The sequence below is a fragment of the Flagellimonas beolgyonensis genome, from assembly GCF_003992615.1.
Lineage (GTDB): Bacteria > Bacteroidota > Bacteroidia > Flavobacteriales > Flavobacteriaceae > Flagellimonas > Flagellimonas beolgyonensis.
In genome coordinates this window covers 346,030-403,700 of sequence record NZ_RZMY01000016.1, presented here as the reverse complement: position 1 = coordinate 403,700, position 57,671 = coordinate 346,030, and the positions used below count along the sequence as shown (strand labels likewise).

The window sequence follows — 57,671 nt, the reverse complement described above, 5'->3', positions numbered from 1 at the left end:
TTGGGTTATTATTGATGCTGATAATGTCATTATTGAACAGCTCCACAAACTGATCTTCCGAAATAGTTTCATTTTGCAACAGTATTTTTCTGGAAAAATATTCGGTGAATCCTTCGTGTAACCACTCATGCTTAAAATCAATTTCTCCTTTTAAAGTGGGCAAAAACATTTTGTTGGGCAGCCAGTTATGAAAATATTCATGGGAAATGAGGTCCTGGATATGTCCTGCAGTTTCATTTGCATCCACAAAACAATAAAAAAGATGTGGTATCGAGGCCCCGGCCAACAATCCGGTTCTTGGTAGAATCGTAATATGATAGAATGATTGTTCCCTATCACTGAAAAACTCCTTTTCCGCTTTGAGTGTTTCTTTGAGTTGTTTAAAAAATTCCGCTTTATCAAAATTGAATTCCCCATTAATGAATACCGAATAATCCATTCCCTCAAGATCAAAGGTTATTTGGGACGCTGCATCCGAAGTGCCTCCGAATCCGGCGGAAATCAGATCTTCGTAGCTGGATTCCAACGCTATGGCATCAATATGCTCTGATAACGAGGAATACATGATCCATTTAGGATCATCACTTTTCATTGAAATTTTGTAAGTCAATTTTTTTTCCAACGGATATATGGGCAACAACCATTGACAACCGGCCATATAAAAAAATGAACTGGATACGTTCGGTGCGTAGGAATACTTGTCCAGCTCTTCGGGGTCATAGTTTATTTGGTAGGATAGGTGTATTTCACAGTCCGAATTGGGGGCTATTTTCCGATAGTTGGTACCTATCTCCAAAATCTTTGTGCCATTTTTAACCTGAAAAGATTTTACCCATTGGTGAAGATTTGGGGTGCCGTAATAATCGAAGGGCAAAAACACTTTATGAATCGAATCGGACCCGTATTCTAGATCCACATGAAATTCCAATTGATCATTAACGGTAACCACACCAAGGGTATAATAAACCGTGTCTTTTTGAATATGGGTATTATCCGTTTGCTTTTTTTCTTGTATGGGAAAAAGGGTTATAACGGAGTATATCAGGATCAGGATGGTATTTTTCATTGTTCCATCAGTTTTAAGGAGTCGGGCATTAGGTTTTTGAAGTTCCTCATACAGTTTTCCGTTTGCTTTTTTTCTTTTTATAATGATCTTTGGATGCGATATAGATTTCCCTTTCAACTTCGGCATAAACCGCTTTTGATTTATCCGTAATGTTGACATGCAACTTGTAGGTCTTCTCGTTGTGATTTGCTATGTCGGTCTTTATGCTTTCAATAAATTCGTCGGATAAAATAAAATCTGCAAACATGGTTTGGTTTCCTGGGCGTTTGAATTTTATGGAAGCAGCCTTGTCCCATACCACATAATTTTCCCCTAAAATTGTAATCAATTGGATCATAAAAATCGGATCTGTGGCGGAGGACATGGCCCCTCCAAACAAGGTGCCCTTATAGTTTCTGTTTTTATAGGTCAAAGGAATCTTTACCTTAACAACCTGCAGATTGTCCGAAACAAAATATACGCTCCCCGTACTTCTTTTATAGGCCGAGTCAAATTTGAAGGTATATTTGAAAATGGTGCTTTTTTTGAAGAACCGTTCTAAAATCTTGATGGTGTTGGTGTTCATTATAATTGAAGCTTTGGTGGCCTTTCCGACTATGGGGCCACTTTTTTATTTGATGGCCACCCCTTTTATTTGGGGCGTAATGGGTATAAATGGAGAATACAGACTGTATTGTTCTATATGAAGGGAATTGAAACCAGCATGCTCCAGCAAATCCTTGGTGTCCCGATTTGTGTTGCAACCCTCAAAAAACCAATGCCAAGGTTTATGTAACAAGTTTTGGATAAAGGCCAGCATGGATTTTTCTTTGGCTTTTACATGTTCGATAAATACAAATCTGCCCGACGGTCTTAGAATACGTTTAATTTGATCGATACATTGAACAGGGTTGCCCACAGTGCAAAGCACTAGGGTACAAACTACAAAGTCATAAGAATTTGATGGTAGGTCTATGGATTCTCCCACCAGAGTTTTAATTTCCAGATCCACACCATATTTGTCAGCACTTTTTCTGAGGTTTTTGTGCATATGTACATTGGGCTCTATGGCAATTAGGCGTGTTCCTTTTTTAATATAACGCATATTGGCACCAGCCCCGGGGCCTATTTCAACCACCGTTGGAGGGTGGTCTTTAAAAAGCTCCCTTTTTGATTTCCCAAACAGATGATCCATATATCCCGAAAGCATCTTGAACATCCAAGAATTGATTGGACCAAGAATGTTGTTGTTTTTATAAGTCGAACCCATTTTAAAAGTTGATGTTGTTTTTGTACAGGTCACCCTGCAGATATTTTAGGCCGGAATCGCATATAACGGTTACTATTTTTTTATTGGGTCCGAGGATTTTTGCCCGTTGTAACGCAGCCCATACATTGGCACCCGAAGTGGCGCCGCCAAAAATTCCTTCTTTTTGGGCGAGTTGGTTCGCTGCTCTATAAGCATCCGCATCCGATACGGCAATTATATCGTCTATTAGATCTTTTCTTAAGATCGATGGGGTGAACGAAAGTCCGATACCTTCCAACTTATGTGTGCCACTGGTATCCCCACCGGATATGTTTCGAACATGCAAGGGTTCTACCGCTATGGTTTTTAAATTGGGAATCTTTTCTTTCAATATTTCAGAGTTTCCAGAAATGCATCCTCCGCCACCAACAGCCATCACAAACTCGTCAAATTCGGTCCCCAGATCAGAAATAATCTCGTGCGCCATACCGTAATATCCTCTTTTATTATCGGGATTGTTGATTTGGTCCGTCCAATATGTATTCGGTTCATCGATCAATTCTTTGGCCCGTCGAATCATTGTATTGATCACTTCTGCTGTAAGTTTTCCATTCTTGGCCGGAACAAGTTCTACAGTGGCCCCAAAAGCTCTCATGGTTTGGATTTTCTCCTCTGCAAATCCATCGGAAGAAACAAAGTGTGCCCGATATCCTTTTTTGGCACAGATCATGGCCAAGGAACTTCCGGTGCTACCACCGGTGTATTCGACTACCTTGAATCCTTTTTTTAATTCACCTCTTTTTTCGGCCCCCTCTATCATGGAAAGCGCCATACGATCTTTCATGCTACCCGTGGGGTTGGCACCCTCAAACTTTACATATATGTCGGCAGAGCTCTCATTTGTAAGGTTGTTCAGTTTGATCAGTGGTGTGTTTCCTATTGCATTCATGTTTTCCTGTTTTTTAAAATATTTAAGCATACCCATACCGTTAAAAACAAAGTTGATCACAAAATGGACAACGGCGGGGTGCCGAGCAATTCTTCCAGTACCCATGAAAATTGTAATGAACTTTTAGTAGGGTCTTGACAGCATCCAATTATTTAAACAGACTAGACGGTACAAATATATAATTAATATTTATTATACCAACTAGTCTGTTATAATTTCTGGATATTCAATATATTTGTTTTATGGCAAGAAATGGAAAACCAACTCGTGACAAAATCTTATCTGAAACTAAAAACCTGGTTTATTGCAATGGATTTTCGGGTACCAGCATAGATCAAATTCTCGATAAAACTGGGATTACCAAAGGGGCATTTTTTTATCATTTCAAGACCAAAAACGCATTGGCTAAAGCTTTGATCGAAACATATGCCAAGGAAGATCTGTCTCATTTGGAATCGGCATTGCAGGCTACAGAGATATTAAAGGACACCCCGCTTAAAAGGCTTTTGGAATTTATTCAGTTGTTTATAGATATGATGAAGAAACTTGAAGAACCTCCAAGCTGTCTCTATGCTTCATACATGTATGAGTCCAATCAATTTGATAGTGAGACCTTGAATATAGTGGCGGAGTCCATTCTTGAATGGCGTAATGCCTTCACAGAACTCCTCAATAGCGTATTGGTAGAAAAGAAACCCAAAAAGAGGGTTGATGTTCAATCATTGTCCGATCAGTTTGTTGTAATTTTTGAAGGCGGTTTTGTGGTTTCCAAGGCACTGACCGATCCTGATATTACAGCGCAACAGCTACAACATTTAAAAAACTATCTGGAATTATTATTTGAGTAAATGGGCCGCTCCTTGAAAATATCCAAGATTTATAAATATAAAAGCCCATGGATAACCAAGGGCTTTTTTACTGCTCAATCTTAATGTATTGGGAAAAGTAAAATACACATCATCAAATCAACTCAAACAGTAATTCTTTGGGTTTTCTCACCTTTTTTCGGAACTGGGTATGGTCTTCGGGCGACCGATACCCAATAGGGGCAATAAGTGTAGCATTTAAACCCAGAGCGCCAAGGCCAAGGATTTCGTTGTACTTGTCCGGTTCAAAGCCTTCCATGGGGCAGGTATCAATGCCCAGTTCGGCGGCTGCGTTCAACAGATTGGCAAGGGCGAGATAGGTCTGTTTTTCGGCCCAGTTGTGCCATTCCAAATCGGTCATTCCAGATAGGCTCTGTTTGATGAAGTCTGCATAGCCTTTTAAATCTTCCACGGGAGTACCTTGGGTGTCGGATACCAATTGCATGTAATCATCAATATGTTGCTCGTTACGGTCCGTGTAGTTGCAAAAAACAAACAGGTGGGAGGCATCGGTGATTTGAGACTGGTTCCATGAGGCTGCTTTCAATCTTTCGCGAAGCTCTGGGTCCTCAATGACTAAAATTTTATACAGCTGAAGGCCATAGGACGATGCTGATAGTTGCACTGCTCTTTGCAATTTTTCCAAATCGGAATTGTTCACTTTTTGTGTTGGATCAAATTTTTTGGTGGCGTAGCGCCATTCCAAGTTTTTAATAAGATTCATATCGCTTGATTTTTAAATGTGAGTTTTATGTTTTGTTGATCATAACAATCCCAAATGCCATTGCCACTATTCCAAATAGCCTATTAAATTCCAATGGTTCCTGCGGCAAACCAAACCATCCAAAATGACCGGCAATGGCCGAAAATAAAAGTTGACCGAATAGGCCTAGTGAAATCATGGTGGACAGGCCCAATTTGGGAATGGTGTAATAGTAGAGGCATATGCCCAAGACACTGAAAAGTGCTCCAGTGAACCACAAATAGATTGGTATTCCTGTCAATTGGGCTGTTCGCGGCAACTCCCTGGCGCTAACGATAACAATAATTAAAGCGAAACATGCGCTAAAGCCAAAAGCAATCAACGAAGCCAAAAACGGACTTTTCAAATGAACGCCGAGTCTGGCGTTCAATCCGCCTTGGGCCGCCAAAAAAACGCCTCCGAGAAATGCCAGCATAATATTGAAAGACTGATTCATACTTGATTGATATTCAGTTACAAAATTATTTTGAACGGATCGGGGAAATATTAAGGTAGCTTAAGAAATGAATCAAGGGCCAATGGTAGTTTTGAATCGAAGTATATGTAGTGTTGTGCTTTATTAACCAAAGTCAATTGAAAACAGGCTTCATCAAGATAGTTTTGCGTTTTATGCGAATTTTTGAACATACGGTAAATTCTTGGGTAATGGCCAAAGGAATAAAAATGATTCTGGCGGTACTGCCTATCCTGTGCCTTGGTCAAATAACGGACGAACAAAAAGTCCGTATCGATTCCTTATTTCAAAAATGGGACCTTGAGAATTATCCAGGAGGGGTGGTCGGTGTTATGCAATCGGATACAATTTCATATCTAAATGCATTTGGTAATGCCAGCTTGGAATATGATGTTCCCAATACTACAAAAACCATGTTCAACATTGGATCTGTATCCAAACAGTTTACGGCCATGGGCATTGTGGTTTTGCATCAACAGGGACTGTTGTCCATTAATGCGCGTGTAGAGAAATACTTTCCAGATTTTCCCATTTTTCAAAACCCCATAACCCTTAAACACTTGCTGCAGCATACCAGTGGACTAAGGGATTTTCATGAATTATTGGCATTGGCAGGTTGGCGTGGGGACGACTATAGAACCGATCAGGATATTCTGAAGTTTATGAAAAAACAGTCCAATCTGAATTTTCATCCTGGGGAAAGGTTCATGTATTCGAACACCGGCTATGTTTTGTTGGCCAAAATTATTGAAAAAGTGACCCATGAGGATTTTGGCAAATGGATGAAGAACAACATTTTTGATCCTTTGGGATTGCACAGTACCTATGTGGAGGAAAATTATCAACGAATCGTTCCCCAAAACGCAACCTCGTACTATCACAGTCATGATAAAATATTCGAAATGGCGCAAGGCTATTGGGCTTATACAGGGGCCGGGAATGTCCACTCCACTGCCCGGGATTTATTGATTTGGAGCAAGAATTATTATAGTCCGAAAAATGGATGGGAAGCGTCGTTCCAAATGTTACAAACTCTGGGTGAATTCAACGATGGTGGCACTTCCGATTATGCCTTCGGAATTTATATTGATGAATTGTTTGGCACAAAGCGCATACAACATGCCGGTGTGGTCGGAGGGTATCGTGCTTTTTTATGTACCTACCCTAAAAAAGCCTTGAGTGTTGTGGTACTGACCAATTTCTCCAATGCCCCTTTTGGTGAAATGGCAGATGATGTAGTTGGAATCTTATTGACCAAGCCCAGACAAAAGGCACAAAACCGTTTATCTTCCAATCACACCAAAAAGCAAGGGATTTCATATAGGTGTCCAGTGGATATGACCGAATATTCGGGTACTTTTTATAGCACCGAAATTGACACCTGGTATACTTTTTATGTAGAGGGCAATACATTAAAATGTTCCCATGCAAGACATGGGGAATTTATTGTGGAGTGTGTTGCACAGGATGAGTTCAGGGGCTCTTGGCCACTTGGAACCGTTAAAATGTCGCGCAATCCAAAAGGAGAAGTGGACGGCCTATATATATCCACTGGGAGGGTGAAAAACCTATGGTTCAAAAAAATCAAATCATCAATCAACTAATGCAATGAAAACAATTGTCTTTAATTTTCTCATGGGCCTATTCGGCATTTCGATGGGGGTTGCCCAAACGGACACCCTTTTGATCGAGAATGTCAATGTAATACCCATGATCGAAGAAACTATTCTGTATAACCAACGGGTGGTGGTGGCACACGGTAAAATAATCCGTGTTGAACCTATGTCAGCCACATTGGAGTTCCGAAACCCCCGCGTGGTTGATGGCTCTGGGAAATACTTGATTCCGGGATTAAATGAAATGCACTATCATTGGCGCAACAAGGAAGGGGGTATTGTCCGTGATTTCAAACTACTGATTGTCAATGGCGTAACCACTGTGCGCAATATGGCGGAGTACGATTGGCAAGATCATATTGCCATTAGGGATAGTATAGACAAAAACCAATTAATGGGTCCGAATTACTATACTTCGGGGCCTTATTTGCAGTCTGGGGACCTAAAAACCAGTGCGGATATAGAGCGCATCATAGCACAGCATCACAACAAAGGATATGACTTTATAAAAATCGCGGATGATCTTCCGAAGGATATCTATCTGAAAGTTCTTGAGAGGGCAGCCGACTATAATATTCCCGTGATGGGGCATGCCCAGCGTGAGATGAACTTGGAGTATTCGCTTCGGATGAAATCCATTGAACATGTAGAGGAGTTTGTGTATTTGTTCGGTGATGAACAAAGAAGAGATAGTCTATTCCTGAAAAATGCCGTAGAGCAGATTAAAAACAGCGGAATTGTCATTGTACCGACCTTGGTGGTTTTTGATATGATCGTAAAATGTTTGGACGACAATAGCTTTGCAAAACTTAAGGAAAAAGAAGTCGCAACATATATGCTGAACGGAGATCATGGGTATTGGGCATCGGACGATAATCCCTATCGTCAAAATTTAAAAGGTAAGGTGATCAACGGAATGGATGCATTGCCATTGTTGGAAGATTACTTTGAATGGATGAAGAATTTTACCAAAATATTGGCAAAAGAAGATGTTCCCATGATGACCGGAAGCGATACTTTTGGTTTTGTGGTACCCGGATTTTCCTTACACGAAGAATTTCAATTTCTTCAAGAAGCTGGTCTATCTCCCTACGAGATACTTAAGGCCAGTACATTGACACCTGCCCGATATTTGGGTTCTATTGCTACGGAGGGTACTATTACCGTAGGAAAAAATGCCAATTTGGTCCTGTTGAACAAAAACCCGTTGGAAGATATTAAAAACACCAAAACGATTGAAGGTGTACTGTTGAAAGGGGAGTGGTTGGGTCGAGACCAATTGGACAGCCTTTTAAAAGAAGTTGAATCGCTAAATCATTGAAAGCTCAAATAAATTAAAATACCTATGCCACATTTTGTGCTGGACTGTTCCAATACGGTCATTAAATCTCAATCCCCGGAATCGATAATGCAATTGGTTTATGATACCGCTAAATCCACAGGTCTTTTTGACCCTAATGATATCAAGGTGCGAATCAATCCCTTTGAACACTATATGGTTGGGAATGCAAAGGATGACTTCATCCACATTTTTGGAAACATCATGGAAGGGAGAACTACTCAACAAAAGGCCAATTTATCAAAGCGAATTGTTTCTGAACTCAAAGGTATGTTCCCCGAAGTTCCAATTATTTCAATAAACATCAGGGATTTTGAGAAAGCGACTTATTGTAACAAAACCATGGTATAATCTTCTACTATGAAAATGAAAGTAATAACAGCGACCATTGCGATAGTTTTGATGTTTTTTGGTGTACAAGCTCAATCGGAGGGTACTCCAAATGTAGTCGGCACCAACCACCTTGTTTCCTCTAAAAGATTGAATGAAGAGCGGGAAGTTCAGATTTATTTACCGCCAGACTATCAAGATTCTGACAAAACATACCCTGTGGTTTATGTGTTGGATGGTCAACGCTTTTTTTTGCATGTGGTTAGCCTCAGCCAATCGTTCCAACAATTTCAATTGGCTCCGGAATTTATCATTGTGGGAATCAAGAATTCATATCCCGACAGGTTTAAAAATTTTGGGGAAGGCAAGGAAAACTTCAAAGGGTTTTTACAAGATGAATTGATGCCCTATGTGAACAAACAGTTTAGGACCAACGGTGAAAACCTTCTTTTTGGCTGGGAATATGGGGGAAGCTTTGCTTTTCACCTGATGAAGGATCAACCCAACCTATTCAATGCTTATTTAATAGCCAGTCCCTTTCCCATTTTTGATGCAATCGACGATTTGGACACCGCTTCCATCAAAGAGGTACAATTGTATTTTGCGGTAAGTCCCGATGAATACGACGTACGGCACAGCACCGAAAAATTGAACGAAAAACTGAAATCAAACCCCGGTAACGGTCTTGAATGGACCTATTTTGAGTTTGAACTGGAAGAACACCGCTCCACAGGATACCCTACGCTGTACCATGGCCTCCGGGACTACTTTAAATATTATCAGGAGTTTGAAACGAACAATCTGCAAAAGTTCATGGCTGCGGGGGGTATGGATTTCGCACGTGATCATGCTAAACAAAGGGCAGAAAAATATGGGTTTTCACCGGAACTCTCGCTTTGGTCGCGTTTTACCATTATTCGCAGTGCCATGCGCGCCGATGAATTTGAGCAATTTGAAACCCTGTTGAATGCCATGGACAAAAAATCCTTTTTAAAAGAACTGGTGGCTAATCGGGACTATGCCGTATCCCAAATGGCGGCATTTTATGAAAAACATAATCGGTTTCAGGAAGCTGTGGAACTCTATGATATTTTATTAAAAAAGTATCCGGATTCTGAAAGATTGTTGAACAGAAAATCAGATGCCAATAAAGCATTGAACCAAAACAAATAGACAAATGAAATCTTATACAATCATTTTAATGACACTATTGATTCTTGGGTTTACTTCCTCTCAAGCTCAGGATTCCTCGCAAGCTCCCAAAGATTCCTTAAGTCCTATTCTCGATAAGTACTACAAGTTGAACTTAAAGGTTTTTCAAGCCAACTCGACCCAAGAAGACATTGACAACATCTTTGATCTGTTCACGGACGATTTTACTTATGTGCATCCCAATTACGGAGGAGTTTATACACGTGAAGACCTGTTTAACGGTTACGTGCGCAACCAGAAAAATGGGGGCTACGATGGTAGTGTGGTGGACATTAAGGTAGAGAACAAAATATTGGGCCTCAATGCCGTGGCTGTGAGCAAACGGTTCATAAAAAAGGAAGCGGGCAAAATTGTGGAAGGCGAAGCCCAAATGGCCCTTTTTGAGTTTAAGGAAGGCAAAATTTTTAGGATCACGGAGTTTTGGTAACATGTCGATCTTTAATAAAGCAATACCTTTTTAGTCAATGATCAGCTTTTGAAGGATGATGTTTTTGCTTAGTAATAAAAACAAAAGTGAAGGAATACATTAAACTCTTAGCACTGGCATTGGTACTATTTTTATATGCCTGCGATACTAAGAACCAAAGTACAGAAAAAGGTGATTCATCAACGGAAACTGATAATCTATACTTTGGGCATAAGCCACCAGGACTAACCCCTGAAATTTTTATTCCTAAAAAGAGTACTTCTGAAGGTTGGAAATTAGGGGATGAGGACGCATTGGAAATGGAAGAGTTTTACTTTACTTACTCTGGGGACGACCTCTTTCAGCCTGCTGTTGTGGTTTTTCGGAATGAAGGCAGTTATTACAGGTCAAATAAATATAGTTTTCACCATAATGGGACTGAAAACAGCGACAAATTATACGCAAGACAGTACTATATTGAACGTACAGCTACTGGTTGGTCAAAATTAAAAAGCCTGGGTCCAATGTTTGACAGGGAAGATTGGGGCATTATGGTGATGTCGGTATCCTCTAAAGGGACCATGGTCTTTGACGATTATAAGAATAATGATGTACTCCGTATATCAACGATTAAAGACGGTAAGCGTAAAGAACCAAAACTACTCGGTGCGGACATTAACACTGGGAAATGGACAGCCCACCCCTTTATTGCACCTGACGATTCCTTCATAATATGGGGTAGCGAGAGAGAAGATGGATATGGCAAGTCTGACAATTATATCAGTTTTAAACAGCAAGATGGTTCATATGGTTCGGCTATCAATATGGGAGATAAGATAAATTCAGAACTGGTTGAAAGTGGTGCGAGATTAACTCCTGATGGAAAATATTTACTTTTTAGTAGGTCAGAAGAAAAAGTTAGGGAAGATGGAAGTACGTACTGGGAAGCAACAAAATATTGGGTTGATGCAAAAATCATTGAACAGTTAAGACCTCAACCATAAAACAGGACTGCCGCTTCGTGGTCTCGATGTACATGTTGTTGATATCAGGTAACCACACCATTGTTGGTCGTGACACCATGGCTGTAAATAAGAGCTTCATCAAACCAAAAGATGGTTAAGTGATTACTGGAGAGGGCAAACGGCCCTTTTGAGTTTAAGGAAGGGAAAATCTTTAGAATTTATGAATATTGGTAAAATATTTTTTTCGTCTTTAATGAGCATTCTGTTTTTGTCTACTTCACATATGATGGCGCAAGCAACATACGATGTAAAAAAGGTTAACGAAAACGTTTATATTTTTACAGAGCTTTGGGATGCGGATGCCAACGGAAATTGCGGTGTTGTTATAGGAGATAAAGAAGTACTTCTTATCAATTCCATGATGCTCGCAAGTGCGCCAGACTTGGAAAAGGAAATCCGAAAAATCACGGATTTGCCCATTGCGTATGTAATCAATAGCGATTCCGATACCTTTAACCACCATGCCAACGCTTATTTTGCGGATAGGGGGGCCATCATTCTGTCCCATGAAAAAATGAAGTACGCCAATGCCTATCACAAAGTTTTGTTCAAAGATAAAATCTCGATAGTCTTAGGACATGAAGTGGTAACCGCCTACCATACCCCATCCCATACCTTGGATCATATTGATGTTCATTTGGAGAAAAGCAATGTGTTGTTCATGAGCGATGGATTTCAGCCCCACTGGTTAACCTATACCGGCCCCAATGGACTAAAAGGGGTTGTAAATGGGATTGATAAGGCCATTTCCTTATCAGATGAGCATACCCTGATTGTGCCAGGCAACACTTCCAAAGACCCAAAACATTATTTTGGGAACAAACAACAACTTATCAGGAATAGGAAGGTTTATATTCAATTGAACCACCGGGTGGTCGACTTACACCAAAAAGGATTTACCGTTGAAGAGATAGCTTCAGATGAAAGGGTGAACGATGTTATTAAAATACTGGAAGCGTACCCAGATAAGCGACCCTATCTGGAATATTATATCGAGGAAATATTGACAATGGCTACAAATTAATCCTGAGGGATGATCATTTCGCCATGCATTAACTTGGTATGTTAACGGGAAAATCCATGGAGGTAGCTCAGAAAATAGTAGACTTGTTGAATCAAAATGTAGAAACCGGAAAATTTTGGCTGAGTATAAAGGAAAGGGCGTGGTGATTTTTCAATTTTCCGTTTTCAGTAAATTTTTGACCTCATACAAAGTGTGGAGAACTTCAAATTTTGAACAACGAGATCTCATTTGCGCGCTCAGTTTTTGTGCACTTTCAGGAAGTTTGGCTCCAGCTTCGTTCCACGACCTCTCATCGGGCCATTGAGCATAGGCAATATAATTTTCGTGGGCATCCTTATGTAGGCGAGATCCAAGTCCGTTGGCATAATTTATAAAGGCAAAGGTCAACTCTTCCCATTCTTGCTCAAATTCTTTTGCAAGTCCTTGGACCACCTCAAACCTATAGATTACAATAAACATGCTTGTCTTTTTTTGAGTCACCTACTTGTATTCGTCAATGCAAATGTTTCCACTTCACCGAAAGTTGCAAACCCCAATTTAGAATAAATTGGTTCACCGCTTTTGGAAGCAACAAGATATACTGTACCATATCCCAACTCTACGGTTTTGTTCAAAAGATATTGTGTCATGCTTTTTCCCAGCCCCTTTCCCCTAAAGGTAGGCAAGGTGCCGATCATATGAAAACCGCAAACACCATTGTTGTCCAAATACAACATACCACAACTGCCCAATGCCCCTTCATGTTTGCCCAAAAACATGTGAAACTTCGGATTGTTGAGCAAAGCTTCCACGGTTTTTGACTTAACAGGATAGTCAAAGGAGCCAGCGGCGATTCGGGCAAATTTTCCAGCCTGACCCTTGGTGGTCACGGTTTCAAATTGATGTTCGTCCAATACCTGTAAATGGCCTTCAGATACATCAAGTGCCATGGCCTTTAAGGAAGAAACCCTTTCAAAGCCTGAGGATTCCAAAAGAACCTTGGTTGCCTCGCTTTGTGCCAAAATGGCATTGGGTAATTGTTCAATTTCAATGCCGGACTTCAAAAGTTCCAAAGCCAAGGCACTGGGCTGTAGGTCGAAAATTTTGCTGGGCCAGGAATACCCTTTGGCAAAGACAGCATTATAGCCGTTATTTCGGTCTAGAATTCCCGCCGTTTTACCGATTTCGAGCCAAAATTCGGCCAAATGGTCGGCTATTTTTTGTGCGGAAGGGTTTGTTGTTTGATTCACCATTTATGATTTATTGAGGAACAAATCTAGGCTTGTAAGTTTCTTTCCAACTTAAGATGCCTTAAGAAACAGAGTTACTTCAAATTTTTCCGAAGTGCACTCAAAAACTCTGGGGTAATGCCCAAATAGGAGGCAACCATATATTGGGGCACTCGTTGTTCTATGCCACGGTACCTGGACCGAAAATCGAGATAACGCTCCTCTGCACTCTTGCTCATGGCATTCAGGGTACGATCTTGCAGGCTTACATAGGCCTTTTCAAATTTTAATCGGTAAAAGCGCTCCATTGCGGGAACTTCTTCATACAATCTGTTTAGTGCATCGCGATGAATTTGCAGCACGGTGCTGGGTTCCAAAGCCTGCACAAATTGTTTGGCCGGGGTCTGGGTCAAATAACTGTAAAGGTCGTTTACCCACCAGCCCTCAACACCAAATTGCACCACATGTTCCTTGGCCGATTCATCCATATAAAAGGCCCTTAGGCAGCCTTTGGCAATAAATCGCATGTGTTGGGAAACGTGACCTGGCGACAGTAGAAATTCCTTTTTGTGCATTATTGTTTTCTGAAAACTATCAGCCACCAACGATTCCTCCCGCTCCGTTAATGGAATGGATGCCCTTAGGTGTTCAATAAGTTTTTCAATGGGTTCCAAAGGTCATGTTTGGTATGGTTAAGATAGAAAAAAGCCACCATTTTTGGTGGCTCTTCCAATCAATATATGGTTTGGTGGTATTTACACGAACAACAATACAATGGTCAACAAAAAGCCGGCCACCGCGAAATAAAGCCCTTTCTTGTAAATGGGAGCACTGGGCCTGAACATGAAAAATGCCGATACGGCAAAGAACAACAGGGCAATTCCAAAGAAAATGCCCAACCAGAACAACGGGTTTCCCGAATGCATTTTATGCAGTTTGTTCATGTTTTCCAAAAGGGCAGGCAAACGCTTCTCCACATAATTGGCTTTTCCGGTTTTCACATTGTACGAGCCGCCATCAAAATACATAACGTCACCTTCGGTCTTGTTTACTTTAAAGCCTCTTTTGCGCAGGGCAACGCCCAGGGCCTCTTCGTTCAAATTGGCATCCAATGTGGTTGTCATTTGATATTCACTCTTCATGTAATCAGTGTTGCGAAAGGTGAGCACAATGCCACTTATCGCATACACGGCCATAATTCCGGCCAAAAAGAAACCAAGGTAGCGGTGAAATTCCCTAAAGGTGTTTTCTGATTTTCTTCCCATTTTAATTTTTAAAAGATGAATGGAGAAAAGGCCATTTGTTGAATCCCTTTCTCCATTATTTTCTATTATTTATTTTTTCTATTGTTGTGCCATTTCCAGGTTGATGGTCAGTTCTACATCATCACCCAAGGTTGGAGTGTCTCCACCTACACCAAATTCCAAACGATTCACGGTGCCTGTCAATTTAAGACCGGCCTTCAATTTGTTGCTGCGTTGGTCGGTAATTATTCCGTTCACCTTTCCTTCCAAGGTTACCGGTTTGGTTACCCCGTGCATGGTAAGGTCACCGGTTATGGTAAAAGTTTTGTCCCCAGTTTTCTCGTATCCGGTAGTTTTGAAGGTAATGGAAGGATAGGTTTCCACTTCAAAAAAGTCAGCACTTCTGAGGTGGTTGTCCCTTCTTTCGTTGTCGGTGTCAATACTGGTGGTTTTAATATCAACCATAAATTCGGCATTTTCAAATGCATCAGAGGCTGTGGCTGTAATGTCAAATTCCCCAAAATGACCTTCCACTTCAGAAATCATCAAGTGGGTTATGGCAAAACCGACCTTGGAGTGCGCTCCGTCGGATTTCCAGGTGGATTGTGCCGAAACGGCCAAACAGGTAAATACGGCAAGTGTAAACAATGTGTTTTTCATGATTGTGTTTTATTTAATTGTGGTAATTCCAAGAATTGAGCCCCAAATGTTGGAAAATTTTATGGATTTTCCAGATGCTTCCGGGCCAACAATACAAATATGGATGCAATACCCATAACGCACCAATAATTTCTGTAAACGACAATGGAATTCCCCCAACCAACAACACAATATTCCTTTCGGATGGGAAATTGTCGTTTAGGGGGCAATATCTGTTGTTTGTAAAATGGATTTTTTCTAAGCATTGATTAATCCATAATTTTGGTTTTGAATAGATTGTATTGTTTTGATTTCCAAGAAAGAACTTTTATTTCAGATAGTAGTGCACGTGGTGGTACTCCTCTTCTTTTCCATTGATAGGAATGCGGAGACCTTGGTGCTGAATAAGGCCATTTTTGTGCTTTACTATAGCGTGGCAACACTTTTGGTCACGTTTTATCTAATGCCACGATTTTTGTACAGGAAGAAATATTGGCAATTTTTTCTGGGCTTCGCATTGGTGGTTGCGGCCGTTATTGCCATCGAGGAATTGGTTATTGAACCATTTATGTTCCCGAACACCAAAAGAGGCGATACTTTCCCAGGGGTCTATATTTCATTATTGGGCATTTTGCCAGTCATGTTCATTTTGGCTGCGAGCAAGTTCGGATGGGATGCCATGCAAAAACAAGCGGAAATCGATGAACTTCAAAATGCGATCCAAGAAAGCGAACTACAGTTTTTAAGAAGTCAGGTCAATCCCCATTTTTTGTTCAATAACCTGAACAATCTCTATTCCTACGCCCTTCAGAATTCACCAAAGACACCCGAGATCATTTTGGAAATGAGCGGTGTTTTGCGGTACATGCTGTACGAGTCCAAGGAACAGTTCGTACCTTTAAAGAAGGAGTTGGAGCAATTAGGCAACTTTATCAGGCTGTACAAGTTGCAAATCGAGGATAGGGGCAAGGTCGAATTCCAGGTTGGAAAAATCAAGGGGGATTATAAAATTGCACCATTGATCTTGATCGTTTTCATTGAAAATGCGTTCAAGCATAGTCAATCGGGGCAGTCATCCAATATTGAGATTGATATTTCGGTGGAAGTAAAGGATGGTGTACTTGAATTCCATTGCAACAATAATTTTGAATCGGTACCAAGCTTGGATACCGTGGCCAAGGGCATAGGACTCCGAAACGTGAAAAAACGATTGGAACTCTTATACCCCAAAAAGCACCAGCTCGATATAAAGGAGGAAAGCAACAGTTACCAGGTTTACTTGAGATTGGATCTGGAAAATGCATAACAAAATGAGGTGTATCATTGTTGAGGATCAACCGCCAGCACAGCGAATTCTAAAAAAATTCATTGAAGATGTCCCCAATCTTGAATTGGTCGGAATATTCTCCGATGGGTTGCAGGCCATGGATTTTTTGAATGCCGAAACGGTGGAACTCATGTTTTTGGACATCCACTTGCCGAAGATAAATGGTATCGATTTCTTAAAAAGCATTCCCGAAGCGCCACAAGTGGTATTGACCACGGCATTTTCCGAATACGCCCTTGAAGGATACGATTTGAACGTGGTGGACTATTTGCTGAAACCCTTTTCCTTCCAGCGATTTTTACAGGCAGTGAACAAAGTGCAGGCCAAACAGGAAGCGGTCACTGTGCACAATGAGAACATTTTGGTGAGCGAGATCTACGTCAAGTCCAGTCATGAACACATCAAGGTTGCGGTAAAGGACATCTTTGCGATTTCTTCTGATTCGGATTATACCGAGATCTATGTAAAGAACAAAAAAATATTGTCCAACGAACCCTTGCGCCATTGGGTGGATGTGCTGGGGGGCAACCAATTTTATCAGGTCCACAAGTCGCATATCATCAACACCAAAAAGATTGACCGTATTTCGGGAAACTTGGTGATCTTGACCGACGGATCTAAAATACCGCTCGGGCGCGCCTACAAGGATCATTTCCTCAAAAGCATATTACAACAATAAAAAAGCCCGGAATCACCGGGCTTTTTTTATGGAATCGTGGATATACCTATTTGGCGAAATAGATATAAATGGAAATTACTACGATACAAATAAAGGCACTGGCCAATTTAACATGTTTCCAAGGTTCGATGGAAACCTGTTTGGTGTATTCCAATTGGAAGGGTTCCTTTCTTGGGAAAAATTTACCAATGATCAACATAATGATGATGTTGGCCAAGAACAAAATGGCCATAACGTGCAGATAATGGGGGTAGGCTCCTGCCTCCACCATGTGCAGTGCTTCTGGGTCGGTTACTCCATTGGCCTTGGCTTCTGCCAGGGCGCTGGCCACCATTCTGGGTCCAACGATAAACTGACTAATGATGTACAGGATGGATCCTGAAAGAATACCGATTTTGGCGGCAATGGCAGGTACTCGTTTGGTCAAATAGCCGATTACGATTATCGTGAAAATGGGAATACTGTAAATCCCATTGATTTCCTGCAGATAGTTGAACAAACTGCCCGCGTTGGCAATCATCGGGGCAATAAACATGGCAGCCAGTGCCAAACAAATCCCGAAGATTTTCCCATATTTTACTACGGTCATTTCCGAAGCATCTTTGTTGATGTGCTGTTTGTAGATGTCGATACCGAACAAGGTAACGGAGCTGTTCAACACACTATTGAATGAACTGAGGATGGCCCCGAAGAGTACGGCGGCAAAGAAACCCATCAATGGTTTTGGCAATACGGCCCTGACCAATTCGGGGTAGGCAAGATCACTGCTGGATAGCCCACCTTCAAAATAATAATAGGCGATCATACCGGGCAAAACCAGAATGATAGGCCCCAATATTTTTAGGAAAGCGGCCAATAACAATCCTTTTTGACCTTCGGCAAGGTTCTTGGCCCCCAAACCACGTTGAATAATCTGCTGGTTGGTGCCCCAATAGAACAACTGTACCAGCATCATCCCTGTAAAAATAGTGGCAAAGGGCACTTCTTGGCCAGGGTTACCAGTAGAGTCGAAACGTTCAGGATTGGCAGCCATTAAGGTTTCCAAACCATTAAAAACGCTTCCGTCCCCAATGGCCATTAATCCAAAAACAGGAATCAAAATACCTCCAATGATCAAACCAATGGCATTTATACTATCGGAAACAGCCACCGCTTTCAGTCCACCAAAAACGGCATAAATGGATCCTACGATACCAATGCCCCAAATACAGACCACCAAGGCAGTGGTATCCGAAACGCCCAATACTTCAGGAACATCGAACATACCGCTGATCGCGACCGATCCGGAATATAAAATAACGGGCAGAAGTACTACAACATAACCCGTTAGGAAAAGTCCGGAGGTAATGGTCTTTGTGGTGACATCGAATCGTTTGGCCAAAAACTGGGGTACTGTGGTCAGCCCTCCTTTAAGGTAACGCGGTAACAGAAACATGGCAGTCACCACAATGGCAAGTGCTGCCAAGGTTTCCCATGCCATTACCGAGAGGCCATCTTTGTAGGCACTTCCGTTCAACCCCACAATTTGTTCGGTGGACAGGTTCGTGAGCAACAAGGATCCCGCGATAACACCGGCTGTTAAGCTTCGGCCACCTAAAAAGTAACCATCAGAAGAAGTTTCATCTGTTTTGCGAACGGACCACCAGGATATCAGGGCGACCAAAAGGGTAAATCCTAAAAAAGAAATTAAAGCCATACTATAAATTTTGATTGTTTTGGCACTGGGCCAATGGAGATGTGAGTTGAGTTTGTTATGTCAATTAAATGTATTGGTTAATGATGTTTTCCAGCATTTCCTGTTTTCCGCTGCGTTTTTCGATGTACTGATGGGACAGGGCATGGGCATACAGGTCTTCAAATGTCAACTTTCCCTCTTCAAATGCCCTCCCCGTTCCGGAATCGAAGGACGCATAACGTTCTGTGCGGATACTAATATAGTTGGATTTTTCCAAAATATCGTTTGCAGCCAGTAAAGCCCTTGCAAAAGCATCCATTCCGCCAATGTGTGCGTGGAAAATATCTTCCAGGTCGGTGGAGTTTCTCCGGATTTTTGCATCAAAATTGATGCCCCCACCTTGAAAGCCGCCCGCCTGAAGAATTATCAACATGGCCTGTGTGAGTTCATAAACATCCACTGGGAATTGGTCGGTGTCCCATCCATTTTGGTAGTCCCCACGGTTGGCATCAATGCTGCCCAATAGGTTGTTATCCGCCGCTACCTGTAATTCGTGCTCAAAAGTATGAAGCGCCAAGGTCGCATGGTTTACCTCGATATTCAGTTTAAAATCATCCAAAAGATCATACTTGGTCAAGAAACCCAAAACCGTTGCGGCATCAAAATCATATTGGTGTTTGGAGGGCTCCATGGGTTTGGGTTCAATAAAAAATGTACCCTTGAATCCTTGCTTTCTGGCATAGTCCTTCGCCATGTGCAAAAATTTGGCCATATGGTCGAGTTCCCGCCCCATATTGGTGTTCAATAGGGACATATAGCCTTCCCGGCCTCCCCAGAACACATAGTTTTCACCGCCCAATTTAATGGTGGCATCCAGGGCATTTTTCACCTGTGCCCCGGCAAAGGCAACTACGTTAAAATCGGGATTGGTGGCCGCTCCGTTCATGTAGCGAGGGTTGCTGAAGCAATTGGCGGTGCCCCAAAGCAATTTTACCCCTGAGGCCTTCATTTTCGCTTGGGCATAATCGGTGATGAGGTCCAATCTTTTTTCGGATTCTCCCAGTGTGTTGCCTTCCGCGATGAGGTCAAAATCATGGAAACAAAAATAAGGAGCGCCAATCTTGGTAATGAATTCGAAAGCAGCATCCATTTTGTCCTTCGCCTGTTGCACGGGGTCGGCATTGGTGAGCCACGGAAATTCCTGTGTGGGAGCCCCAAAGGGATCGGAACCCACCCCTGTGAAGGTGTGCCAATAGGCAATGGCAAATTTGAAATGGTCCTTCATGGATTTGCCTGCGACCTTCCTGTTCTCATCATAATATTTGAATGCCAAGGGATTGTCCGATGTTTTTCCTTCAAATGGAATCTTTTCAATGCCCTTAAAAAACTCCTTGTCTCCTGTTACAACCATAATATGTTTAATTCAATGTTCAATATATGTTTCCAGTTCTCTTTTCCATTGTTGATAGGCCTCCTTATATTTTTCTCCATGGGCATCCGGCCCGTAGGTATGCTCCATCTTATCCGATTTGGTGGCTTCGTCAATGCTGTTGAAATCGCCATAAGCAAAGGCAGCTGCCCTTGCCGCACCGACTGCTCCCGTGGTTTCTACAATGTTGATTTGCGAGTGGGTCAAGGTAGCGATGGTCCTTGCAAATACTTCCGCCCGGAACAGATTATCGTTTCCGGCTTTAATGGAGTTGATTTGGACGCCGTCGTTTTTCAATATTTCCATGCCATACACAAATGCGAAGGCAATACCTTCCAAAGCGGCCCTGAACAAATGGGATGATTTATGGACATTGAAGTTGAGGTTACGAATGCTGGAGCCTGTGTCCCTGTTTCCCAACATGCGTTCCGCTCCATTTCCAAACGGGAGGATCAGCAGGCCGTCAGAGCCTATCGGCACCTGGGAGGCCATTTGGTTCATGGTGGGGTAATCCAGCCCACGGGCAAGCTCATTTCGCATCCAACTATACTGTATGCCTGTGCCATTGATGCACAACAATTTACCTATTCGAGGATTTTCCGTAGTATGGTTCGTATGCGCAAAATTGTTAATTCGCGTGTGTTCTTTAGTGGAAATTGTATCCGAAATGGCATATACCACACCAGAGGTGCCACCGGTGGCAGCAATCTGACCGGGTTCCATTACATTTAGGGTCAATGCATTGTTGGGTTGGTCGCCCGCTCTGTACATAATTGGTATTCCTGATGGCAAGCCAGTTTCCGCTGCAGCCTGTTGGGTCACATTTCCTTGTTCCGAGAAAGAAGGTCGGATATCGGATACCAAAGCGGGCGCTATACCGGCCTTTTGTAACAGCCATTCGGCACAATTATTTTCCTTAAAGTCCCAAAGTATGCCTTCGGAAAGACCGGAGGGTGTGGTAACACATTCCCCTGTCAATTTTAAGGCGACATATTCTCCGGGCAACATAAATTTATACACTTGCTCGAATGTGGCTGGTTCATGGTCTTTCACCCATTTTAATTTGGATAGCGTGAAGTTACCGGGAGCGTTCAACAAATGGGATACGCATTTTTCCCTACCAGCCGATTGAAACAGTTCTTCCCCGGTTTCCACGGCCCTACTATCGCACCAAATGATGGATGGCCGCAAAGGTTGCAGGGCTTTGTCCACAACGACCAAACCGTGCATTTGGTAGGAAATACCGATTCCTTTGATGTCTTGACCGGAAATGGAATTGTTGGCCAAAAGTTCCTTGGTGGCCAAGCAAACATACTTCCACCATAGTTCGGGATCCTGCTCTGCCCATCCCTTGTGGAGGGATATCATGGGCATTTCTTTTTTGGGATGTTGGGTGATGCCCAGCACGCTGCCATCGCTGGCATGGACCAATGCAGCTTTTATGGAAGAGCTGCCGATATCATATCCTATCCAATACATGAGTGGCTCGGGGTTGAAAATGCCATTTAAAATAAGTATTTAAAACCGAATGGGATTTGATATTGGAAATTAAAACAAATTGGCTCCTGATAGGTATAATTTTTTACTAACGATTATTTAATGTTTAGGAACAGTTGGATTCTTTAAAATGTGAGTTATTTGAAACATAATTTTATTATTTGTAAACATATCTCCTTCAACGTATGGCAAACAAACAATCCCGTTTGCTTTTTGTTTTGCATGCATCGCTTGCTGCCTTTGGAACGTACTTTTGCATGTATGCCTTTCGTAAGCCATTTTCCGTGGCTTCGTTCGAAGGATTGACTTATTTCGGCATTAACTATAAGATATTATTGGTAATTGCCCAGGTAATGGGCTATGCGCTTTCCAAGTTTGTGGGCATCAAGGTGATTTCTGAACTAAGGCCCAATCGGAGATTGCATTATTTGATTGCATTGATCGGCCTTGCCGAGATTTCTTTGTTGTTGTTTGCCTTGGTCCCCGCACCGTACAATATCGCCTTCATGTTTTTGAACGGATTGCCATTGGGCATGATCTGGGGCATTGTTTTTTCCTATGTGGAGGGAAGAAAGGTCACCGATATTTTGGGCGTGGTGCTTTCCGCAAGTTTTATTGTGTCCAGTGGGGTGGTCAAATCGGTCGGGCTTTATGTGATGAACCATTGGGGCATTAGCGAATTTTGGATGCCAGTGGTTACAGGCGCCTTATTTTTTGTGCCATTACTTGTCTCTTCGTATTTGCTCCAAAGAATTCCGCCACCCACTCAGGAAGATATCCGAAACCGGACCGAACGTATGCCCATGACCAAAGCGGATAGGACAGCTCTGGTAAAACAGTTCTTTTTTCCGCTCTTGTTGGTGATTCTCTTCTATACCTTTTTAACGGCATTTAGGGACTTTAGGGACAATTTTGCCCGAGAACTTTGGGACAGCATTGGGTATCGGGGCGATGTTTCCGTTTTTTCATCATCAGAGATCATCATTGCAATCGTGGTGCTGGTCATCATTGGAAGTATCTTCTATATCAAGGATAGTTTTAAAGCCTTATTGACCTATCACTGGTTGCTCTTGTTGGGCATTGTGGTTTTGGCCGTTTCAACCGTTTTATTTCAGACTGGCAGATTGGACCCCTTTGTGTGGATGGTTGCAACAGGTTTTGGGCTTTATATCTGCTACGTGCCGTTCAACTGTCTGTTCTTTGATCGGTTTATCGCCGCATTTAAAGTTAAAGGGAACTCTGGATTCCTTATTTATATTGCCGATGCCTTCGGTTACGTTGGAAGTGTATTGGTCTTGCTCTATAAAAATTTCGGACAGGCCAAAGTGTCTTGGCTCAATTTCTTTGTGTACGGCACTTATGCTGTTGCCCTGATCGGTTTGGTGGTTACGGTTGCCCTGTTCTTTCATTTTGCAGATCGGCACAGAACGGAAAAATTAAACAAGCAATTGGATTATGGAAAATAAATACGATGTCATTATAGTCGGTGGCGGCATTGTGGGCACATTTCATGCCTACCATGCCCAGGAAATGGGTTTAAAGGTCTGTTTGGTTGAAAAAGATGCGTACCCACAAGGAGCGACAACCCAAAACTTTGGGCAGGTAGTACCCTCCGGCATGAACACCAAGTGGCAAAAGTATGGGAGGGAAAGTCTTGGGATTTACAAAGAGATCCAATCACAATTCGACATCAGTATCCGTAAGAACGGTACGGTTTATTTGGCGTCCAATGAAGAGGAAGAACAATTATTAGTGGAACTGAGGGCCATTAACAACAGCAACGATTATCCTTCCCAAATGCTGACCAAGAAGGAGTGTTTGGACCGCTATCCAGGCCTCAAAAAAGAGTATGTGAAGGCCGGGCTTTTTTTTCCGGAAGAGGTTACCGTAGAACCCAGGACCATGATCCACAGACTACAGGACTATTTAAGGGAGGCCAAGGGACTTTCCCTAAAAATGGGCTTTACTGTTATTTCCTGCGAACAAAATGGGGAATGGGTCGAAGTCAAAAGTGCCACGGGCCAAAGTCTGTGGGCCAAAAAAGTGATCGTTTGCAACGGGAACGATTTTAAAAACTTGTTTCCCGAGGCGTTTGCCAATAGCGACTTGGAGGTTTCCAAACTACAGATGATGCAGACCAAACCCCAGGCCAATTTTGAGCTTAAGGGGTCTATATTGACCGGATGGTCCATTCGCCGGTACGAGGCTTTCCATGAATGCCCTTCCTATGCCAAAGTGAAGCAGAACGAACCTGAAGATAGCCTTCAAAAAAAATGGGGGGTCCATATCCTTTTTAAGCAGGCGGTGGACGGGTCCGTGATTTTGGGGGATTCCCATCAATATGCTGATGTTGCCCAAATAGAGGATTTGGGATATGACCTGGACATGGATATCGATCATTTTATGTTGGAAGAGGCCAAGAAAATCTTTGATCTGCCCACCTATCAAATTCAAAGAAGATGGTACGGGATGTATTCCCAATGCAAGAATGGCGATGTTTTCCTGAAAACATTGGGAGAAAATATCCATATTGTGACGGGAATAGGCGGAAAGGGGATGACCGGCAGCGCCGGATTTGCCAAACAGCACTGTGCTACACTATTTAACATGCATAAAATCAATTCATGAAAGATATTAAATTGGCCGTTTTTGATATGGCAGGAACCACGGTTAATGAAGATAACGTGGTGTACAAGACGGTAAGAAAGGCATTGTCCCATTGGGGAGTTGAGGTTTCCTTGGACACCGTTCTTGAATATGGAGCAGGTAAGGAAAAATATACCGCCATTGCCGATATTTTGGAACAGACAATGGTGGAGGGAAACGCCACTGTGGATGCCAGGGCTGTTCATGAAGATTTCAAAAAAATGCTCAAGCAGGCGTATGCCAATTTGAATGTCACTGCTTATGATGGGGTTGAGGAATTGTTCGGGACATTAAAATCCAATAGCATAAAAGTGGTGCTCAATACAGGGTATGATCGGAAAACCGCCCAATCCCTTTTGGATAAATTGGGATGGAAGCCGGGAAATCAAATTGATGCCCTGATCACGGCCGACGATGTAGTTAACGGAAGGCCTTCATCGGAGATGATCGATAAGGCTATGGCCATGTTCAACATCTCGGATTCGAGTGAGGTCTTGAAAGCAGGGGACTCCGTTATTGATATTGAAGAGGGAAAAAACGCAAACTGCGGCATAACCGTGGGTGTATTGTCCGGTGCGCAGACGCGCGAGCAACTGGAGTCGGCCGAACCTACCTATATCCTGAACTCCTTGGCAGCCTTAAAGGGGATATTGTTTTCCTGATCAAATAAAGAAATAGACCACCAACATTTTGGAGGATGCTTTGCCCTTGTTGATGGGTACATGGGGAATGCGGCCATCAAAAAAAATGGAATCTCCTTCTTTTAAAAGCACCTCCTGATCACCAATTTCATAGTAGCACTCCCCAGTCAATATATATTTGAATTCAAAGGCATCGGTCACCACTTTTTCGCGCTGCGAATTGGGTTTCACCTCCAAAAGCACGGTCTCAAAACCTACCGAATTCAGTTGCTTGCTAAAAATATGGTGGTATTGGAACCCGATAGCCTCGTCTTCCTTTTCAATTAAGGTCTGGTCGTTTTTGCGGGTCACCAAAAAATTGGCGCCGTTCACTTTGGGCATGCCTTCAAAAAAGGCGGTCATCTCGGTATCCAGTGCCCCAACAATTTTGAGAAATACGGGTAAGGAGGGAATGGTTCGACCATTCTCGATGCGTGAAATTAGGCCTGCGGTTACCCCAGCATGGATGGCAACATCGCTAATGGTTTTTTTGTTTTGCTTACGGATATCCTTGATCCGTTTCCCGATTCCTATTAAATAATCTTCCATGGCAGAAGGGCAAACCCAGTTTTACTATTTATCACAATGAAATATTTTTCATAAATACTAAAAAAAGTCTTCAATGTCTTATTTGGTGAAGCATTTTTTGAAATCACCGTAAAATCAATGCGTTGTAAAAGTGAGTATTTGTAAATAATATTTAGCTAACATTAGGTAGTTTCTTTTAACCTTTCCGTATCATTTTTTTAATCTGTTTAAAGGCATGCCTTAACTCATGAGTTGGATATTTGTTGATAAATAATTAACCAATATTTACAAATATTCAACAAATGAAAAAATCAATCGTAGCATTATTATTTACCTTGATGGTAAGTGTAATTGGCTATTCCCAAATCACCTTTACGGGAAAGGTTTTGGATGAGAACAACGTACCATTGCCCGGAGCTTCGGTAGTTGTTAAAGGTAGCACCGTGGGTGTGGCTACAGATTTTGATGGGAACTTCGAAATTGAGTTGCCCAGTGAAAATGAAATATTATTGGTAACCTATATAGGTTACTTGGCCAAGGAGTTCAATACTTCTGGCCAAATGTCGAGCACTATTGTACTGCAACCTGATTCACAACAGTTGGACGAGGTAGTGGTTACTGCATTGAACATTACCCGGGATGAAAAGTCCTTGGGGTATGCAGTGCAAAAAGTAGGGGGCGAGGAAGTTTCCCAATCCACCAGTACCAATACTGTAAGTACATTGGCGGGTAGAACGGCAGGTGTGCAGGTAGTGACCAATGGCACGGGACCCGGACAATCCTCCTCTGTGGTGATCAGGGGCTACTCTTCCATGCAGGGCGACAACCAACCCCTATTTGTAGTGGATGGTATTCCGATTAACAACAATACCGATACCCGAACCAATACCTTGGGAGGTGCTTCCAACATGAACCTTGATTATGGTAACGGTGCGGCCGAGATCAACCCGGATGATGTGGCATCCATATCGGTACTTAAAGGTGCGAATGCAACGGCCTTGTATGGCTCACGTGCCGCCAACGGTGCGGTGATCATTACCACAAAATCAGGTAAGGGTCAGCGAAGTGGCATCAGCTTCAGCTCCAAAACCACTTTTGAAAGTGTATTGAAAGCTCCTGAATACCAAGGAGTCTATGGACAAGGTAAAAACTTCGACTTCGCCTTTGTCGATGGCTACGGAAACGGAACCTATGACGGTGTGGACGAATCTTGGGGTCCGCTATTGGACGGAACCTTGAGACCACAGCACGATTCCCCAACCACCAATGGACTACGTGGAGGTGATGTGCACGGATTGGATTACGTTCTAGGATCTTCAGGGGTAGACCTGAATAGAAGGGGCGATATTATTGCCACACCATTTGTTTACGGCGGCAACCCGGCCGAGGAATTCATGGAAACCGGAAGGACCATGATCAACACGGTTTCTTTTTATGGTTCCAACGACAAAGGAAACTACAGGGTAAGCTATACCAATTTGGACAATAAGGGTATTGTGCCCAACACCGATATCAAAAGAAACACCATTTCACTTTCCGGCGACTACCAACTTACTGATAGGTTGAGTGTGTCATCAAAAGTGAACTATATCAGGTCTGATTCGGATAACCGACACGTAAACGGATACGGTACGGAATCCGTAATGTATTTGTTCATCTGGTGGGGCCAGCAAGTGAACGTGCATGGCCTACGGGATTATTGGCAAGATGGATTGGAAGGCTTCCAGCAATTCAACTACAACTATAACTATCACGACAACCCGTACTTTACCATGTATGAGAATACCAACGGGTTGGCCAAGGACCGAATCATCGGAAATCTTTCCGCTACGTATAAGATCAATGATGACTTCAAATTTATGGTTCGCGGGGGTCGTGATTTCTTCTCCGAATACCGTTTCATCAAAAGGGCGTACTCTACCCAAAGGTTCCCTAACGGTCAATACCGGGAAGACAAGATCAATTTTCAGGAAACCAACTTGGATTTCTTGTTGACCTACGACAAGGCCGTTACCGATAAGTTCAATGTGAATGTCAACTTCGGTGGTAACCGCATGGTGCAGAAAAACCACTTCAACTCCTTGATGGCAAACAAGCTCCTTATTCCCGGAATTTACTCCTTCTCCAACGTGGATGGTAGCTTGGTGCAACGAACCAGCCGTCCGGAAAAGCAGATCAATTCCTTGTATGCTTTTGCCCAGTTGGGATGGGACAATAAAGTGTATTTGGATTTGACCGCCCGTAACGACTGGTCGTCCACACTGCCGGAGCAGAACAATTCCTATTTCTACCCATCCGCATCCTTAAGTGTGATATTATCGGATTTGATGGATTTCGGAAATAACGACATCATCAACTTTGCCAAGTTAAGGGGAGGTTGGGCCCAGGTTGGTAGCGATACCGACGCCTACAGGTTGTCCGAATATTATGCTTTGGGCACTCCGGTGGGGGACAACCCAACGGCTAGTCCATCCAATACATTGCCCAACTTCGATTTGAAGCCTGAAATCCAGACTTCTTATGAGTTCGGTACCGATCTTAGGTTCTTTAACAATAAAGTTTCCTTGGATGCGACCTATTACAATTCTGTTTCCAAAAACCAGATTTTGGATATCGATCTTCCCATTACTTCCGGAAAAACAGCACGGACTATCAATGCAGGTAAGATTAGAAACCAAGGTTTGGAATTGATGTTGGGGATCACTCCGATATCCAATAACAATATTACTTGGAACTCTTCCTTCAATTTTGGTTTGAACAGAAACAAGATTCTTGAATTGGCCGATGGTGTGGACAGATACCAATACGGCGGCAATGGAATTACCCTGGTTGCCGAAAAAGGCGGTTCGTTGGGCGATATGTGGGGTACCGGATTGGTTCGGGTTGAGGATGAGAACAGTCCATATAACGGTCAGGTAATCTTCAACAACGGTTTGGTACAACAGGATAATACCCTAAGAAAGATTGGAAACTTCAACCCTGATTTTACCTTGGGATGGAACAATACCATCAGATATAAAAATGTGTCCCTCAACTTCTTGTTGGATTGGAGACAGGGCGGTGAACTGTTGTCCAGAACCCGTTTGATCGCAGCCACTTCTGGTAACGTGGTGGAAACTCTATGGGGTCGTTCCCCAGAATACGGTGGTCCACACCCAGGTATTGCCGATTCCGGTCTTTCCTATACCGATGGTGATGGAAGAACTTGGACAGATGGTGTGATCGGGGACGGTGTCAAGCAATTGGCCGATGGCTCCTATGCTCCCAACGATGTGATCGTTCCCGCCAATGCTTACCATAACAACAGATACAGACGTAATAATGAAACCGAAGGTATCTATGATGCAACCTTCATAAAATTGAGAGAGGCCCGATTGACTTACGATTTTCCAAAAAAATTATTGAAGAGCGACGATATCAAGAATTTGAGTTTCTCCATTATTGGTACCAACCTTTGGTTGTGGGCCAAGGATTATAACCACGGTGACCCTGAATTGCTATCGTTCGGTGGTGGAAGCTTTGTTCCCGGCGTGGAAGATGCCACCGTACCGACTACACGTAGTTTAGGATTTTCAATCAACGTACAATTTTAATCAGGCAAATAATCAACAAAATGAAAAAGATATTTATTATAACGAGCATTCTTGTTTTGACCCTCGGGTCCTGTGACAAGTTTGACGTGAGCAATGATAACCCGGATGTTGCGTTGAGCATCAACCAAAACCCGGAATTGCTATTGACCAATCTTCAAAGAAGATCCATTCGCGAAGCGGTAGGTGGATCTTGGAGCGAAGGAAACCTTATGGGCCAATACGGAGCCCGGATTGTATTTACTTCCTTCGACCTTTTCGACTGGGGAGATCAAGGAGGGGCATGGAACAGCTACTATTATGCCATCCGCGACGCCAAAGAATTGGAAAAAATGGCTGTTGAAAATGAACTGAACAGCTACGTGGCCGTTTCCAAGATCATGCAGGTTTGGGCTTTCAGTATTTTGACCGATATGTGGGGCGATATTCCCTATACCGAGGTAAACCGGGCCAGTGAGGAAAACTATACCCCAGTTTATGATGAGCAACAGACCATTTACACCTCCATGTTGGAAGAATTGGCCACGGCCAACAACCTTCTTTCCGGGGCCGATCTGAATGCGCTAAAAGGCGATTTGCTTTTTAACGGTGATTTGGATCTATGGCGAAAGTTTGCCAACTCGTTGCGTTTGCGTTTGGCATTGCGCTTGAGTGAGGTTGCACCTTCCACATCATCCAGTGTTATTGCTGAAATCTACAACAACCCTTCACAATATCCAGTGATGACCTCCAACGATGACAATGCAGTGCAAACCTTCTTGTCTGCCAATCCGGATGCGCATCCGGTAACCGAAGAATCGGTGTATCGTGTAGGATCTTACAATGAATATAGGATCTCCGAACATTTTGTGACCCTGTTGCAAGGTTTGAACGATCCGCGGTTGGAGTTTTTTGCCGATCCCACGGCCAATTCCGTGACCTTGGGTACGCCGGAGATTGTTGGAATGCTCAATGGCGTAGTGGACGGTCCCGCTTATACCTATCAGGGTGGGGATGCCTTCTTGTCCAAATTCAATATCGATTTCTTTTATTTCCAGCCCAATGCCAACCAAGCCAGGTTGATGCTGTACTCCGAAGTACAGTTTATTTTGGCGGAAGCAGCACAAAGAGGATGGATCACTGCCGATGCCCAAGCTCTTTACGAAGAAGGTATCACGGCCAATTTTGCGTACTGGGGAGTTGCTATGCCGGCGGATTATTTGACCAGCACAGGAGTGGCTTTCGATAACACATTGGAAACCATCATGACCCAAAAATATATCAACCTTTTTTACACGGATTACCAAGGATTCATTGAGTATAAAAGAACAGGTTTCCCAGCAACCATTGAACCTGGTCCCGATGCTTTTTATGATGTGTATCCAAGCAGGTTTGAGTATCCAAGTCAAGAGGAATCCTTGAACAATGCAAACTATACCGAAGCGGTCAATCGAATTGGCGGCGACAAGATTACTACCAAAGTTTGGTGGGAAAATTAATTGGCGTACATGTGTATTCAGAATTTAAGTAGAGTGTTGATCATGACCATGGGAGTTTTGCTCCTGTGGTCTTGTTCTTCCAACAATAATGAAAATGATAGAGGCATTCAATATGTGATCGTTATTGGAATCGATGGTTTGAGTCCCAACGGTATCCAAAAGGCAAACACCCCCATGTTGGATTCGATGGTGCAAAATGGGGCTGCTACCATGCACGCACGTTCGGTGCTGCCATCCAGTTCCAGTTCCAATTGGGCCAGTATGATCATGGGAGCCGATACCGAACAGCATGGCGTTACCTCCAACGGTTGGGAAAAATTCGACCACGAATTGCCCCCTGTCGTGGCGACCGCAAATGGAACCTTCCCTACCATTTTCACCTTGTTCCACGATCAGCAACCCGAAGCACATGCGGGGGCCATCTACGATTGGGATGGTTTTGGTCGATTGTTCGAAAAAGAGAATGTGGATTTTGACATCGACGGAGATCATGAGGACCAAACAACCCAAGAGGCTGTAAACTACATCAAACAACATACCCCCAATTTCACTTTTGTCCATTTAGATCATGTGGACCATGCGGGCCATGCCTTGGGCCATGGAAGCCCAGCCTATTACAAATCGGTTGAAAAAGCCGATTCGTTGATCGCACAAATTGTAGAAGCAACCAAGGACGCAGGTATTTTTGAAAAAACCATGTTCATTGTCTCGGCCGATCATGGTGGAATTGGATTTGGCCATGGAGGTGAGAGCTTGGCCGAAATGGAGATTCCATTCATCCTTTATGGAGCCGGAATCAAAAAAGGCTATCACATTGAAGAAACCGTTTACCAATACGACAATGCCCCCACGGTTGCCTATGCCATGGGATTGCAAACGCCACAAGCTTGGATAGGACGACCCGTAAAAGGAGCCTTTGTTGGCAATGAAAAACCAAAACTTACCTACAAGCGCAAAGAGCAAATAACCCAACCCAAGATTCTTCCGGATGCCGGTTATTTTGAGCCGGCCGGAGGAATTTTCAAAGCGGACTCTGTTGCCGTGGTCATACAAAACCCAAACAACCAAGGTAAAATCAGGTACACGGTCGGTGGCGATATGCCCACCATGGAGAACAGTCAAGCCTATCAAGACACTTTTTATTTAAAAAATACCGAGATCGTAAAAGCAGGCATTTTTCAGGAGGGGCATTTGGTGAGCACCGTGGCGGAAGCCAATTTCCGGTTGGTACCAGCTACCAAACAAGATCCTGTGAAGTACGAAGTGTTTTACGGTGAAGGAATGGATAAGTTGCCTGACTTTACAACCCTTCAACCCATTAGAACGGGATACGTACCTGAATTTTCACACAGAGAGGCCCTAGCCGACGATGTGCAACAAGATCAAGTGGCTTTGGTCTTGGAAAGTTATTTGGAGCTCCCTGAGGGTGGCACTTATGGATTTTTCACCAACAGCGACGATGGCAGCAAGTTGTATGTGGATGGCAAACTGGTGGTGGACAACGATGGGGACCATGGTGTTTTGGAACGCAGCGGGTCCCTGCATTTGGAAAAGGGAAAGCATTTGATCCGTGTGGAATTCTTCAACGGTGGCGGCGGTTTTCATTTGGATGCGAAATATCAAGGACCGAATATTCCCAAACAGATTATACCAGCTAATCTTTTGTACAGAAATAAGTAATGATGAAATTCAATTTCAAAAGCCATTGCCCGATTGTCCTCCTACTATGGGTGGGTTTGGTTACCAATGCACAGCAACAGTTGCCAGAATGGAAACCCGGGTATTTGGACATTCACCACATCAATACAGGTCGGGGCGATGCCGCCTTTTTGGTTTTTCCTGACGGCACCACTTTGCTTGTGGATGCGGGGGACATGTCCGAAACCCATCCTAGGACCACATCGAGCAGAAATGCCAAATTAATGCCCAGCCGATCCAAGACCGCTCCGCAATGGATCGTGGATTACATCCATCAATTTTTACCCAAAAATCAAGAGCGAAAGTTGGATTATGCACTCATTACCCATTACCACGATGATCATTTTGGTGAGGTGGATGCATTGCGAAAATTTGCTTCCGGAGGGTATCAGCTAACGGGAATCATGGAGGTGGGGACCCATATTCCGATCAAAAAGCTAATTGATCGTGGTTTTGAGTATCCCATCAACCTGAAAGACCCAAAAGTACAAGCTGAAGATCGATTTTCGAAGGATACCTATGGGATGATCGCTACCTTGAAGGAGTATTGGAAGTTCATTGACTACCAGTCCAACAAAGTTGGATTGGAGCACGAAGCGCTTTTGGTGGGCAGTTCCGATCAAATCAAGTTGAACAATAGTCCGCAAAAATATCCGACATTTTCAGTAAGGAACATTGCTTCCAACGGAAACATTTGGACAGGGTATGACAATTCGTATTTCCCTTTGTTCAAAATAGGCGAATATCCGGGTGAAAATCCATTGAGCAATGTAATCCGCATCGATTACGGCAAATTCAATTATTACACTGGTGGCGATATTGCAGGGATTGATGGTCTTGGCCAAACGGACATCAACTCGTTGGAATCCCATGTGGCACCGGTGATTGGTCCAGTGGATGTGGCCACTTTGAACCATCATGGAAACAGGAATTCCCAAAACCCGTATTTCGTGCGTACGGTTAGACCCAAGGTGTGGATCCAACAAAATTGGACCGCCGATCATCCCGGAGAAGAGGTATTGCGAAGAATCACATCGAAACAATTGTACCCCGGCGAACGGGATATTTTTTCAACCATTATGCTACAGGGCACCAAGGATGTGATCGGGGGCAGGTTGGACCAGTACAAGAGCCAACAAGGACATATTGTGGTACGGGTGTACGAACAGGGCGATACCTATGATATTTATGTGTTGAACGATGCATCCGAAGAAAGGGAAATACTATCGAAACATGGACCATATACATCACGTTAAGCACAAGCTGGAAGCCATTGTGGAAGGGGATATCAACCTTACCCCGGCAAGGGGTGAATGGTTGCAGGAAGAAGTGAACAACCAAACCAAATTGCTATTGGAGAAGGATGCCAGGTTTTTTTTGCACCAATCCATGTCAACGCCGTGTTTGGATGTGCTTAAAAATTGTGAGGGATCGTATATTGAAAGCATTTCAGGAAAGCGGTACCTCGATTTCCACGGGAACAATGTGCACCAATTGGGTTTTTCACATCCCAAATTGATCACTAGATTAACCGAGCAACTCCAAAATCTCACCTTTTCCACCAGGAGGTACACCAATGAAACGGCCATTGCCTTTGCGGAAAAGTTGACCTCCCTGACGCCCAAAGACCTCAATCGCGTTTTGTTGACGCCCAATGGCAGTTCGGCCATTAGTATAGCCCTGAAATTGGCTCGGGCTGTTACTGGAAAGCACAAAGTGGTTTCCTTTTGGGATTCGTTTCACGGAGCCAATCTCGATGCCATCAGTGTGGGCGGTGAATCCGTTTTTCAGGAACATATGGGGCCATTGATGCCCGGAGTGGAGCGTATACCTCCTCCCATAACCTATCGGGGTATTTTTGAGGGAAATGAAGAAAAAGCGCTGGAATATTTGGAGTATGTGCTGAGCAAAGATGATGGGATTGGTGCGGTTTTGGCCGAGACCATCCGTAATACCGACGTGCAAATGCCTTCCGAAACATTTTGGAAGGGGGCGAGGGAACTTTGCAGCAAACATGGGGTGCTTTTAATTTTGGATGAAATTCCGATAGCCTTTGGAAGAACGGGAAAAATGTTCGCCTTTGAACATTTCGGCATTGAACCCGATATTCTTTGCTTGGGAAAGGGTCTTGGTGGTGGAATCATTCCACAAGCAGCCATCGTAACCCGTGATGCGTACAACAAATTCGGACATATTTCACTCGGGCATTATACCCATGAAAAAAGTCCACTTGGTGCTGCTGCCGGACTGGCCCTCTTGGAGATTATAGAAGAAGAAAACCTATTGAGGAAAGTAAAGGAAGACCAGGAATTTATGCGCAAGGCCCTGTATAAAATGCATCGCAAGTATTCCTTGATCGGTGATGTTCGTGGTGTCGGTCTTTTGTGGGGCATTGAATTGGTAACCAACCGAACCACTAAGGAAAAGGCTATTTTGGAAGCCGAAGAAATCATGTACGAATGCCTAAAACAAGGCCTGAGTTTTAAAGTATCAAAAGGGAATGTGTTGCAATTGTCACCACCATTGACCATTTCCAGAACAGAATTGGAAAGCGCTATGGAAATATTGAACGCAGCCTTTCTTAAAACCAATGCAATAGCCTAATGAGAAAAATCAATCTACTCTTTGTTTATATCTTTTTAGGATTGGGTACTGTTATGGCCCAATCCAAACCCCAAATTTTGGTGCAACCCTATTTGCAGGATGCCGAACCCAATTCCATTACCATTATGTGGGAAACCTCCAGCGGGGAGGAAAGCATAGTGGAATATGGAACTTCCCCAAGATTGGGCAAGAAGGCCGAAGGAAATGCTGAGGGCATCAATTTTTCAGACACCAGGGTACATACTGTAAAGTTAAAAGGTTTGGAGCGTTTCACTGAATATTACTATCGGGTAAAAACAGGGAAATTAACTTCCGATATCTTTCAATTTAAGACACCGCCCTTTGCCAATGATGAGGAATCATTCAACATTGTTGCTATGAGCGACATGCAGTATGACAGCCAGCATCCAAACAAGTTTTCGGAGGTGGTAAACCAAGGAGTCCTTCAATATTTGCAAAAGGAATATGGGGGCAAATTGCCGGATAATTTGGCGATGGTCATGATTCCTGGCGATTTGGTGCAAAGCGGAAGTCAATACTACCAGTGGAAAGAGCATTTTTTCGATCCTGCCCAAAAATTGTTTGCCCAAGTTCCCGTGTATCCTGTATTGGGGAACCACGAGCGCAATTCGGTATTTTATTTCAAATATTTTAGCCTTCCGGAGAATGGCACTCCTGCCTATGCAGAGCATTGGTGGTACAAGGATTATGGCAATACCCGAATCATTGGTCTCAACTCCAACGAAGGCTATCGGAATCTTAGGGAACAATACGAATGGTTGGCAAAGGTTTTGGCTGAGACCGAAACGGACGACAACATCGATTTTGTGTTTGCACAGTTGCACCATCCCCATAAATCGGAACTTTGGATTCCGGGCGAAGACGAGTCCACAGGAAAAGTTGTGGAGATGCTGGAAGCGTTCTCTACAAAGACAGGAAAGCCCAGTGTTCATTTCTTCGGGCACACCCATGCTTATTCCAGGGGCCAATCCAGGGACCACAAGCACCTTTGGGTCAACGTGGCCACGGCCGGGGGAGCCATTGACAATTGGGGGGAGTTTGAAGGTCGGGATTATGACGAGTTCACAGTTTCGCAAGATGAGTACGGGTTTGTGATGGTGGAAGTGGATGGTAACCGAAGCGACCCTAAATTTACTATCAAAAGAATCAGCAGGGGCAATGAGGGAAAGTTCAGGGATAACGAACTTCGCGATAGCATCACCATTTGGCGGTTGGAAAAGAAGCCTGAAGCCCCCAAGATCATTTCACCTACCAACAATGAGCTAGTGGAAGAAGAATTTACCCTGTTGAAAGCTGGGGAGTTTTCAAGTCCTTTGAGCGGTGCTTTCTTGGCTGCGGCCCATTGGCAGGTTTCAGAAACCAAGGATTTTGAAAAACTGGCTTTGGACAGCTGGAAACAATATGAGAACTGGTATTACGAGGAAGACCGTCAAAAAAATGATGACCTTACCGACGAAAAAACCAAACGATTGAAACCGGCCACTACCTATTACTGGAGGGTTCGGTACCGCGACCAAAATCTGAATTGGAGTGATTGGTCTGAAACCGCATCATTTAAAACAAAAAGAAATGAAAAATAGAATCTTACTTTTGATGGCTGCCTTGGCAGTTTTTCTACAGATCAATGCACAGGACGTTAATGATACCAAAGTGATCTTGATTACTTTGGACGGATACCGTTGGCAAGAGCTCTTTACCGGAGCCGATTCCCTTTTAATTGCCAATAAAGAGTATGTCCACGACACCGCCATGCTCAAAAAGGCCTTTTGGCGCGAGACGCCAGAAGAACGAAGAGAGGTTCTGATGCCTTTTTTTTGGAACCAAGTGGCCAAAATGGGTCAAATACATGGCAATAGACCTTTGGGCAGCAAGGTAAATTTGACCAATACCATGTGGTTTTCCTATCCGGGGTATAACGAAATTTTGACAGGATCGGCGGATGATTTGCGGATAACGAGCAACGCCAAAAAGGACAATCCCAATAAGACGATTTTAGAGCAATACAACAATATTCCCGAAGGAAAGGACAAGGTTGCTGCGTTCGGAAGCTGGGACGTGTTTCCCTACATTATAAATGAAGAACGCTCTGGAGTTCCTGTAAATGCCGGATTTGAAGTTGCTAAGACTAATTTGAATGAAAGGGAAAAATTCCTGAACGAATTGCAAGGGCAAATTCCAAGCCCATGGGGCAGTGTACGGCTGGATGCCTTTACCCATCATTATGCTTTGGAACATATGAAAAAGGAGCATCCCAAGTTTGTTTACATCTCTTATGGAGAAACCGATGACTTTGCCCACGATGGGGATTATCAGGCCTATTTGAAATCGGCACATAATACGGATACCCTCCTTAAGCAACTATGGGAATTCACCCAACAGGATGAATTTTATAGGAATCAGACCGTTTTTTTGATCAGTACCGATCATGGAAGGGGTACGGAGCCATTGGACACTTGGAGAAGCCATGGAAGTAAAATCGAAGGAGCAGACCAAGTTTGGTTGGTGGCCTTCGGAAAAAATGTGAGGTCCATGGGTGAAGTAAAACAACAAGAACAATTGTACTCCAACCAGATTGCCCCCACCATTGCCAAGATGCTGGGAATATCAATTGCCAAAGAGGCAAAAGGGCAACCTATAAAGTTATAAGATGAACAAAGATTAGTATCAGTTGTTTAGTTTAAGTTAATTTGCATTGTGCCCACACTTTTTGTGTGGGCATTGCATTTAGCTCAAAAATCAGGCCCCAATTTCTTTATTAAAATGGTTACCTTAGGGGACCTTTAAAAACAATATGGAAGAAGAATTAATAGGAACCTTCAGCAACTATTTTGAACCACCGCTGATCGATGAGATTATTGAGGTTGGAAAATTGATAGAAGTACCAGCAGGGGAAACGCTGATGGATATTGGCCAATATATCCGAAACATCCCCTTATTGCTTTCCGGAGCAATAAAAGTATTGCGGGAAGATGAGGATGGGGACGAACTGTTGCTCTACTATTTGGAGCAAGGGGAAACCTGTTCAGTGACCATGGCCTGTTGCATGGGCCATACCAAAAGTGAGATTCGCGCCATTACGGAGACCGACGCAAGAATCGTTATGGTCCCCGTTCAAAAAATGGAGGAATGGATGGCCAAATACCATGGTTGGAGAACCTACGTTTTCGATAGTTATCAAAATAGATTGAACGAACTGCTGCAAACCGTGGACAGTATCGCCTTCAAAAATTTGGACCAAAGGCTGGTGGATTATCTTAAAAAGAAGGTGGAGGTGACCAACGACGATAAGATCCGAAGTACCCACCAAGAAATTGCCTACGATCTGCATACTTCCAGGGTTGTGGTGTCCAGATTGCTGAAGAAGTTGGAAAAAATGAAAAAACTAAAACTCCATAGAAGCTACATTCATGTAGTGGATTTGTGAAAACACCCCTTGCTACTGTGGATTGCCCTTAGGCATTGTAGTTTTGCGCAAAAACAATCACATGTTCAAAAGGATACTTCCTTTTTTATCCTGGCTGCCCAATTATAACCGTACAACCCTTTATGGCGATTTTATTGCGGGTATCACATTGGGCATCATGCTTGTTCCCCAAGGTATGGCCTATGCCATGATTGCTGGCATGCCTCCCATTTATGGTTTGTACGCCTCCTTGGTCCCACCAGTTATTTACGCTTTATTGGGAACTTCCAGACAATTGGCGGTTGGGCCTGTAGCCATGGATTCTTTGTTGATTGCTGCTGGAATCGGAGCCATGAATTTTACCAAAACCGAAGAGTATATCGCGGCGGTTATCTTTTTAACGATGCTCATCGGGATGGTCCAATTGCTCTTTGGGATCATTAAAATGGGCTCGTTTGTCAATTTTTTGTCCAAGCCCGTGATCAATGGATTTACTTCAGCGGCCGCCATATTGATCGGACTGGGCCAATTGAAGCACATTCTTGGGATAACTTTGCCCCAATCCGGAAAAGTATATGTATTGCTGGGAAGCATATTTAAAAATTTGAACCAAGTGCATCTTTTAACCTTTGGTTTGGGCATTGTGGTGATTCTCCTGATTCTTGGTTTAAGGAAAATCAACAAAAAACTACCTGGACCGCTATTGATTGTGGTTTTGGGCATTTTGGGTGTGGTTTTGTTCGGTTTGGAGGGCCAAGGAATCGAAGTGGTGGGCAAAATTCCAGAAGGCTTGCCCAAATTTCAATTGCCCGTGGCACAATGGGACCAAATAGGTAAGTTTCTGCCCATTGCACTTACCGTGGCCCTTTTTGGTTTTATGGAATCCATTTCCATTGCCAAAAGTGTGGAGGAAAAGCATCCAGAATATGAATTGGATGCCAATCAAGAACTTCGTGCCTTGGGAATGTCCAATATATTGGGTTCGTTCTTTCAGTCCTTGGAAGTTTCCGGTTCATTTTCCAGAACGGCCATTAATGATGAGGCCGGGGCAAAAACCGGTTTGTCCCTCGTATTCAGTTCACTGATCATTGCGGCTGTTTTACTGTTTCTTACGCCCTTGTTCCATAACCTGCCCACATTGGCCTTGGGCGGTATCATCATTGTCTCCGTATTCGGTTTGATCGACATCAAATACCCGGTGTACCTATGGAAAAACAGAAAGGATGAATTTCTGCTGTTGATTGCCACCTTTGTTATGACGCTCTGTATCGGACTCATTGAAGGTATCCTTTTGGGCGTTTTACTTTCCCTCTTGTTGCTTGTTTATCGAATCTCCAATCCCCACATTGCCATTCTAGGCAGGATCAAGGGAACCAACTATTACAAAAACATCAATAGGTTTGTGGAAGATGTAGAGATCGAAAATGACATATTGGTGCTTCGGTTCGACGCACAACTGTATTTCGGAAACAAGGATTACTTCAAAAAACAACTGTATCAATTTCTAAAACAAAGGGGAAAAGGGGTGAAGTATGTTGTCCTTAACGCAGAAGCGATCAATTATATCGACAGCAGTGCCACTGTGATGTTGGAACGCGTCATTTTGGAACTCAAAGAAAAAGGGATTCAATTTAAGATAGCTGGGGCGATAGGGCCGACCAGGGACATTCTGCATCAAAGTGGCATCATTGCTGTTTTGGGAGAGGAAAATCTCTTTGCACAAACCTTCGAAGCGGTAGACAGTTGTTCTAAAACATTGGAAAGAAGCTCCATACAAAAGAAGGTGTCTTTACAGACAAAGAAAAAGAGTTTGTAACTTTAGTCACACACGTTTTGAAACTACAATTCTATATTTGGGAAAAACCATAGCACATGATTATTGAACAGATTTACACCGGATGTTTGGCCCAAGGGGCATATTATATTGAAAGTGAGGGGGAAGCAGCCATTGTGGATCCATTGAGAGAGGTTAAGCCCTACATTAAAAGAGCAGAAGAAAGCGGAGCTAAGATCAAATATATTTTTGAAACGCATTTCCATGCCGATTTTGTGAGTGGACACGTTACCCTTTCCAAGGAAACAGGCGCGCCCATAGTGTACGGACCTACTGCTAACCCATCATTTGATGCCATAATTGCCAAGGATGGCCAAGAATTTAAATTGGGAAAAATTACCATTAAGGTATTGCACACTCCTGGACACACCATGGAAAGTACCACATACCTTTTAAAGGATGAAAACGGAAAAGACCACGCCATTTTTAGTGGGGACACCTTGTTCCTTGGTGATGTTGGTCGTCCAGATTTGGCCCAGAAAGCGGCCCACATGACCCAAGAGGAGTTGGCGGGCACGTTGTTTGAAAGCCTTCGTACCAAAATTATGCCTTTGGCAGATGATGTAATTGTTTACCCAGCTCACGGAGCAGGTTCCGCATGTGGAAAGAACATGATGAAGGAAACCGTGGACACATTGGGCAATCAAAAGAAAATGAACTATGCCCTAAGGGCCGATATGACCAAGGAGGAATTTGTACAAGAAGTGACCGAAGGTCTTCTTCCTCCACCTCAATATTTCCCCTTGAACGTAAAAATGAACAAGGAAGGTTACGAGGACATCGATACCGTTTTGGAAAGAGGAACCCAGGCTTTGAGTCCCGATGCCTTTGAAGTGGCAGCCAATGAAACAGGAGCCGTGATCCTGGATGTACGTCATCAAGACGATTTTGCCAAAGGCCACGTACCCCGATCTATTTTTATCGGTTTGGACGGAAGTTTCGCTCCATGGGTAGGTGCCTTGATCGCCGATGTAAAACAACCCATCTTGTTGGTAACACCCAAAGGAAGGGAAGAGGAAACCGTAACTCGACTTTCAAGGGTAGGTTTCGACAAGACTTTGGGATACTTGAAAGGTGGTGTTGAAGCTTGGAAAGAAGCCGGCAAGGAAGTGGATACGGTAGCCAATGTGGATGCCAAGGAGTTCAAGAAGATGGTGGATAAAGGCGTTCCCGTTTACGATGTTAGAAAAGAATCGGAGTATAAAGCGGAGCATGTTGTGGATGCTCACTTAACACCACTGGATTATCTGAACGATCATTTGGCCGAGTTTCCAGAAAAAGAAACCTTTTACATCCATTGCCGAAGTGGGTACAGAAGTATGGTGGCAGCTTCCATTTTAAAAAGTAGGGGCATTCACAACTTGGTAGACGTATCTGGTGGCTTTGAGGATATAAAGAAGGAAGGCGTACCGGTAACAAATTATGTTTGTCCGTCTACATTAAAGTAAGAATACGATGAAACGCGTAATCAAGCGTTTACTGTTACTCGTTGTCTTTATAAATGTTTTTGCTTGCCAATCCCAGAAGGAAAGTCCTATACAAAGGATCGATAAGGAAGCTATAAAGACCGAGGTAATAGGAAAGGATGTACAGTTGGTCGATGTTCGAACTCCCGGCGAATACAATGCAGGCCATATTGATGATGCGGTAAACTTTGATTTGAGTGACCGCACCACCTTTATGAAGCAGATCGAGACTTTGGACAAAGACCAACCTGTTTATCTTTACTGTTTGGTGGGTTCCCGAAGCGGCTATGCGGCAAAAATACTAAGGAGCAAGGGCTTTACTCAAATCTTCGACTATTCCGGTGGCTATAACGATTGGATAAAAAATTAGGATGAAATAAAAACATTTTATCCTTGTGTAACCAGCGTTACTGACCAACAATTTGAACCAAGGTATTTTAGGCCCATAATTAATTGAATAAGCCTATGTCGCTACTGAGCTTTTTGTTCAAAGGACACACAATGCCGGAAGAGGTTCAAGTATTGGACCGTGAAGATTACAAACAAGCAATTTCAAAAGGAAAGGTACAATTGGTCGATGTCAGGACCCGAGCCGAATTTATGTCGGGCCATATTAAAGGGGCCAGTAACATTGATTTTTTCCAAGGCTCGGCTTTTGAATCTGCCTTTTCAAGATTTAAAAGAGACAAACCCCTATTTATCTATTGCCAGTCTGGAAACAGAAGCCAGAGGGCTGCTAGAAAGCTGGTGGATATGGGTTTTAAGGAAGTATACGATTTGAAGGGAGGGTATCGAACCTGGACCTACTAAACAAGACATACAATCATGAGGACAACATATCAAGTACAAAATCTCAAATGTGGAGGCTGTGCAAGGACCATTTCCAATACGTTGTCTCAAATGAACGGTATTAAAGATGTGATTGTGGAGAAGGAAAGCGCATCGGTTAGCTTTGAGCATCAAAGCGCCGATGACGCTTCCTTAATTAAAGAGGCCCTGAAAAAAATGGGCTACCCCACAGTGGACGAGGCCAACGGCATTTCCCTAAAGGCCAAGTCGTTTGTGAGTTGTGCCAACGGAAAACTCGGCCGCTGATGAAACCCCTTTTTCTTTCCCTCACGGCCATTCTTTTGATGTTTTCCTGCAAGCAGGGACCAAAAACAACCGAAACCGCGCAGGAACCCATCGCGCAACTGACAACTTCATCCCAAGAAGGAAAAAAGTTGTTGGAAACCAAATGTTATGTGTGCCACAACCCATCCTTGGGTGAAAATCAACAACGCATAGCCCCACCCATGGTTGCTGTAAAAGCCCATTATTTGGATGTGTATCCGAGCAAGGAAGCTTTTGTGAACGGTATCATCGATTTTGTAAAATCACCTTCCCAAGATAAATCCATGATGCGTGGCGCCGTGCGCAGGTTTGGGATTATGCCCACCCAACAGTTTCCGGAAGATGAGGTTCGCAAGATTGCCGAGTACATTTATGATTATCGTATAGATGAGCCAGAATGGTTCCAAGATCACTGGATGGATCGTAGAGGTGATTCCCTGTACAACAAAGGCAACAAATTGGAGGAGACTCCCAAAAACAATGACCCGAAGGAAATGGGGATGCAATTCGCCACTGAGACCCAAAAAGTGTTGGGCAAAAACCTGATGGGCACCATACAGCGCCAAGGCGTGGAACAGGCCGTTGTTTTTTGCAACGAAAGGGCCTATCCACTTACCGATAGCATGGCCACCCATTTTAATGCAAAGATCAAAAGGGTGTCGGACAAGCCTCGTAACCCAAATAACAAGGCCAACAAAATGGAACTGGTACATATCGAATCCTTTAAAAAGGACTTGGTTTCAGGCTCTGGGATTGACCCTATTTGGTTTGAGGAAAATGGAAAAGTTCAATTTTACTATCCTATTGTAACCAATGATATGTGTTTGAACTGTCATGGCAAACCCGAAGAAAACATTGTTTCCAATGTGCTCGAAAATATCCAAAGGTTATATCCCGCCGATCAAGCTATTGGCTATTCAACAAATGAGGTTAGGGGTATTTGGAGCATAACATTTGATGTGCCCGCCGATTCCAATCAGTAAGTCCCTTTTTTGGGCTTTTTAAAGCCATACACCAATTGTCCCCAAAATCCTTTGGGCAACTCTTCATCCCCCGGGAAACCCAATGCAATCTTTCCGCTATCTTCAGGAATGTAGTTGGTTTTGAAAATGTAATCCCAAATACTCAAGCTAATGCCAAAATTAACACCGTACGATCCTTCAGGAATGGTGTAGGCATGGTGGTACAGGTGCATCACGGGGTTGTTCAGTAAGTATTTTAATGGGCCATAGGTCAATTTGATGTTCGAATGGTTGAAATGGCCAATGGCAATGGCGGCAAAATGGACAATATAGGCTTGTTCCGGTTCAAAACCACCCAATATCATCACCCCAAAGGTTTTCAAAGGTTTGTACAGGATGTTTTCCATCCAATGATACCGAAGGTGTGCGGCAAAACCCATTTCCTTTACACTGTGGTGCACTTTGTGGAACTGCCATAACACTGGGTATTTATGGAGCAGCACGTGGGTAAACCATTGTACAAAGTCGAGCACGATAAAAAAGGCGGTCAATTGCAGCCATTGGGGCCAATGGGCGATATCTACAAGGGCAAGGGATTTTGAGGTAATGCCCAAATCTGAAAACAATACGGCCAACACCTTGTACACCCCACTGATCACAATGGCGAAAATGAAGAAATTGAAGAACATGTAAAAACCATCCAACCAAAAATCCTTCCGGATAATGGACTGCTCCTTGCGCCATGGAAACAGGATTTCCAATCCCCAAACCAACAAGGAGATTACGGTCAACCCCCAAAAATAATTGGTATACCAGGGGACTTCGAACAATATGGATTTCCAGGTCCAATTGACCGTCCCCATAAATCCGTTCACAAAAGCATCAATATAGTCCATCATAGTCGGCAAAAGTTCAGTCGTATGAATCCAAGATTCCTTATCAAATCAATGTAATCACCTTCAATAAGGCTCAAATTTAAAAATACCATAAAAATAAAACAGGCTCTGTAACCAAGGTTACCATTTTGGCGTAACGGGTTCACTAATTTTGAGGTAATGCGCTGAAAACCAAAAAATGAAGTGTTGAAGAAGGAGAGATGCATTTTTTGGTAACTTGTATAGGAATCATAAACTATACATTATGAAAAAAAACATGGGCGGTGCAGACCGCACAATACGAGTAATCCTAGCCATAGTAGTCGGTGCATTGTACTATTTTAATGTGATTTCAGGAACCTTGGCATATGTGCTGTTGGCCTTGGCAGCCATATTTGTCTTGACGAGTTTTGTTAGTTTTTGCCCATTGTACACCCTTTTTGGGATCAATACGTGCAAGGTCAAAAATTAGGTTTTTTGGTTGGTTGATAAAAAGAAGCCGTTCTGCTTGGAGCGGCTTTTTTTGTGCCTCGATTTTGATGGTTGTTAGGTATTAATCTGCACATTTTGAGGATAATGTAACATGGGTTACACTTTTTTATGACAAACCTCAATATTTTACAGGAAAAATTAACAGAACAACAATGAAATCACATTATCAGGTATTGATCATTGGGGGCGGAACAGCAGGAATCATGACGGCGGCCCAACTTTTGAGAAACAACAAGAAGCTGGATATTGCTATTATCGAGCCTTCGGAAGTACACTATTACCAACCCGCTTGGACGTTGGTCGGGGCAGGGTCCTACGATTTTACTAAAACTGCCAAGCCCACGGCGGATGTTATGCCAAGTGGCGTGGATTGGATCAAGGATAAGGCAACTGGCTTCGATCCAGAAAAAAACGCTGTTTCCACAGCCAACAGTGGAGCGATTACTTACGATTATTTGGTCGTGGCCCCTGGTTTGGTCATGGAACCCAGTTTGATCAAAGGCTTACCGGAAGCTTTTGAGAAAGGCGTGGCCTGCAGCAATTATATCGATCCAGAATTTACGTGGGAGACCATACGAAACTTTAAAGGCGGGAACGCTTTGTTCACACAACCAACAACACCGATCAAATGTGGGGGTGCCCCGCAAAAAATTGCCTATTTGGCTGCGGATTATTTCGGGAAACATGGACTAAAGGACAAGACCAATGTCATTTTTGCCACTCCGGGTTCCGTGATTTTTGGTGTGAAGGAAATCCGTGAAACCCTAATGAAGGTCATCGATCGGTATGGCATTCATTTTAAACCGTTTTACGCTCCGAAGGAGATCGATGTAGAAAACAAGATTGTACACTTTAGCCACACGGCCCCGGAAGAGAATAGGTGTATCATAAACGAGGACAATGAATTGGGTGAGGTAATGATCGGTGATGTCGATATTCAGGTACCGTTTGATATGTTGCACTTGGCCCCACCACAGGCTGCACCAAAATTTGTACGTGAGTCAAGCTTGGTCAACGAAGCCGGTTGGTTGGATGTGGACCACAATTCCATGCAGCACAACAAATACGCCAACATATTTGGTTTGGGAGATGTTGCTGCCCTGCCCACTGCAAAAACCGGAGCGGCCATTAGAAAGCAAGTGCCCATTGTAGTGGAAAATATTTTGAGTTTGATGGACCATAACTCGGTGGACAATCGGTCCTACAATGGGTATTCATCATGTCCGTTGGTTACGGGTTATGGCAAAATGACCCTTGCGGAATTCGATTATTCCAATACCTTTTTGCCCGACCCCAAATTAAAGCAAATGATGGTGTTCAACAGTGCCAAGGAGCATTGGAGGCTTTGGATGCTGAAAAAATATGGATTGCCCCATTTGTATTGGAATAAAATGCTGAAGGGTAAAAAGGTATAGTTCAGATGATTACCAAAGGCGAATTATGAGAATTATCATGTTTTGAAGTTAGTTAAGCAATTAAATTTGATTCCAATTAAAACCAATACATCGTGAAAATACTCAATTTGATTCCTTTGGTAGTTTGGGAAAACGGTATCTGGATGATAGGTCTGTTTGCCCTGGTGGTCGTTATTCTGATTGTGGCCGTCTTGGCCATGATGAATAGCGGAAAGAAAGAATAGTTTCTCCATTCATATAAAGTTTTAACGTGTGCAGGTATTATGCCGCGTTAAAACTTTTCTTTTTTGCCAAAATCCTGTTAGGGCACTTCATTTCATTGAGGAACCGTAACAATTGTTACTGTGGCTTATTCCGGTAAATATCAATTTTACTGGAAAAAGCTATGAAAGTACGTTTGGAAAGATTGGGATTGATTTTGTTTTCGGTTTTATTGGTGTCATCCATGATTATGGGTTGCTCGGACTCCAATGATGATCCGATGGATTTTCAAATTGACAATGGCATTGATGACGCTGTTACCAATGTGGATGATGCTTCCAATCAATCTTCGGATGACACCACTGATAACACATCTACTATCAACGAAGAAGACAAAAATGCCTTATTGTTCATGTTGGAAGAGGAAAAATTGGCGAGGGATACTTATAAGTTTTTGAATGCGTATTGGGGATTGATACAGTTTGAAAACATTATGCAAAGCGAGCAATCCCACATGAATGCCGTAGAAACCTTGGTGAAAGCTTACAATATTGACTATGAAATCTTGGAAGAGGGTCAATTTGGCAACGAAGACCTGCAGGCCTGGTACGATAAATTCGTAACGGACGGCATTGTGGACGAAGTGGCCGCACTCACAGTTGGCGCCACCATCGAAGATTTGGATATTATCGATCTGGAAGAAAACATTCAGGCCACATCCAATTCGGATATTGCAGAGGTGTTTGCAAGTCTGCAATGTGGTTCGCGCAACCATTTGAGAAGTTTTGTACAAAGCTTGGAAAATAATGGTGCCACCTATGCGCCACAGTTTCTCACACAAGAAGCATTTGATATTATTTTGGACGGTGCACGCGAACAGTGCAATTGACCAGTATGCTATTGTAATATGGAAGCGGCCACGTAAAAATGGCCGTTTCTGTTCACGGGCACGTAGAGTAATGAAGGGGTCTGTAAATTAGGTTACATGGCCTTGGTTGGAACTGCACAAATAAAAGTCGGGTTGCCAACTGCCAACACAGCCCATAAATTTTCCTACACCCTGATATTCATCATTGTGCAGCGTCCCGCGGCATAGTTACTTTGCAAGGATCTCTTCAGTTTAGGGCACCTTTCCTCCCTATTTTTTTAGTAACACAGGTTACTGTGTGGAACTTGGAACGATTCTAATTTTGGCTCAAATTTTAACAAGTATATGAAGCGAATTATTATAGCAATCACACTTATTTGCATTCAAGGATCACTGCTGGCACAGGACCAGGTAAAGATTTCCTTGGAGGATGTCCTTGCACGCGTGCAAGAGTCCAATGCAAGTATCAAAGTATCGGAGCAGGAGGCGAAGATGGCGAAATACGACTATCAATTTTCAAGCTCCATCTTTTTGCCTCAAATATCGGTTTTGCATACCGGTATCGCTACGACCAATCCGTTAATGGCCTTTGGTTCCAAATTGAACCAAGCCATACTTACCCAAGCCGATTTTAATCCGGATTTGTTGAATGATCCCGATCAAGTGGAAAATTATGCCACCAAGATTTCGGTGGAGCAACCCTTGATCAATTTGGATGGATTCTATCAACGCAAAGCGGCCAAGACCACCATGGAAGCCATGGACCTTAAGGCCTTGCGAACCAGGGATTATTTGGATTTTGAAGCACAAAAGGCCTTTGGCCAGTTACAATTGGCCCATAGGGCGGTACAGGTGCTGGAAAAAGCGTTCGAGGCTGCCAATGCCAACTTGAACATGGCCCAAAACAGCTATGATCAAGGGTTATTGCAAAAAGCAGATCTATTGGAAGTGAAGGTGAGGGTCAACGAGGTGGAGAACCAGTTGAACACGGCCAAGAGCAACGTAAAAAATGCTTCTGACTATTTGGCTTTTTTAATGAACGAACAAAGCAATGTGGTGTACCAACCTTCCGAAGAACTACTGCCCGTAGACCTGGGAACAACTAATGATGCATCCTTGGAAAACAGGGCCGATGTGAAAGCCATGGACTTGGTGTCCGAAGCCTACAAGGCCAATATGAAAGCCGAGAACATGACCTTTTTGCCACGTCTCAATGCCTTTGCCAGTTACGAAATGTACGACGACCAAGTGTTTCGTGCAGACGCTAAAGGATACATTGTGGGCGCCAGTTTAAGTTGGGATGTCTTTAAGGGGGCACAACGATTTGCTAAAGCAGGAAAGAGCAAGACAAACTATGAAAAAGCAAAACAAGAATACGAACAGTACGTCGCCAAGAGTACTATGGAGCTTCAACGCGCCAGAAGGATGGTTGAAGATGCGCAGAGTAGGCTTCAAACCTCAAAATTGGCTATGGACCAATCCGAAGAATCATTGAGAATTCGTACCAATAGGTTTAAGGAAGGTCTGGAAAAAACAACCGATTTGTTGATGGCCGAGGCCATGTATGCCGAAAAACAATTGGCCTACTACCAAACCATCTTCGAATACAATCAAGCACAATCACTAGTATCATTTTTAACCAAAGAATAATTGCAACATGAAAAACACTACGATATATAAAAATGCTTTCATCGCTCTGACCTTGGGAATTACCTTGGCAAGTTGTGGAAGTGATAAAGCGCAAAAACAGGACATTGAACCAGCGGTTCCAGTGACCGTTGCGGAGGTGGAAACCGGGGACAGCAACACCATTTTGGCAGGAAGCGGTCAAATAAACGCAGTGAACCAAGCTACGTTGAGCACCCGTATGATGGGCTATGTAGAATCGTTGCCCGTAAAGATCGGCCAAAAAGTAAACAAAGGTGATCTGTTGATTTCCATCAACAATGTGGACCTACGTGCCAAAAAGGCCCAAGTGGAGGCTTCCATTGTTGAGGCAACCGTTGCTTTCAACAATGCCAAGAAGGATTATGAAAGATTCCAAAATCTTTTCAATGAGAACAGTGCTTCCCAAAAGGAATTGGACGATATGACCGCCCGTTACGAAATGGCCAAAGCACGTTTGGAAGCCGCAAATCAAATGAAGAACGAAGTAAACTCCCAATTTGCCTATGCCAATATTCGGGCGCCCTTCAGTGGCGTGGTTACCAATACCTATATCGACGAAGGTGATATGGCCAATCCGGGAGTGCCCTTGGTTTCCGTGGAATCTCCAGGTGGGTTTGAAGTAGTGGCCAAAGTGGCCGAGGACAACATCATCGGAATAGAAGTGGGTGCCAAAGCATTGATTCAGATAAATGCCTTGGGTACAACGGTTACCGGTAAGGTGACCGAGTTGAGTGCTTCGGCACAGAACACCGGTGGGCAGTATTTGATGAAAGTACAATTGGATGAAACCGATGCAAAGATTTTGTCAGGTATGTATGCAACCGTAAGGCTCGAGACGGAAACTTCCGAAAACACCAAAAAAGTGGTAACGGTTCCATCTGTAGCCTTGATCCAAAAAGGACAATTGACCGGTATCTATACTTTGGGTCAGGACAATGTGGCCCTATTACGTTGGTTACGTTTGGGAGAGACCTATGGAAATGAAGTGGAAGTGTTGTCCGGATTGTCTGCGGGCGAAACCTATATCGTATCCGCAGATGGCAAGCTGTTCAATGGCGCTAAAGTAACCATTCAATAAACCCTTAATCAAGGAAAAATGAAAGACGGACTTGCAGGAAAAATAGCGAAAGGGTTTATCAGCTCAAAGTTAACGGTGCTGCTCATGATCGTGTTCATGGTCATTGGGGTGTACAGTTCCTTTCTGATACCCAGGGAAGAGGAGCCTCAGATCGATGTGCCCATGGCGGACATATTTGTGGGATACCCGGGGGCCAGCCCAACAGAGGTGGAATCCAGGATTACAAAACCGCTCGAAAAGATCATATCCAACATCAAGGGGGTGGAATATGTGTACACCACTTCCATGCAGGAGCAGGGAATGGCGATTGTACAGTTTTATGTGGGCGAGGACATCGAACGTTCCTTGGTGCGCTTGTACGATGAGATCAACAAGCACATGGACCAAATGCCCGAAGGGGTAACCATGCCCTTGGTGAAGACGCGTGCCATTGACGATGTGCCCATGCTGGCACTGACCCTTTGGAGCGACGAATACAACGATTTCCAGTTACGTGAGATTTCTGGGGAATTGATCAATGAAATAGAAAAAGTGAACGGGGTCTCCATTACCAAAAAGATAGGTGGCCGTAACCGTCAATTGCGTGTTGTGGTGGACAAGGCCAAAATGGCCGAGTCCGGGGTAGATCTTTTGGCCATGGCTCAAATGATTAGAGCCAACAACCAACAAATGGATGCTGGTAATTTCTTGTCCAACGATACCGAGTTCCATATCAGTACCGGTCAATTTTTGGAGACCAAGGAAGATTTGGAAAACCTGATCGTAGGCACCAAACAAGGTCAGCCCATATACCTAAAACAAGTGGCCACGGTTTTGGACGGACCGGAGTTGCCCAAGAATTATGTGTCCCTTGGCTTTGGCGGGGCCAGTGAAAAAGCCCAAACATACCAATCGGAGTACCCAGCGGTAACCCTCTCCATTGCGAAACGTAAAGGAGCCGACGCCATGAAGATCGCCGATGTGGTCTTGGAAAAAGTGGAACATTTAAAAACCAACCTGATTCCAGACGACGTGCATGTGGAGATTACCCGAAACTACGGGCAGACTGCATCCCAAAAAGTTTCCGAATTGTTGATGCACTTGATCGGTGCTATTATCGCGGTAACGTTTGTGGTGATGTTGGCCATGGGTTGGAGAGGAGGCCTTGTGGTATTCCTTTCTGTGCCGATTACCTTCGCTTTGACGTTGCTAAGTTATTACATGTTGGACTATACCCTGAACCGAATCACCTTGTTTGCCTTGGTATTCGTAACAGGTATTGTGGTGGACGACTCCATTATCATTGCGGAGAACATGCACCGTCACTTTAAAATGAAACGATTGCCGTTCAAGGATGCGGCACTCTATGCCATCAATGAGGTAGGTAACCCGACTATTTTGGCCACGTTCACGGTAATTGCTTCTGTATTGCCAATGGCTTTTGTATCAGGTTTAATGGGTCCATATATGTCACCCATGCCCATTGGTGCGTCCATCGCTATGTTGTTGTCCCTGTTTGTGGCATTGACCATTACCCCTTATTTGGGATACATCTTCCTAAGGGAAAAGGACAAGAAAAAAGGCGAGGAAAAGCCCCCTGTCGAAATTCAGGACACGTTCATTTACAAAGCATACGAGCGTTTTGAAAAACCGTTGATCGAGAGCCGTAAAAAAAGATGGGTATTCATCGGCATTACAGTAGTGCTACTGTTGGCTTCCGTGGGCATGTTCTTCACCAAATCGGTGGCGGTAAAAATGTTGCCTTTTGATAACAAGAACGAATTCCAAGTTGTGATCGATATGCCCGAAGGCACCACCTTGGAACGTACCGCAGCCGTAGCCAAAGAAATTGGAGCTTATCTGTCCACGAGATCGGAGGTGGTGAACTACCAAAGCTATGTGGGGACGTCTGCACCGATTACCTTCAACGGATTGGTAAGACACTACGACCTGCGTGGGGGTAGCAATATGGCAGACATTCAAGTAAACCTGATCGACAAACACGATCGTAACGAACAGAGCCACGACATTGCCAAATTGTTGCGCCCAAAAATCCAAGAATTGGGCAAAAAGTACAATGCCAATATCAAAATTGTTGAGGTTCCCCCAGGACCTCCGGTATTGTCTACCATCGTGGCTGAAGTATATGGGCCTGATTACAACGAACAGATGGCTGTTGCCGATAAGGTAAAGGGTATTTTGAACAACACGCCCGATGTGGTGGATGTGGATTGGATGGTAGAGGACGATCAAGTGGAATATGATTTTGTGGTGGATAAGGAAAAGGCCATGCTTTATGGGGTTACTCCACAACAAGTTGTTCAGGTAATGGCGATGGCATTCCGGGAAAATCCGGTGACCCATGTGTACAATGAGGATGCTTTTGATCAAGTTGGGATTGTACTTTCCATCAGTGAAAAGGATAAATCCACTTTGGAAGCGATCAAACAAGTTAAGGTGGCTTCCCAACAAGGGAACATGATCGCAATTGGCGATTTGGTGACCATCAAAGAAGGAACCAAAGCGAAGAGCATTTATAGAAAAAACCAAAAACGGGTGGTGTATGTGATGTCCGATATGGCGGGTGAATTGGAAAGTCCGGTGTATGCCATTTTGGGGATGACCGATAAATTGAACCAATTGGAATTGCCCAAAGGGTATACCATGAACGAACTCTATATGGAGCAGCCCCAATTTGAGGACGATTATACCGTGAAGTGGGATGGCGAATGGCAGATAACCTTGGAAGTGTTCCGGGATCTGGGCATTGCGTTCCTAGGTGTGATCGTGATCATTTATATGTTGATTGTTGGGTGGTTCCAAAACTTTAAGGCCCCCATGGTGATGATGGTGGCCATACCCTTGTCGCTGATCGGGATTGTATTGGGCCACTGGATGTTAGGCGCATTCTTTACCGCAACCTCCTTTATTGGGATGATCGCCCTGGCGGGAATCATGGTTCGAAACTCGGTGTTGTTGATCGACTTCATCAACCTAAGGTTGAATGAGGGCATTCCATTAAAACAGGCGGTGATCGAGGCGGGAGCCGTGCGTACCACACCCATTTTGTTGACTGCCGGTACAGTTGTGATCGGTGCTTTCGTGATCTTGTTCGACCCTATTTTCCAGGGATTGGCAATATCATTGATGGGAGGAACCATCGTATCTACCATTTTGACCCTTTTGGTGGTGCCTTTGGTGTATTATATGATTGAACGTAAAAATTACAACTAACATGAAAATGATCATTGTGACCACTGTGGAGGAATATAAAAAAGAGGTCCTCAAAATATTTAAAAAGGCTGGAATAGAAAGTTTCAGTGGCTCGGACATCGACGGTTACAAAAGTGCCTCGCCCTTATTGTATACCAGCAGTTGGTTTCCAAGTGAGCGCGGGGGTGCTGCCTCAAACCTGTTTTTTTCCTTCTGTCCGGAGGATAAAGTGACCGAAGTGTTCCGATTATTGGAAGAATTTAATAGGGAAAGTGAGACAACCAACCCAATTAGGGCTGTGGAACTTCCCGTTCAAAGAACCGTTTAAAATTAAAATATGAGAAATAGAATTGTTAGGGGAGTGGCAGGCACATTTATTTTGATCAGTTTGTTGCTGGCCATATATCTGAATATCAATTGGTTGTGGTTCACTGCTTTTGTGGGAGCCAACCTTTTGCAGTCTTCGATCACCAAATGGTGTTTGCTCGAGGACATCCTAAAGAAATTTGGAGTTTCCGACTCCGACAAAAAATGTAGTTAATGTGATTTTTTGGTTTTATAACTGAGGGATTTTCATTATTTTGAAGAGTACTAATAATTAATCTAAAACAAATGATTTATCAACCTTGGCCCTGGTATGTCGCAGGGCCGCTTATTGCTTTTTTAATGGCAATACTGATCCTAATGGGAAAAAAGTTCGGCATGTCCTCAAATCTTGAAACCTTTTGTTCTATTGGTGGTGCGGGCAAATTTGTCGATTATTTTAAAACGGATGTCAAGTCCAAGCGATGGAACCTTTTTGTGGTTCTTGGCTCAGTAATTGGCGGTTTTATTGCTGCTCATTATCTGACACCCAACGATGCTGTGGACATTGCCCCAAAAACGGTGGAAAAATTACAGGGACTCGGGTTCGAGAGTGCGGGTACTGCCTATCTGCCGACTGAATTGTTCAGTATGGAGGCACTTACAGAACCCAAGGTCTGGATCATATTGTTGGTGGCCGGAATCCTTGTCGGATTCGGTACCCGGTATGCATCGGGCTGTACTTCGGGGCATGCGATCTCCGGACTGAGTAATTTACAGAAACCATCACTTATTGCCGTTATCGGATTCTTTATCGGCGGATTGGTCATGGTTCATTTGTTGTACCCTTTAATTTTTGGAGCATGAAGAATATGTATTTTATGATTGTAGGAACTATTTTGGGGATTACCCTGTACAAATCGGAAGCTGCTTCTTGGTTTCGGATCTATGAAATGTTCCAGTTCGATTCGTTCCATATGTATGGTATTATCGGCTCCGCTTTGGTTGTCGGTATCATACTGGTACAAGTGATCAAAAGATCCAAGGTTAAATCCTTTTTTGGAGAGCCGATCAAGATTGAGGACAAGGAAAAATCTTTTACAAGGTATATTGCCGGGGGTACCCTTTTCGGATTGGGTTGGGCCTTGGCGGGAGCCTGTCCCGGACCTATGTACATTTTGGCAGGAGCTGGGTACTGGCCCATTTTTGTGGTGATCTTTGGTGCCTTGCTCGGAGCGTTCCTGTATGGCGTTTTGAGCCCAAAATTGCCGCATTAAGGTTGATTTGACGGGATAATTGGGCAAAACAACGAATTTGAATGGCAGGTAAGGGACATGCATATAGCTTTGCTTGTCCCAAACCTTGCTAAATTGCCCGTAAATGAAACTTACCACATGCATAATAGACGATGATCTGGTGTCGCAGTTTGCCACCCGATATTGCATACAACAATCTCCCGGTGATTTTGAAATCATTACCTGTTCCAGTGGTGAAGAAGGGTTAAAGACCTGTATCACCATGGCAGAAGAAGAAGATAAGCTTCCGGACATTATCTTTTTGGATTTGGTCATGGATGGGATGAGTGGCTGGGATTTTCTCAATAATCTGCAGCAATTGTTCAAGGACCATCCGTTGCCCAGTGTGTATGTGCTGTCGGCATTTGCCAATTCCAGTGATAGGACCATTGCCAAGGAGCACCATTTAATAGCGGGTTATGTGGACAAACCATTGTCCCGTTCCTATTTGGAAAAAATTCTTGTAGAAGAGGAAAAGAAACGGATAAACACCTGATCGGTCAGTTTTTATTGTGGGTTTGGGAAATGTCCAAAATTGGGCCTCGGATACGTATTAGTTTTTCAAAAAAACATATTTTTGCAGTCCATTTTAAGAATGGCCCCGTAGTTCAATGGATAGAATAGAAGTTTCCTAAACTTTAGATGCAAGTTCGATTCTTGCCGGGGCTACTTTTAAACTTCCGATTGATTTGATTAGCAAATCATTAAAACTTCCTTTCACTTGTTTTAATATTCGGTTTGCAGTGCACCACTGCATTGTGTTGATAATGATATCAATGTTCCAATGATAGGACGGATGTTTTACTACCATTTTTATTGAACTTTCTGTGTAAAACGAGTCTTTTGATTCTACACAGTATTTTTTTCCGCACACTTAGCTGGTATACCATTTAGACCATTTATTACCCCTATAATAAAGTTCAATTTCTAAATACCGATTGACCACTATTCCCTCCTTTCACCGAAAACCCAATTTTTGGTCAATAGAAATTTCCTACATTTAAAGAATCTAACTGACTTGACATAATATATACCCAGCTTAACTGATTATCCAATTACTTTCCATGCGTATTTATAATACTAAACCGACCGTTTATTCTATTGTTTTCCTTGCACTATTGTTTTACTCATGTTCCGGTAGCGAAGATACCGACACCCCAACGCCAAATCCACCTATTTCGGAAGTAAAATGTGAAGGCAGTATTTCTTTGACGCTGAAAGATATAGGGAATGACAACTTAAATCTTAGTTGGACCACCAATGGTGATTATTTGGAATATGATATTGAATATGGCCCGAGCGGATTTACGATTGGACAGGGGACCAGAATTAGGGTGAACACTTCATCAGTTAAAATTCAAAACTTGGTTACCAATACAAGTTATGATATTTATGCACGGGGAGTCTGCTCGAATAATTTTGGAAGCTGGACCACTGCACAATCATTTACCACACAATGTAATGTCGGATTTTATGAGGGTGATATTTTTCTTTATACTCAAGATGATGTTGATTCATTTGGAGCAATGTGTTATTCGGGAGTGAATGGTGACCTTCATATTCGAGGATATGCAGACAATTCAGAAGAACCCAAAATAATCGATTTGAGTCCACTTGCCAATCTTCAAGAAGTTACGGGCTTCCTCTTTATATTGGGAAATGATACTTTAGAGAACGTGGATGGTTTGGAAGGTTTGCGAAGAGTTGGACACCTCTATATCGGTTCTAATGAAAAGCTTACTTCAATCGAGTCCTTAAGTGGAATTGAAGAAATCTATGGGGAATTAACAACCTATACTGCTGATGATACGGAAGGTCTTGCTATTAATTTCTGCCCATCTTTAACAAGTTTGGAAGGGCTACAAAATATTTCTTCAGTAGTTAGGTTGACCATAATGAACAATGATTCTTTGGAGGATTTGAATGGTCTGCGGGGGCTGAACAATATTTCATATAATGCAGATTTGTCCAGAAACATTGCGTTGACATCATTAATGGGATTAAATCAGCTTGAATCCGTTGGAAATGCATTCGATCTACGCGAATTAAATTCTCTTCCTTCTTTGGAGGGTCTGGAGAACCTGAAAAATGTAGGTCGTTTATCCATTGTGTTGAATCAATCTCTCCTATCCTTGTCTGCCATATCAAATCTTGAAAGTGTTAATGAACTCTTTATCAAGAGCAATAACAATTTGGAAAGTTTGGCTGGTGTTGATTTGAATGTTGTCCAAAATAAGTTTTCATTGGAGGGCGGCCTGTTTAATGATTTAACAGGTATAGCTGCG

The 57,671-nt window shown here is 43.3% G+C and carries 56 protein-coding genes and 1 tRNA gene (2 of these 57 only partly in view); 41 read left to right on the top strand and 16 right to left on the bottom strand.

Translation table 11 applies throughout. The features are described 5' to 3' along the window. The 4 genes in view from EO131_RS12830 to EO131_RS12815 are tightly spaced (at most 52 nt apart) and all read right to left on the bottom strand, a layout consistent with a single transcriptional unit that may run on beyond the window. Positions 1-1,066 carry the 5' portion of a M61 family metallopeptidase gene (locus EO131_RS12830; RefSeq protein WP_164731690.1) on the bottom strand. 593 nt of this gene lie to the left of the window's left edge, so 1,066 of the gene's 1,659 nt are visible here — the first part of the coding sequence; its start codon is at positions 1,064-1,066; its stop codon lies beyond the left edge, outside the window. A 46-nt stretch (positions 1,067-1,112) separates the two neighbouring features. Further along, positions 1,113-1,631: a DUF4442 domain-containing protein gene (locus EO131_RS12825; protein WP_127022759.1), complete on the bottom strand. Its 519-nt coding sequence runs from the start codon at positions 1,629-1,631 to the stop codon at positions 1,113-1,115. Positions 1,632-1,676: 45 nt separating this feature from the next. After that, the gene (locus tag EO131_RS12820; RefSeq protein ID WP_164731689.1) at positions 1,677-2,264 is read right to left on the bottom strand and encodes a class I SAM-dependent methyltransferase; all 588 of its coding nucleotides are present in this window, start codon (positions 2,262-2,264) and stop codon (positions 1,677-1,679) included. Between the two features lie 52 nt (positions 2,265-2,316). After that, the gene (locus EO131_RS12815; RefSeq protein ID WP_127022753.1) at positions 2,317-3,243 is read right to left on the bottom strand and encodes a PLP-dependent cysteine synthase family protein; all 927 of its coding nucleotides are present in this window, start codon (positions 3,241-3,243) and stop codon (positions 2,317-2,319) included. A 242-nt stretch (positions 3,244-3,485) separates the two neighbouring features. Between EO131_RS12815 and EO131_RS12810 the strand changes: the two genes are divergently transcribed. Further along, positions 3,486-4,091 carry a TetR/AcrR family transcriptional regulator gene (locus tag EO131_RS12810; RefSeq protein WP_127022750.1) on the top strand — a complete coding sequence of 202 codons (606 nt, stop codon included), beginning with the start codon at positions 3,486-3,488 and terminating at the stop codon, positions 4,089-4,091. A 112-nt stretch (positions 4,092-4,203) separates the two neighbouring features. On the opposite strand, the gene EO131_RS12805 is transcribed toward EO131_RS12810, so the two are convergent. Continuing rightward, entirely contained in the window at positions 4,204-4,833 is a 630-nt protein-coding gene (locus tag EO131_RS12805) for an NAD(P)H-dependent oxidoreductase (protein ID WP_127022747.1), read from the bottom strand. Positions 4,834-4,858: 25 nt separating this feature from the next. Then, complete coding sequence (locus tag EO131_RS12800; protein ID WP_241243840.1) at positions 4,859-5,287, bottom strand: DMT family transporter; 429 nt, start codon at positions 5,285-5,287, stop codon at positions 4,859-4,861. Positions 5,288-5,517: 230 nt separating this feature from the next. On the opposite strand from EO131_RS12800, the gene EO131_RS12795 reads away from it, so the two are divergent. From EO131_RS12795 to EO131_RS12765, 7 genes are all read left to right on the top strand, one after another. Beyond that, on the top strand, positions 5,518-6,930 hold the full coding sequence (locus EO131_RS12795; protein WP_164731688.1) for a serine hydrolase domain-containing protein: 1,413 nt from the start codon (positions 5,518-5,520) through the stop codon (positions 6,928-6,930). A gap of 4 nt (positions 6,931-6,934) precedes the next feature. After that, positions 6,935-8,263 carry an amidohydrolase family protein gene (locus EO131_RS12790; RefSeq protein WP_127022737.1) on the top strand — a complete coding sequence of 443 codons (1,329 nt, stop codon included), beginning with the start codon at positions 6,935-6,937 and terminating at the stop codon, positions 8,261-8,263. 24 nt (positions 8,264-8,287) lie between these two features. Then, positions 8,288-8,632 carry a 5-carboxymethyl-2-hydroxymuconate Delta-isomerase gene (locus EO131_RS12785; protein ID WP_127022734.1) on the top strand — a complete coding sequence of 115 codons (345 nt, stop codon included), beginning with the start codon at positions 8,288-8,290 and terminating at the stop codon, positions 8,630-8,632. Positions 8,633-8,641: 9 nt separating this feature from the next. Further along, positions 8,642-9,784, top strand: a complete 1,143-nt coding sequence (locus tag EO131_RS12780) for an alpha/beta hydrolase-fold protein (RefSeq protein ID WP_127022731.1) — start codon at positions 8,642-8,644, stop codon at positions 9,782-9,784. Between the two features lie 4 nt (positions 9,785-9,788). Beyond that, positions 9,789-10,250, top strand: coding sequence for a nuclear transport factor 2-like protein (locus tag EO131_RS12775; RefSeq protein WP_127022728.1), 462 nt, complete (start codon positions 9,789-9,791; stop codon positions 10,248-10,250). 86 nt (positions 10,251-10,336) lie between these two features. Next, the gene (locus tag EO131_RS12770; RefSeq protein ID WP_206512891.1) at positions 10,337-11,233 is read left to right on the top strand and encodes a PD40 domain-containing protein; all 897 of its coding nucleotides are present in this window, start codon (positions 10,337-10,339) and stop codon (positions 11,231-11,233) included. A gap of 214 nt (positions 11,234-11,447) precedes the next feature. Next, positions 11,448-12,278 carry an MBL fold metallo-hydrolase gene (locus EO131_RS12765; protein WP_127022726.1) on the top strand — a complete coding sequence of 277 codons (831 nt, stop codon included), beginning with the start codon at positions 11,448-11,450 and terminating at the stop codon, positions 12,276-12,278. A gap of 150 nt (positions 12,279-12,428) precedes the next feature. Here the strand turns inward: EO131_RS12765 and EO131_RS12760 are convergent, their stop codons facing one another. The 5 genes from EO131_RS12760 to EO131_RS12740 all read right to left on the bottom strand — a co-directional run bounded on the left by EO131_RS12760 (position 12,429) and on the right by EO131_RS12740 (position 15,390). Further along, a complete protein-coding gene (locus tag EO131_RS12760) occupies positions 12,429-12,737 on the bottom strand; it encodes an antibiotic biosynthesis monooxygenase family protein (protein WP_127022723.1) in 309 nt (102 codons plus the stop codon). A gap of 17 nt (positions 12,738-12,754) precedes the next feature. Next, positions 12,755-13,510 (bottom strand): GNAT family N-acetyltransferase, encoded by a 756-nt coding sequence (locus tag EO131_RS12755; protein WP_127022720.1) that lies wholly within the window; start codon positions 13,508-13,510, stop codon positions 12,755-12,757. A 71-nt stretch (positions 13,511-13,581) separates the two neighbouring features. Further along, positions 13,582-14,160 carry a Crp/Fnr family transcriptional regulator gene (locus EO131_RS12750; RefSeq protein ID WP_164731686.1) on the bottom strand — a complete coding sequence of 193 codons (579 nt, stop codon included), beginning with the start codon at positions 14,158-14,160 and terminating at the stop codon, positions 13,582-13,584. Positions 14,161-14,241: 81 nt separating this feature from the next. Beyond that, positions 14,242-14,751, bottom strand: coding sequence for a PepSY domain-containing protein (locus tag EO131_RS12745; RefSeq protein ID WP_127022717.1), 510 nt, complete (start codon positions 14,749-14,751; stop codon positions 14,242-14,244). A 78-nt stretch (positions 14,752-14,829) separates the two neighbouring features. Beyond that, positions 14,830-15,390, bottom strand: coding sequence for a YceI family protein (locus tag EO131_RS12740; protein WP_127022714.1), 561 nt, complete (start codon positions 15,388-15,390; stop codon positions 14,830-14,832). Between the two features lie 286 nt (positions 15,391-15,676). Here EO131_RS12740 and EO131_RS12735 point away from each other — a divergent pair, with 286 nt between their 5' ends. Both EO131_RS12735 and EO131_RS12730 read left to right on the top strand, forming a co-directional pair. Then, the gene (locus EO131_RS12735) at positions 15,677-16,675 is read left to right on the top strand and encodes a sensor histidine kinase (RefSeq protein WP_127022711.1); all 999 of its coding nucleotides are present in this window, start codon (positions 15,677-15,679) and stop codon (positions 16,673-16,675) included. 4 nt (positions 16,676-16,679) lie between these two features. Beyond that, complete coding sequence (locus EO131_RS12730; protein WP_127022708.1) at positions 16,680-17,375, top strand: LytR/AlgR family response regulator transcription factor; 696 nt, start codon at positions 16,680-16,682, stop codon at positions 17,373-17,375. A 46-nt stretch (positions 17,376-17,421) separates the two neighbouring features. Here the strand turns inward: EO131_RS12730 and EO131_RS12725 are convergent, their stop codons facing one another. The 3 genes from EO131_RS12725 to EO131_RS12715 all read right to left on the bottom strand — a co-directional run bounded on the left by EO131_RS12725 (position 17,422) and on the right by EO131_RS12715 (position 21,958). Then, entirely contained in the window at positions 17,422-19,071 is a 1,650-nt protein-coding gene (locus EO131_RS12725; protein ID WP_127022705.1) for a solute:sodium symporter family transporter, read from the bottom strand. A gap of 64 nt (positions 19,072-19,135) precedes the next feature. Next, positions 19,136-20,461, bottom strand: a complete 1,326-nt coding sequence (xylA, locus tag EO131_RS12720) for a xylose isomerase (protein ID WP_127022702.1) — start codon at positions 20,459-20,461, stop codon at positions 19,136-19,138. Between the two features lie 12 nt (positions 20,462-20,473). Then, entirely contained in the window at positions 20,474-21,958 is a 1,485-nt protein-coding gene (locus tag EO131_RS12715) for a xylulokinase (protein WP_127022699.1), read from the bottom strand. A 203-nt stretch (positions 21,959-22,161) separates the two neighbouring features. Here EO131_RS12715 and EO131_RS12710 point away from each other — a divergent pair, with 203 nt between their 5' ends. The 3 genes from EO131_RS12710 to EO131_RS12700 are packed head-to-tail and all read left to right on the top strand — an operon-like array spanning position 22,162 to position 25,284. Further along, the gene (locus EO131_RS12710) at positions 22,162-23,442 is read left to right on the top strand and encodes a DUF5690 family protein (RefSeq protein ID WP_206512890.1); all 1,281 of its coding nucleotides are present in this window, start codon (positions 22,162-22,164) and stop codon (positions 23,440-23,442) included. Continuing rightward, positions 23,432-24,604 carry a TIGR03364 family FAD-dependent oxidoreductase gene (locus tag EO131_RS12705; protein ID WP_127022696.1) on the top strand — a complete coding sequence of 391 codons (1,173 nt, stop codon included), beginning with the start codon at positions 23,432-23,434 and terminating at the stop codon, positions 24,602-24,604. Before EO131_RS12710 ends, EO131_RS12705 begins: the two co-directional genes overlap by 11 nt. Then, positions 24,601-25,284 (top strand): phosphonatase-like hydrolase, encoded by a 684-nt coding sequence (locus EO131_RS12700; protein ID WP_127022693.1) that lies wholly within the window; start codon positions 24,601-24,603, stop codon positions 25,282-25,284. The genes EO131_RS12705 and EO131_RS12700 overlap by 4 nt, the downstream gene beginning before the upstream one ends. Here the strand turns inward: EO131_RS12700 and EO131_RS12695 are convergent, their stop codons facing one another. Then, positions 25,285-25,851 carry a helix-turn-helix domain-containing protein gene (locus EO131_RS12695; protein WP_127022690.1) on the bottom strand — a complete coding sequence of 189 codons (567 nt, stop codon included), beginning with the start codon at positions 25,849-25,851 and terminating at the stop codon, positions 25,285-25,287. It abuts the gene before it with no gap. Between the two features lie 281 nt (positions 25,852-26,132). On the opposite strand from EO131_RS12695, the gene EO131_RS12690 reads away from it, so the two are divergent. The 14 genes from EO131_RS12690 to EO131_RS12625 all read left to right on the top strand — a co-directional run bounded on the left by EO131_RS12690 (position 26,133) and on the right by EO131_RS12625 (position 44,020). After that, positions 26,133-29,423: a SusC/RagA family TonB-linked outer membrane protein gene (locus EO131_RS12690; RefSeq protein WP_127022687.1), complete on the top strand. Its 3,291-nt coding sequence runs from the start codon at positions 26,133-26,135 to the stop codon at positions 29,421-29,423. Between the two features lie 20 nt (positions 29,424-29,443). Continuing rightward, positions 29,444-30,898 carry a SusD/RagB family nutrient-binding outer membrane lipoprotein gene (locus EO131_RS12685; protein WP_127022684.1) on the top strand — a complete coding sequence of 485 codons (1,455 nt, stop codon included), beginning with the start codon at positions 29,444-29,446 and terminating at the stop codon, positions 30,896-30,898. A gap of 9 nt (positions 30,899-30,907) precedes the next feature. Beyond that, the gene (locus EO131_RS12680; protein WP_241243839.1) at positions 30,908-32,578 is read left to right on the top strand and encodes an alkaline phosphatase family protein; all 1,671 of its coding nucleotides are present in this window, start codon (positions 30,908-30,910) and stop codon (positions 32,576-32,578) included. Further along, on the top strand, positions 32,578-33,852 hold the full coding sequence (locus EO131_RS12675; RefSeq protein ID WP_241243838.1) for a ComEC/Rec2 family competence protein: 1,275 nt from the start codon (positions 32,578-32,580) through the stop codon (positions 33,850-33,852). The genes EO131_RS12680 and EO131_RS12675 overlap by 1 nt, the downstream gene beginning before the upstream one ends. Further along, positions 33,830-35,200 carry a (R)-1-hydroxy-2-aminoethylphosphonate ammonia-lyase gene (pbfA, locus tag EO131_RS12670; RefSeq protein ID WP_127022679.1) on the top strand — a complete coding sequence of 457 codons (1,371 nt, stop codon included), beginning with the start codon at positions 33,830-33,832 and terminating at the stop codon, positions 35,198-35,200. The genes EO131_RS12675 and pbfA overlap by 23 nt, the downstream gene beginning before the upstream one ends. Continuing rightward, positions 35,200-36,801, top strand: a complete 1,602-nt coding sequence (locus EO131_RS12665) for a fibronectin type III domain-containing protein (RefSeq protein WP_127022677.1) — start codon at positions 35,200-35,202, stop codon at positions 36,799-36,801. The genes pbfA and EO131_RS12665 overlap by 1 nt, the downstream gene beginning before the upstream one ends. Next, complete coding sequence (locus EO131_RS12660) at positions 36,791-37,867, top strand: alkaline phosphatase family protein (protein WP_127022674.1); 1,077 nt, start codon at positions 36,791-36,793, stop codon at positions 37,865-37,867. The genes EO131_RS12665 and EO131_RS12660 overlap by 11 nt, the downstream gene beginning before the upstream one ends. A gap of 145 nt (positions 37,868-38,012) precedes the next feature. Then, on the top strand, positions 38,013-38,645 hold the full coding sequence (locus tag EO131_RS12655) for a Crp/Fnr family transcriptional regulator (RefSeq protein WP_127022671.1): 633 nt from the start codon (positions 38,013-38,015) through the stop codon (positions 38,643-38,645). 61 nt (positions 38,646-38,706) lie between these two features. After that, on the top strand, positions 38,707-40,440 hold the full coding sequence (locus EO131_RS12650; RefSeq protein ID WP_127022668.1) for a SulP family inorganic anion transporter: 1,734 nt from the start codon (positions 38,707-38,709) through the stop codon (positions 40,438-40,440). A 56-nt stretch (positions 40,441-40,496) separates the two neighbouring features. Beyond that, positions 40,497-41,906, top strand: coding sequence for an MBL fold metallo-hydrolase (locus EO131_RS12645; RefSeq protein WP_127022665.1), 1,410 nt, complete (start codon positions 40,497-40,499; stop codon positions 41,904-41,906). 7 nt (positions 41,907-41,913) lie between these two features. Continuing rightward, positions 41,914-42,294: a rhodanese-like domain-containing protein gene (locus tag EO131_RS12640; protein ID WP_127022662.1), complete on the top strand. Its 381-nt coding sequence runs from the start codon at positions 41,914-41,916 to the stop codon at positions 42,292-42,294. A 95-nt stretch (positions 42,295-42,389) separates the two neighbouring features. After that, positions 42,390-42,734: a rhodanese-like domain-containing protein gene (locus EO131_RS12635; RefSeq protein WP_127022659.1), complete on the top strand. Its 345-nt coding sequence runs from the start codon at positions 42,390-42,392 to the stop codon at positions 42,732-42,734. Between the two features lie 15 nt (positions 42,735-42,749). Beyond that, a complete protein-coding gene (locus tag EO131_RS12630; RefSeq protein ID WP_127022656.1) occupies positions 42,750-43,019 on the top strand; it encodes a heavy-metal-associated domain-containing protein in 270 nt (89 codons plus the stop codon). After that, positions 43,019-44,020, top strand: a complete 1,002-nt coding sequence (locus EO131_RS12625) for a Tll0287-like domain-containing protein (protein ID WP_127022653.1) — start codon at positions 43,019-43,021, stop codon at positions 44,018-44,020. The genes EO131_RS12630 and EO131_RS12625 overlap by 1 nt, the downstream gene beginning before the upstream one ends. Here the strand turns inward: EO131_RS12625 and EO131_RS12620 are convergent. Next, on the bottom strand, positions 44,014-44,898 hold the full coding sequence (locus tag EO131_RS12620) for a sterol desaturase family protein (RefSeq protein ID WP_127022650.1): 885 nt from the start codon (positions 44,896-44,898) through the stop codon (positions 44,014-44,016). The two genes, EO131_RS12625 and EO131_RS12620, sit on opposite strands and share 7 nt — an antisense overlap. 241 nt (positions 44,899-45,139) lie before the next feature. Here EO131_RS12620 and EO131_RS12615 point away from each other — a divergent pair, with 241 nt between their 5' ends. The 14 genes from EO131_RS12615 to EO131_RS12555 form a co-directional block, all read left to right on the top strand. Beyond that, positions 45,140-45,346: a YgaP family membrane protein gene (locus EO131_RS12615; RefSeq protein ID WP_127022647.1), complete on the top strand. Its 207-nt coding sequence runs from the start codon at positions 45,140-45,142 to the stop codon at positions 45,344-45,346. 172 nt (positions 45,347-45,518) lie between these two features. Next, positions 45,519-46,781 carry an NAD(P)/FAD-dependent oxidoreductase gene (locus EO131_RS12610; RefSeq protein WP_127022644.1) on the top strand — a complete coding sequence of 421 codons (1,263 nt, stop codon included), beginning with the start codon at positions 45,519-45,521 and terminating at the stop codon, positions 46,779-46,781. 92 nt (positions 46,782-46,873) lie between these two features. Then, the gene (locus EO131_RS17410; protein ID WP_262707787.1) at positions 46,874-47,005 is read left to right on the top strand and encodes a hypothetical protein; all 132 of its coding nucleotides are present in this window, start codon (positions 46,874-46,876) and stop codon (positions 47,003-47,005) included. Positions 47,006-47,166: 161 nt separating this feature from the next. Next, positions 47,167-47,871, top strand: coding sequence for a DUF2202 domain-containing protein (locus EO131_RS12605; RefSeq protein WP_127022641.1), 705 nt, complete (start codon positions 47,167-47,169; stop codon positions 47,869-47,871). 324 nt (positions 47,872-48,195) lie between these two features. Then, complete coding sequence (locus EO131_RS12600) at positions 48,196-49,500, top strand: TolC family protein (RefSeq protein ID WP_127022638.1); 1,305 nt, start codon at positions 48,196-48,198, stop codon at positions 49,498-49,500. A gap of 7 nt (positions 49,501-49,507) precedes the next feature. Continuing rightward, positions 49,508-50,596 (top strand): efflux RND transporter periplasmic adaptor subunit, encoded by a 1,089-nt coding sequence (locus tag EO131_RS12595; protein ID WP_127022635.1) that lies wholly within the window; start codon positions 49,508-49,510, stop codon positions 50,594-50,596. 18 nt (positions 50,597-50,614) lie between these two features. Beyond that, positions 50,615-53,809, top strand: coding sequence for an efflux RND transporter permease subunit (locus tag EO131_RS12590; protein WP_127022632.1), 3,195 nt, complete (start codon positions 50,615-50,617; stop codon positions 53,807-53,809). Position 53,810: 1 nt separating this feature from the next. After that, positions 53,811-54,116: a hypothetical protein gene (locus EO131_RS12585; protein WP_127022630.1), complete on the top strand. Its 306-nt coding sequence runs from the start codon at positions 53,811-53,813 to the stop codon at positions 54,114-54,116. A gap of 9 nt (positions 54,117-54,125) precedes the next feature. Next, on the top strand, positions 54,126-54,329 hold the full coding sequence (locus tag EO131_RS12580; protein WP_127022627.1) for a YgaP family membrane protein: 204 nt from the start codon (positions 54,126-54,128) through the stop codon (positions 54,327-54,329). Positions 54,330-54,400: 71 nt separating this feature from the next. Continuing rightward, entirely contained in the window at positions 54,401-54,958 is a 558-nt protein-coding gene (locus EO131_RS12575) for a YeeE/YedE family protein (RefSeq protein WP_127022624.1), read from the top strand. Next, positions 54,955-55,368 carry a YeeE/YedE family protein gene (locus EO131_RS12570; protein ID WP_127022621.1) on the top strand — a complete coding sequence of 138 codons (414 nt, stop codon included), beginning with the start codon at positions 54,955-54,957 and terminating at the stop codon, positions 55,366-55,368. Before EO131_RS12575 ends, EO131_RS12570 begins: the two co-directional genes overlap by 4 nt. A 103-nt stretch (positions 55,369-55,471) precedes the next feature. Continuing rightward, positions 55,472-55,882, top strand: a complete 411-nt coding sequence (locus tag EO131_RS12565) for a response regulator (protein WP_127022618.1) — start codon at positions 55,472-55,474, stop codon at positions 55,880-55,882. 101 nt (positions 55,883-55,983) lie between these two features. Next, positions 55,984-56,055, top strand: a tRNA-Arg gene (locus EO131_RS12560). A gap of 395 nt (positions 56,056-56,450) precedes the next feature. Continuing rightward, positions 56,451-57,671, top strand: partial view of a fibronectin type III domain-containing protein gene (locus EO131_RS12555; protein ID WP_127022615.1) — the 5' portion only. 306 nt of this gene lie beyond the right edge of the window; only the first 1,221 of its 1,527 coding nucleotides appear in the window; it begins with the start codon at positions 56,451-56,453; its stop codon lies beyond the right edge, outside the window.

What these genes read in the sequence shown, in the direction of transcription:
- EO131_RS12825 (WP_127022759.1), bottom strand. Translation starts at nt 1,631, where the DNA reads ATGAACACCAACACCATCAAGATTTTAGAACGGTTCTTCAAAAAAAGC.
- EO131_RS12820 (WP_164731689.1), bottom strand. Translation starts at nt 2,264, where the DNA reads ATGTTCAAGATGCTTTCGGGATATATGGATCATCTGTTTGGGAAATCA.
- EO131_RS12815 (WP_127022753.1), bottom strand. Translation starts at nt 3,243, where the DNA reads ATGAATGCAATAGGAAACACACCACTGATCAAACTGAACAACCTTACA.
- EO131_RS12810 (WP_127022750.1), top strand. Translation starts at nt 3,486, where the DNA reads ATGGCAAGAAATGGAAAACCAACTCGTGACAAAATCTTATCTGAAACT.
- EO131_RS12805 (WP_127022747.1), bottom strand. Translation starts at nt 4,833, where the DNA reads ATGAATCTTATTAAAAACTTGGAATGGCGCTACGCCACCAAAAAATTT.
- EO131_RS12800 (WP_241243840.1), bottom strand. Translation starts at nt 5,287, where the DNA reads ATGCTGGCATTTCTCGGAGGCGTTTTTTTGGCGGCCCAAGGCGGATTG.
- EO131_RS12795 (WP_164731688.1), top strand. Translation starts at nt 5,518, where the DNA reads ATGGCCAAAGGAATAAAAATGATTCTGGCGGTACTGCCTATCCTGTGC.
- EO131_RS12790 (WP_127022737.1), top strand. Translation starts at nt 6,935, where the DNA reads ATGAAAACAATTGTCTTTAATTTTCTCATGGGCCTATTCGGCATTTCG.
- EO131_RS12785 (WP_127022734.1), top strand. Translation starts at nt 8,288, where the DNA reads ATGCCACATTTTGTGCTGGACTGTTCCAATACGGTCATTAAATCTCAA.
- EO131_RS12780 (WP_127022731.1), top strand. Translation starts at nt 8,642, where the DNA reads ATGAAAATGAAAGTAATAACAGCGACCATTGCGATAGTTTTGATGTTT.
- EO131_RS12775 (WP_127022728.1), top strand. Translation starts at nt 9,789, where the DNA reads ATGAAATCTTATACAATCATTTTAATGACACTATTGATTCTTGGGTTT.
- EO131_RS12765 (WP_127022726.1), top strand. Translation starts at nt 11,448, where the DNA reads ATGAGCATTCTGTTTTTGTCTACTTCACATATGATGGCGCAAGCAACA.
- EO131_RS12760 (WP_127022723.1), bottom strand. Translation starts at nt 12,737, where the DNA reads ATGTTTATTGTAATCTATAGGTTTGAGGTGGTCCAAGGACTTGCAAAA.
- EO131_RS12755 (WP_127022720.1), bottom strand. Translation starts at nt 13,510, where the DNA reads ATGGTGAATCAAACAACAAACCCTTCCGCACAAAAAATAGCCGACCAT.
- EO131_RS12745 (WP_127022717.1), bottom strand. Translation starts at nt 14,751, where the DNA reads ATGGGAAGAAAATCAGAAAACACCTTTAGGGAATTTCACCGCTACCTT.
- EO131_RS12740 (WP_127022714.1), bottom strand. Translation starts at nt 15,390, where the DNA reads ATGAAAAACACATTGTTTACACTTGCCGTATTTACCTGTTTGGCCGTT.
- EO131_RS12730 (WP_127022708.1), top strand. Translation starts at nt 16,680, where the DNA reads ATGAGGTGTATCATTGTTGAGGATCAACCGCCAGCACAGCGAATTCTA.
- EO131_RS12725 (WP_127022705.1), bottom strand. Translation starts at nt 19,071, where the DNA reads ATGGCTTTAATTTCTTTTTTAGGATTTACCCTTTTGGTCGCCCTGATA.
- xylA (WP_127022702.1), bottom strand. Translation starts at nt 20,461, where the DNA reads ATGGTTGTAACAGGAGACAAGGAGTTTTTTAAGGGCATTGAAAAGATT.
- EO131_RS12715 (WP_127022699.1), bottom strand. Translation starts at nt 21,958, where the DNA reads ATGTATTGGATAGGATATGATATCGGCAGCTCTTCCATAAAAGCTGCA.
- EO131_RS12710 (WP_206512890.1), top strand. Translation starts at nt 22,162, where the DNA reads ATGGCAAACAAACAATCCCGTTTGCTTTTTGTTTTGCATGCATCGCTT.
- EO131_RS12705 (WP_127022696.1), top strand. Translation starts at nt 23,432, where the DNA reads ATGGAAAATAAATACGATGTCATTATAGTCGGTGGCGGCATTGTGGGC.
- EO131_RS12700 (WP_127022693.1), top strand. Translation starts at nt 24,601, where the DNA reads ATGAAAGATATTAAATTGGCCGTTTTTGATATGGCAGGAACCACGGTT.
- EO131_RS12695 (WP_127022690.1), bottom strand. Translation starts at nt 25,851, where the DNA reads ATGGAAGATTATTTAATAGGAATCGGGAAACGGATCAAGGATATCCGT.
- EO131_RS12690 (WP_127022687.1), top strand. Translation starts at nt 26,133, where the DNA reads ATGAAAAAATCAATCGTAGCATTATTATTTACCTTGATGGTAAGTGTA.
- EO131_RS12685 (WP_127022684.1), top strand. Translation starts at nt 29,444, where the DNA reads ATGAAAAAGATATTTATTATAACGAGCATTCTTGTTTTGACCCTCGGG.
- EO131_RS12680 (WP_241243839.1), top strand. Translation starts at nt 30,908, where the DNA reads ATGTGTATTCAGAATTTAAGTAGAGTGTTGATCATGACCATGGGAGTT.
- EO131_RS12675 (WP_241243838.1), top strand. Translation starts at nt 32,578, where the DNA reads ATGATGAAATTCAATTTCAAAAGCCATTGCCCGATTGTCCTCCTACTA.
- pbfA (WP_127022679.1), top strand. Translation starts at nt 33,830, where the DNA reads ATGGACCATATACATCACGTTAAGCACAAGCTGGAAGCCATTGTGGAA.
- EO131_RS12665 (WP_127022677.1), top strand. Translation starts at nt 35,200, where the DNA reads ATGAGAAAAATCAATCTACTCTTTGTTTATATCTTTTTAGGATTGGGT.
- EO131_RS12660 (WP_127022674.1), top strand. Translation starts at nt 36,791, where the DNA reads ATGAAAAATAGAATCTTACTTTTGATGGCTGCCTTGGCAGTTTTTCTA.
- EO131_RS12655 (WP_127022671.1), top strand. Translation starts at nt 38,013, where the DNA reads ATGGAAGAAGAATTAATAGGAACCTTCAGCAACTATTTTGAACCACCG.
- EO131_RS12650 (WP_127022668.1), top strand. Translation starts at nt 38,707, where the DNA reads ATGTTCAAAAGGATACTTCCTTTTTTATCCTGGCTGCCCAATTATAAC.
- EO131_RS12645 (WP_127022665.1), top strand. Translation starts at nt 40,497, where the DNA reads ATGATTATTGAACAGATTTACACCGGATGTTTGGCCCAAGGGGCATAT.
- EO131_RS12640 (WP_127022662.1), top strand. Translation starts at nt 41,914, where the DNA reads ATGAAACGCGTAATCAAGCGTTTACTGTTACTCGTTGTCTTTATAAAT.
- EO131_RS12635 (WP_127022659.1), top strand. Translation starts at nt 42,390, where the DNA reads ATGTCGCTACTGAGCTTTTTGTTCAAAGGACACACAATGCCGGAAGAG.
- EO131_RS12630 (WP_127022656.1), top strand. Translation starts at nt 42,750, where the DNA reads ATGAGGACAACATATCAAGTACAAAATCTCAAATGTGGAGGCTGTGCA.
- EO131_RS12625 (WP_127022653.1), top strand. Translation starts at nt 43,019, where the DNA reads ATGAAACCCCTTTTTCTTTCCCTCACGGCCATTCTTTTGATGTTTTCC.
- EO131_RS12620 (WP_127022650.1), bottom strand. Translation starts at nt 44,898, where the DNA reads ATGATGGACTATATTGATGCTTTTGTGAACGGATTTATGGGGACGGTC.
- EO131_RS12615 (WP_127022647.1), top strand. Translation starts at nt 45,140, where the DNA reads ATGAAAAAAAACATGGGCGGTGCAGACCGCACAATACGAGTAATCCTA.
- EO131_RS12610 (WP_127022644.1), top strand. Translation starts at nt 45,519, where the DNA reads ATGAAATCACATTATCAGGTATTGATCATTGGGGGCGGAACAGCAGGA.
- EO131_RS12605 (WP_127022641.1), top strand. Translation starts at nt 47,167, where the DNA reads ATGAAAGTACGTTTGGAAAGATTGGGATTGATTTTGTTTTCGGTTTTA.
- EO131_RS12600 (WP_127022638.1), top strand. Translation starts at nt 48,196, where the DNA reads ATGAAGCGAATTATTATAGCAATCACACTTATTTGCATTCAAGGATCA.
- EO131_RS12595 (WP_127022635.1), top strand. Translation starts at nt 49,508, where the DNA reads ATGAAAAACACTACGATATATAAAAATGCTTTCATCGCTCTGACCTTG.
- EO131_RS12590 (WP_127022632.1), top strand. Translation starts at nt 50,615, where the DNA reads ATGAAAGACGGACTTGCAGGAAAAATAGCGAAAGGGTTTATCAGCTCA.
- EO131_RS12585 (WP_127022630.1), top strand. Translation starts at nt 53,811, where the DNA reads ATGAAAATGATCATTGTGACCACTGTGGAGGAATATAAAAAAGAGGTC.
- EO131_RS12580 (WP_127022627.1), top strand. Translation starts at nt 54,126, where the DNA reads ATGAGAAATAGAATTGTTAGGGGAGTGGCAGGCACATTTATTTTGATC.
- EO131_RS12575 (WP_127022624.1), top strand. Translation starts at nt 54,401, where the DNA reads ATGATTTATCAACCTTGGCCCTGGTATGTCGCAGGGCCGCTTATTGCT.
- EO131_RS12570 (WP_127022621.1), top strand. Translation starts at nt 54,955, where the DNA reads ATGAAGAATATGTATTTTATGATTGTAGGAACTATTTTGGGGATTACC.
- EO131_RS12565 (WP_127022618.1), top strand. Translation starts at nt 55,472, where the DNA reads ATGAAACTTACCACATGCATAATAGACGATGATCTGGTGTCGCAGTTT.